Here is a 57671-nt window from a genome sequence, read left to right as displayed (position 1 = left end):
CTGCACCCGCAAAGAAAACCGTTTCCCAGAGCGTATCGCGTTCACGTTTGTCGAACAGCGTAATCGAGCTGTTGTAGCGCAACAAATCTTCGTATTGAGTGGGCAGCGTCAGCTCGCGGTCGTACTGGAGCAAATACGATTGAAGTGGCTTGCGAATGGGGTAAATAAGTTTTTTTCTGGATATGACAGGCATAAGCAGGAAGCCAATGAAGACCGGAACAGGATAGGCCTAATCAGTCGGCTAGGCGGCCGAATATACCACAATCCGTTGGTTCAGCACGCTAGCATTTGTTTGCGATACTGGGCTGGTGACAGGCCCGTTTCCCGGCGAAATAATCGCATAAAATACGTCATGTTGTTGAACCCGCATGCCAGACTAATATCGGCCAGGCAACGATCCGTTGTCCGTAGCAATCGGGAAGCCAAGGCAATACGCTGTTGATTGATATAATCAATCGGTGTCAGGCCGAATGTTTGCTTGAAAGTCCGGTAAAAGTTAGGCTCACTCATGCAGGCTTCATCGGCCAGTTCCTTAATATGAAGATTTCGATGCAGGTTTCTGGCAATATACTGGGCTACATGCGCCAGTCGGTTGGTATTGATTTGCAACGTATCCGGGCTCAACAGCAGCGTACGCGCCTGCGTCTGCATCAGCCGGACCACCAGCTCCTGTAAGACCAGGTTGGCAAATACGTCTTTCGCCTTGTTGTTTTCGGTGAAAATATAAATCAGTCGGGCAATGAGCTGATGAATCGGCTCATCGTTGGTCAGGAAGAAATTCGTATGGCCAAACTGCCAGCCCTGTGGACTATCGATCAGCGGAACGCGCTCGTTGAGCAGATTCGTCACCTGGCGTATTTTGTCGGAGTCGATCGCCAGCGCCAGGCACTGGGTCGGGTTGTCGGTTTCGGCTTCAGGAAAATCAATCCGCATTGTTTCCAGACCCGGCACAATAACCGACTCACCAGGCAGGAAATCAAAGGAAGGTGTACCCGGCAAATGCATCACTTTTTTTCCCCGAATCATGCTGGCCAGAACCGGACTATTAAATGTCAGTTCAACTTTTTCGGCCACATGATGCGTCTCATAAATATTCAGTTCGGCCGTATCGATGGTGTAGGCGGTTCGGTTTTCGACCTCCTGTTCCAGACGACGGGCCTGCAAATGACGGGAAATATCCAGCGATGGAGCCTGTACGTTTTTCATGAAAATGATCGGGAATACCTAACGTATCCAATGCACATATATAACTATTCTATTCGCCGACAACGTGTTAGGCAACACAAAGTATAGCTTTTTTGTTGACAACCCCATTGGTTTTACCCTATTTTTTATAGGCATTAATGCAATTTAGCCATTTACCTGGGTTCTTTTTCCTGTACGTCAATCCAACTCTGGACGTTTCAGCAAAAGAAGTTTGGACGTTTCAGCAAAGCGAGCCGCTTGCACTCTGCGGAACTTTGTGCTGTTAACTAATAGCACTCATGGCAAAAATAGATAAACAGGAAATGGTACTGGTAACGGGTGGTACTGGCTTTGTTGGCATTCATTGTATGCTGCAATTACTCCAGAAAGGATACCGCGTAAAAACGACGGTCCGTTCACTAAAACGAAAAGAAGACGTAATGGGTATGCTCAGAAACGGTGGTATCACTAATTTCAGCCAGCTTACATTTGTCGAAGCCGATCTGACTCAGGATAGGAACTGGGACGAAGCGGTTGCGGGTTGTGACTATGTTCTTCACGTCGCTTCACCAATTAGTTTGAGCATCCCCAAAGACGAAAATGAGATGATTCGTCCGGCAGTAGAAGGTACGCTACGGGTGCTTCGGGCAGCTCGCAATGCAGGTGTGAAGCGGGTCGTGATGACATCCAACTTTGGCGCAATCGGCTACAGCCACACCGACACCTCCAAAGTGATTACCGAAGAAAGCTGGACCGACCCAAATGAACCCGGTCTATCGGCCTATAACAAATCGAAAGTGCTGGCCGAACGTGCTGCCTGGACGTTTATGGAAAACGAAGGCGGTAAATTGGAACTATCGGTTGTTAATCCGGTGGGTATTTTCGGTCCATCACTTGGCCCAGACCTGTCGAGCGGATTTGGATTGCTGAAGCGTGTGCTGGATGGTTCTATGAAACGCGTTCCAAACATGACGCTTAGCCTTGTAGATGTGCGGGATGTAGCCGACCTGCATATACGCGCCATGATCAATCCTGCTGCCAAAGGTCAGCGGTTTCTGGCGATTGCTGGAGAAACCATGACGCTACCCGAAATTGCCCAGTTCATGAACGATCGACTAGGCCACAAACTCAAACATATTTCTACCAAACGCCTTCCCGACTGGATCGTCCGTATAGCTGCCCTATTCAGCCCAACGGCTAAAAATCTAGTGCCGCTAATAAGTCGTTACCGAACCGCCAGCAACGAAAAAGCAAAGACGTGGCTTGGCTGGCAACCCCGAACCAATGAGGAAGCCCTGCTGGCAACAGCCGACAGTTTGATGCAGTTTGGCCATTTGTAATTTTTTCCGTCTAACTTGACTGTATGAACGTATCAGCCATTACGTCCTGCTACCTTGGTCCGCAGATTTCACCGGAGCAGTTTGTTTCGGAGCATTTCTTTCTGTATCTCATCAAAGGCACCATCGACTATTACGACGGAAGTAATCACCATCATCTGCAACCGGGCGAATGTTGCCTCGTTCGCAAAAATCATCTGGTGAAATATACCAAGCGCAAAGCTGATAACCAGTTCGAGAAAGTAGTTGTCGTATTTGATGAAGTGTTTCTGAAGGCATATCAGGCCAAACATCCCCTATCGTTTACGAATTACAATGGCCATGATGCGTATTTTCTTATTCAGCAAAATGAGTTGATACCGAATTTCCTACAATCGCTGAATCCCTATTATACGAACGAAGGAAAAATCAACCCGATGTTTGCCGACCTCAAACGAGAGGAATTACTGCTTATTCTGTTACAGTCCAATCCCGAGCTGGCGACGATTCTGTTTGATTTCAGTAGCCCGCAGAAAATAGATCTGGAGGCCTATATGAATCGCAATTTTCGATTCAATGTCAGCGTGGAGCGGTTTGCTTATTTAACAGGCCGGAGCCTGTCGGCTTTCAAACGGGATTTTGACAAGATTTTCCACGAAACCCCCAGTCGCTGGCTAGTACATAAACGACTTCAGGAAGCGTATTTCCTGATCGAGAAACAGGCGCAGAAACCATCTGATATTTACCTAGACCTGGGCTTCGAAGATCTTTCGCACTTTTCCTTTGCCTTCAAAAAGCGGTTCGGTGTAGCGCCTACCCAACTCGCAGAGCGCAGGCAACTGGCTAGCCCTTAAAGCAACTTGCTGATTAAGTGTGATCTCGTGAGGCTTCTCAAAACTAAATGGTTCGCCTAATTCGGTTTTGAGAAACCTCGCTGGGTTGGTTATTAGTAATGGCCCCACCGTGACCACAACATTACCAATTGCCTCAGAGATGTTTTTCGAAATACACAACATCGGCCTCCGGGTTGTAGTTGTACGGGGCTATTTCCGTGAAACCATACCGTAGGTACAGCTTTAGTGCAGGAGTTAACCGTCGCAGGCTGTCCAGTTTCATCCATTCATAGGCCAGATTTCGGGCAGTTGCCAGCGCTGTTTCCATCAACGCATCGGCCCATCCCTGTCCCCGGTAGCCCGGCTGGATATACATTCGTTTCAGCTCACAGGTTTTCTCGTCCAATTGTCGGAGCGCAGCACAACCCACCCTCCTATTGGCGTCCTCCAGAAGCCATAGCTCTCCTTTGGGTGGGCCATACATAGTTGGAAGAATTTGCAGCTCTTTATCGAAATTCTGAAACTGAAGATCAATGCCAAGTCCCTGGGCGTATTCCTTAAAAAGTGCCATAGCAGCCAAGTACTGCTCGGGTGTTCGGGCAACGGTAATCTGCATACGAATAAATAATAAGTCGTTTCTGACCTTGATAGACCACGGATTTTTATGATGCCGGTCCATTTGCGATAAAAGCAAAAGTAGTGCTATTGGGCTAATTCTTCGGACGATACCTTACCTTATACGACTCCGCGAAAAATTGATAGGATTGTTCAGTTTGACGATACAATTGCTCAACTCCTAATAGAATAATTCTCTCAAACTTTGTAACAAATCCTATTTATAACTTTTCTACGACTTATGGAAGTACAAGAAGCGCCCAGCAAAACCTTACCCCGGCCCGTATTTAAAACACAATACGAAAACTATATTGGCGGCAAATGGGTAGCCCCTGTTGATGGTGAATATTTTAACAACACGTCTCCTGTTGACGACAGCCTGATTGCTCGCGTTCCACGTTCAAAAGCAGCCGATATTGAACTGGCTCTGGATGCAGCTCATAAAGCATTCCCATCCTGGGCACGAACATCGGCCACCGAACGTAGCAATATGTTGTTGAAGATTGCCGATAAGATCGAACAGAATCTGGAATTTCTGGCTCGTGTTGAAACCGTTGAAAATGGCAAAGCGGTTCGCGAAACTCTGGCAGCCGACCTGCCCCTCTGCGTCGATCACTTTCGGTATTTCGCGGGGGTGATCCGGGCCGAGGAAGGCTCTGTAGCCGAACTGGATGCCGACACGGTTTCGATGATTATCAAAGAGCCTATCGGTGTAGTCGGTCAGATTATCCCCTGGAATTTCCCCTTACTGATGGCGACCTGGAAACTAGCTCCGGCGCTGGCGGCTGGCTGTTGCGTGGTGATGAAACCCGCCGAGCAAACCCCAACGTCCATTCTGGTGCTGATGGAGCTGATTGAAGGGCTGATTCCGCCGGGCGTCGTCAATATCGTCAACGGGTTCGGTCCGGAAGCGGGTAAGCCTCTGGCGCAAAGCAAGCGGGTAGCGAAAGTTGCCTTTACAGGTGAAACCACTACCGGCCGACTGATTATGCAGTATGCTTCGGAAAACCTGATTCCGGTCACGATGGAACTGGGTGGTAAATCGCCCAACATTTTCATGGAATCGGTGGCCGACGCTGATGATGAGTTCTTCGATAAATGTATCGAAGGGGCAGTGATGTTTGCCTTGAATCAGGGCGAAGTATGTACCTGCCCTTCACGGATGCTGGTTCACGAAAGAGTATATGACCGATTTATTGAGCGAGTTATCCAGCGGACCGAAGCCATCAAACTCGGCCACCCGCTTGATCCTGAAACCATGATGGGTGCCCAGGCCAGCAACGATCAGTTCGAGAAAATCCTCTCGTACATCGACATCGGCAAGCAGGAAGGTGCCGAAGTACTGACGGGTGGCGGTCCCGCCGGTCTAGTCGGCAATGGACTGGAATCGGGCTACTATATCAAGCCAACCATCTTCAAAGGCAATAACAAGATGCGTATTTTCCAGGAAGAAATTTTTGGCCCTGTGGTATCGGTAACGACCTTCAAAGATGCGAATGAGGCACTCTCGATTGCCAACGATACGCTATACGGACTGGGCGCCGGTTTCTGGTCGCGGGATGCGCATGAGTTGTACCAGATTCCCCGCCAGATTCAGGCAGGACGTGTGTGGGTCAACTGCTACCACCAGTATCCGGCTCACGCACCGTTCGGCGGGTATAAGAAGTCGGGCTTTGGCCGCGAGAATCACCACATGATGCTCAACCACTATCGCCAGACCAAAAACCTGCTGATTTCGTATAGCAAAAATAAATTAGGATTCTTTTAAGTAAAGAGGAAGGGAGTAGCGGGTGAAAGGAGTAGGGGAAACGAGTCTATCTCAATTCTCTTTACTCCTTTCTTTTTTTCTAACTGCTCTATATTATCTGGGGTCACCAATACGGACTGGCCGTTTGTTTTGCGTGAGTACATAGGGCACGCAGATGTCGGCCGGGCAGCCGCAGGTTGTTCTCAACAGAATTACCTGCACATCCGTGTAACAACCCGACGCATTGTAGACGCGGACGGTATAGACCTGATCAGAAGCCGGATTTACCAGCGTAGTTGCAATAACACCATTGGCCGGAATCACCTGGGGTGCGCCTGACAAGGAGGCAGCCGCATTGAACGTTGCGCCCAGCGAGTATTGATACGTTAGTCCAGCCTGGAACCCACTCAGCACAATCTGTCCATTGTTCTGGGCGACATTACCAATACAACTGGCAGGAGTAGCCGTTGCGACAAACGTAGGTAGCGAGTCTTCGACGACAATAAATGGGCAACAGCTGAAATTCGGGCATTGCCCTGAGCCTCCTCCAGCATCCACTGCCAGGCTATAACTACCCGGTCCGGTCACCTCCAGCGTATCGGTTGTCGCATTCGGAATAACCTGACCGTCTTTATACCACTGATACGATGTATGACCTGCGGGTGCCGTCAGAATAAACGCATAATCGTCTCCAGCACACATATGCACCGGAATAGACGTACAAATTCGGGCTGTATCACCGGGAATACTGGCCGTATTGTATAAAATACCCGTACTATCAGCTTTGGCCTGGATTGTCAGACTCAGGCTTTCGCTCGGACTAAGGGCAGCTATTGTCCAGATACTGATTGGCATTCCCTGTGTAAAAGTCGTCCCGGCGGGTGCCGATACCGAATTGGGTACATAGGTAAGTCCAATGGTAGCCGAATCGTGCACAGTTATATTCGTGGTTGGTAAGCTGCCCGTATTGGTCAGTACCAGCGTATACGTGAGGATTTCAGCAGGGTCGGCCTTCGATTTATCCACCCGCTTTTCCAGATCGAGCAAAGCACAGGTCGTTGGGGCTGTGTAGGTACTACTGGCGGGCGAACAATCGGTACTCGAATAGCTGGCCGTAATTGTGTGCGACCCACTACCTGTTGTTAAGCCACTTAGCGAATAGGCCACCGATGTTGTTCCGGCAGGTACGGTAATTGTTGTACTGACCGCGCCATCCGTTACCGTAAGCGTTCCGGTCGAAACGTTTGAAAAGCTAACTGTACCCGACACCATGTACCGATTTGTTGTTCCATCACAGGACGATGGCATTCCGGTTAAAGCCAGGGCGCAGGTCGCATAGGCCGCATCGAACGAAAAGTTATTCTGCCCAGCCTGCCCCAGCACGAACGCTAGGATACCCGCCGAATTAGGGTCTGAATCAATGTTATCTGCATTGGGTCCCGTAGCCATGTTTTGTCGGCTGCTGAGCATAACCGTGCTGAAGCTGGCCGGGAACGCTAACGAATAGGATCCTCCGGCCGTAAGTCCGGTCAAACTGTACACAAATCCAGGAGCGGGCGTTCCGGCAGCACTGGAGAAATAATACTCACCGGCCGAATTGGTCGTAACACTGACCGGCGACGAAAGCCCTGCACCGCGTAAAGTCACTTCGACCCCAGCCAGTGGCGGTTCGCCGGGGTCCTGGATTCCGTTGTCGTTTTTATCGTACCAGACCCGGTTGCCAATTTCGATTGGCGCGGGCTGGCAGGCTAGTTCCAGATCACCCAACCCATTTGCCTTCCCATAGCCAAAGGCATCTTCTTCATACAAAATGACGCCTGCTGCCGGATTTGGGTCGATGCCTGTTGGATTGCCGTCTTTAGCGCCCGTTGCGTTGATCAATCGCTTGATGCCACCTGTATTAAAAATTTCGGTGGGGTCGATGGCAGTCATAGCGACTTTGGCACTTCCCCCCAGTTGCGCCATACTCCCCTGCGAACTCAGGCCGTGGTTAGCGCCATTCTGCACCCGATCACCCCAATAATACTTACCTGTTCCTGGGCCTGCCGTAGTTGTTTGGGTTACCGACGTCGACGTTATGTCACTACACAAACTCCCATCATTTTCCAGGGTCCACAGGATATCCGTCGGACTGCATTTGCGGGCACGCAGGATTTCGCCGGGAGCAATCCCGCTGATCAGATCCGTATTGCTACCGGGCTTGTAATTTTTATAGCCCGTCTGATCGCCAAATCGGTCCCGAAGGCCAATCAACATATCGCCCGTTGTGGGTTCAAATTCAATATCCGTCAACCAGGCTTGTGGAAAGCTTACAACGCCTTCGTTTCGATCAGCCTGATAAATTGAAGTCCAGGGCCGCCAGAATTCACTCCGCGCCTGATTCGTTGGAGAATCAGGAAGCACATCGGCCCCGGAAGCACCTTTCTGGTAGGTTAACGGAAACGACAATACGGTTGTAAATGAAGCCGGAACGGCTGGATCAAGCGCATAAACTGTGGCACTTAAGCCATCGGTAGGCCCATAGGGAACAGTTGTCGTACCCAGATCTTCACGTGTACAAACCACTCCTACATAAACCTTACCTCGGTAAAATTTGACGGCAAATGGTCGATAGCTGCTTTCCGTTGTCGTACTGCTTGTCGTGCAGCCCGGATTCGGAATGGGTACCCCCGTGGCCGTTTTCGTTGCTACGTCAATCGAATACAACGTCCGGTTTTTCAGATTGACCACGTAAAGTGTTTTATCATCATCTGAAAGATCAATACCGCCCAAACTCGTTTTTCCGACCGCATCGAAGCCAATACTGTCATGGCTGGCCAGACTGGCCGTTGTCGTTGGCAAATCGTTGCCATGCGTTTCGGTAGTAGATGACACGGCAGTGCCGCCAATGGTCGTAAAGTTGAAAAACTCCGTTGTATTGCCACTGGTGGCCGATGTGGGAGAGGTTACATAAATCGCATTCGGGCCATTGGCCGAGAAGCCCACATGTCGTTTGGTAAACGAAGATGAATAAATCTGTCCGGTCGATTTATTGTAAGCAACTCCCCAGGTTGACCCCACTTCACCGATTGTTGCCAAATAGGTCATAGCCTTGGTATCGTCCTCAACCGTATAGGGCGTTCCTACCAAAGCTACTCTCTGTGTAACGGATGGGGCTCCTGCGGTAGGATCGGCCGCAATAAAACAGGTTGTTATGAGCAGGGGCGAAACCGATTGACAATACTCGGCCGGATAATTTACGCCCAGATTTACGTTCGTTGCTCCCCCATTCACAAACTGGACCGACGTTGCGCTGTTACCCCCTCGGGATGCTTCGTAATCGCCCGACTGTAGATTCGTGAACTCAACCCGATAAGCTCCTGAATTCCCCACAGCCAGCGTATAGTTACCTACAGTAGTCGTTACCGTACTACTAACTGTCGTTGCGATGGCTGCTCCCGATGGGTCGTAAGCGGTAACCGTTACACCCCCTACGCCCGGCTCTCCATAGGTATACGAAGTCGGATCAGAAATAGCTTCATACAGACCATTGCTATTAAAATCCCGGAAAACTGTCCCCGTAATAGTCTGTCCAACTAATGGCAATGTAATTGTTACCAATACAACACAAAGGGAAACACTAAAATGAATGTGTTTTATCGTAAAGTTGAGCATAGACGAAATACTTTATGAATCAGTACATAATATAGGCTAATAGATAGCTTAATTGAATACTATTTAATAAATATAGACTACAAATAGTAACCATTTGGTCAATCAGGTTCTAGCCAGAATTATGCCAAATGAATAATCGTGCCTATTACTATTTATTTATAGGAGAAGTAAATTAAGACTATTGTGATGCGGGTGTAAACCCGCGACTTTAACTGGCCAGCGCAGTTTACACCCGCATCACAGCATTGAAGGCTAACAGTCTGTGTTAGTTTAGGAAGTCGGCAGGAAGAGCTGCTTTTCGGCAGGGATGTTAAAAACACTTAAATGCCCTTACTCTTTACAACGCCAGCAGACTTAAACGTATCCCTTGTGGCAGATAAACTTCATTGATTATGAAACGGTATTTAGTTCTACTCTGTTTGGCACTGCCTCTACTTGGCCATGCGCAATCTCTCAAGCAACAGGACATACTCGGCAAAGGGCATTTCAATGCCGGAGTCAGTGTCGGGCAGGGCTACCGGGGAACCTATCCAACCACAACCTTTACATCGCCCCATATCCAGTATTTTATTACCAATGGCTGGTCGCTGGCTATTGAAGGCCGTTATGTATCTAGTAACATCTACCCTCAATCCGTCGATAAACCCGATTATAGATTATGGAGCGGGGGGGTATCGACGCGTTACTATTTTCTACGGGGGAAACGGCTCGCTACATTCGTTCATTTGGGCACCTACCACGGCCAGAGTACGCTACGGATGAAGTCCGACGCACCAGCTACCGAGTCTCGTGCCTGGCAAACCGAAGTGGGTCTGGGCGCCCATTACCGGGTAGCGAAGCGGTGGTCTGTTGAAGCGATGGTTGGTCGAAGTGGGTTGAAAAGCACGCCCACTAATTCTTATTTTCTCTTAACTCCCGACGATTTTAACCGGTGGCAGGTGAGTATTGGTATTAATTACCAACTTCGCTGATGTACGCTAAGGTACATCAGCGAAGATTGGGTCGACTGGAATAGAACAGGGGCACCTATCGTCCGAAATAGAGCTGAAAGCCAAAATTCAGTGAAAAGAACTTTGTATCGATGGCTGGAAAACTCTGTTGATTAGCCGGAATATTATCCAGAAAACCTGCTTCAACATGCTGAATCGTGTAGTTCAGTTCGGTATTCAGACCAATATTCCGGCTAATAAAGTAGGCCACCCCAGCATGCGGAGCGATAGCCGTGGAATAGCCCGTTGCTTTCGATTCACCATTCAGAAATGATCGGTAATAATTAACCGTACGATTATAACCATAAGCAGCACCCAGGTAAGGCTTCAAAGGCCCTTTACCAAAATAGTAATTAATAAACGGTGACAGTCCATAACTTAATTGGTAGCTCTTAAAATCGGGCGATTTAAGGTAGCTAGTCGAATAGCTAACGGGTATCCCCGTTCCGATTAGCAGATTGGTAGCCACAAAATGGCCCACCGTTGGCATAATAGTTCCCGAAAAGCTCTTTTGAGCGTACTGGCCCTCATTCTGATATCTGAGATTACCAATCTGGCTACCGATCTGCCAGCGCCCTTTGTCCGTTTGCGCCCATGTAGGCGAACAGCAGGTAAGAAGAAACAGGCTCGTAAATAGGTATGCTTTCATAACGAAACATGTTTTGTTTACAATATGATACTAAATAATACATTTTTGGTTGTAATTTGCTCGAATACAGGATTACAAGTGCCCATAAATCCATTAAACAGCATGCTATCATTTAACAATTTGGCGTATCTTGAATCATTAAACACACTCCATTATGAAAAACGCATCCCTAACTCCGAACCGATTTAACGCACGTTTGCTACAGGCAATTATTATTTTAGGGCTATCGAGCTGTAAAGAGGCCGAGGTATTTCGCCCCTTAGCCTATTATGATCTAATTGGTAGCTGGACTACCAACGGTTTTGTGTTTGAATCAGGCGGTCCTTTACCGAAAGCAGACCAACTAGCCTGGTTTAAGTATATGGAAGCATCCTCATTCACCTTTCAATCGGATAGCACGTATCTTAAACGCTCAAAGGATTCATTCGTGAATTCGACAACAGTTCTGGTGAAATTAGAAAAAGGTACGTTTAGCGTTTCCAATGGTATTCTCAAGCTATCGACTCGCGATACAATTACCGGAACAACCCGAAATACCTATTATCGATGTGATTTCACCCGGAAGCAGATCGGCAATTCCGAAATTCGAACAGTTTCGATGCATTCCACCAGAGATCTGCTGCTAAAATCACTAGCTGAACAAAATCAGACAACTGCCATGATTCAGCAGAACTTCCCTTACTTGCTCGACCGCAACCTGTTTACAATCAGCCAGGAACTTACTCGCTAATTCGCCAGAAAACCTACCTTTTGACTGTAAACTATCGACAGCGTTAGACGTTTTATCAGCTATCCCACTTCAGCCAGTCGCCCCTCACTAACCAAGGGTAAGCTCACGACGAACCAACCGGGTGTTTCTTCAATCAGCAAGCTCCCTTCGTTGAGGAGTTCGTAGCGTGTTGCCAGATTACTCAACCCTGCCCCAGCCGTTTCGACCCGGAGGTTTTTGCGCTGGAGTGTGTTGGCAACGTGCAGGCGCTGGTCGAGGGTCGTGTATATACGTATATGTAGGGGGTTATCAGGTAAGATGACATTATACCGTACGGCATTTTCAATTAGAACCTGCAGGGCTAACGGTGGAATGAGGCCGTGCTTCTCTACCAGATCAGCCGACAAATCCAGTACTAATCCATCCTGATAACGCGTTTGGAGCAGATGAAAATACGAGCGGATAAACGCAATCTCGTCGCTCAACGGAACCAGTTGCTGCTCGCTAGCCTGTAACAGATACCGAAAAACAGCCGTTAGCTCGCCCAGAAACGTATCGGCCTGCACCGGGTCATCGCCAATCAGCGACGAAAGTGAGTTTAAGCTATTGAACAGAAAATGCGGGTTAACCTGATGCTGTAACGACGCCAACTGGCTTTGCAACGACACTTTTTCCAGCGTACTGGTTTGTACCGTTTCGCGCTGCCATTGCTGCAAAATATACCAGCCCTCATAGATGGCGAAATAAATGAAATGGTAAAAAATCTGAATACCGATATTACGGCTCAACTCAATGGCGGTGGTGTAATAATTGAATGTACCTTCGATCAGAAAGCGCAAGAGGTGGCGAAATAGCCAGGCAAAACCAACCAGAACCGGCAATACAGCCAGCAACCACAGCAATCGCTGACGGGTGTTGTCCAGGCCGGGATAACGGTGCTGAATGGTTAAAACTACCCACCGGGCAAGCTGCCAGCAAACAATACCAGCCGTTACAGCAATGGTCACATTGACCAGCAACGCCCGCCATGTACTGGTAGCGTACAGATCGAATCGAAAAAACAGGCTCACGAACGCATAAAGTCCTATCGGACCGAACCACCGAAGCCAACGATCATTTAAGGATTTCATAGCGTTGTTTCCGGTTCCGATTGACCCACTACCAGTGGGAGAGTGATTACAAACAGGCCATTATCTTCCTGTATCGAAATAGCACGCTGCCCCAGCAACCGATATTTGGCCGCTATGTGCGCTAAACCTACTTTATTGGACAATACGGAGGTCGTTTTCCGTTGCAGATTGTTCTGCACAATCAGCGTATTACCCTGCGTCTGAATCGCAATAACCAGCGGTCGGGCTGGCAAAATAACATTATGCTTAACCGCATTTTCTACCAGCAGTTGCAGGGTCAACGGGGGTAACTTATGCTCAAGCACTTCATCATCGACCGATATAGTCAGCTCAACGCCAGCTCCGTAGCGCGTTTTTAGCAACTGAAAATACGACCGGATAAATTGTAGTTCCCGGTTTAATGAGGTAAGTTCCTGATCGTTCGCCCGCAGTAAATACCGATATACGCTACTCAACTCATCCACAAAGGTTTCGGCCTGACGCGGGCTCTCGTAAATCAGCATCGACAGTGAATTAAGACTATTGAACAAAAAATGCGGATTGATCTGACTTTTCAGGGTATCGAGCTGATGCCTTAGTTTCGCTTTCTTCAGTCGTTCGTTGTGTTCGTAGGCTTGCTGCCACTCGCGTAATACATAGCCTCCTTCGTAAATAATAAAGTAAACGAAGTGGTAAAATAACTGAATACCAATCGAATACGTATAGTTTGACAGCGTTTGGGTTAGGTATTGCAGATTATTGAAAGCCATATGGGCAAGCTGACGAATCAACCAGGCAAAATTGACCAGTACAGGTAGCAAAACCGCCATCCAAATCAGCCTGCGCCGGGTATTATCCAGGCCAGGATACCGTTTCTGCAAGCGCATTACGATCCACCTGGCCACATGCCAGCAGATATAACCAGCCGACAAAGCGATCAGGTCCGAACGAACCAGCGTATCCGTCGATCGCTCAAGATACCAATCGAGCCGAAAGAACAGCGTACCCACCAGAAACAGGACGAATGGGCCAATAAGTCGTAATTTTTTGTCAGTAAAGACGTTCACAGACGACGTTGAAGTATAATAGATGTTGTGTTATCAACGGAAAGAGCCCTATAACCAACCAAGCGTTGCAAGCCACTTTCCTAAACGTTGGTTGAATTCAACCGCTCCTGAACTCTAGGCAATACGGCTGTTGAAATTAAACGCCTTTTGGTAGATAGCCAAGAAAAAAGGTAGATTTAGAATTGTTTGACGGATGAACGGCTGCTCATCATCCGTAAGTCCCGCACTCGCCCGAGTCAAAACTCATTACTTGAACTTAAGTAATATGCAATTGCACCCTACAACGTTTATAGGTTATTCAGATACCGTACAAGAGAGGTTTGTTACTCAAATCGACTATCCAATACGTTATTTCTATAAATTCGAGGGTCGTAAGAGCCGGACCTATGAAAATTCTGCTGATTGAGGATGAAGTCAAAACGGTTCAGAGTATTAGACAGGGACTCGAAGAGCACCAGTGGGAAGTCGATGTAGCCTACGACGGTATCCTGGGCTTTCAACTGGCTACCCGGTCGCCTTATGCACTTATCATTTCCGATATTATTCTGCCCGGCATGAATGGTCTGGAGCTTTGCCGAAAGCTACGGGAAGCCAACGTGGCCACCCCGATTCTGATGCTGACCGCGCTGGGAACAACCGACGATAAAATTGTGGGACTTGACGCAGGAGCCGATGATTACCTGGTCAAACCGTTTGTATTTGGAGAACTTATGGCGCGGGTTCGGGCGCTTACCCGTCGAACGCATCATTCCATTCAGCCCAGCAATGTATTGAAAATTGCCGATCTTGAGCTGAATACCGATACCAAAACGGTAACCCGTGCAGGCCGTGAGATCTCGCTGACGGCCAAGGAGTTTCAGTTACTCGAATATTTCCTGCGCCATCAGGGACGGGTGATTTCTAAGGTGGAACTGGCCGAGCGGCTTTGGGATCTGACCTTCGATACGGGTACCAACGTCATTGAAGTATATATAAATTTTCTCCGCAAAAAGATCGATAAAGACTTCAATCCCAAATTGTTGCACACACAGATCGGTATGGGATATGTTGTAAAGCTCGTGTCGTGATGACCAATATTCGCACCCGACTTACGGTTCAATTTGCGCTACTGGTAACGGTCATTCTGCTGTTGTTTTCGCTCGGGGTTTATTTTTTCAGCAAACTCTACCTCGAAAAACGCTTTTTCCGACGACTTCAGGATCGGGCTATCACCACCACTACCCTCCTGTTCGACTTACAGCAAACGGATAGCACGGTACTCCGCGTGATTGATGCGGGGAATAAAGAGCCACTACTCAACGAAAACATTTCGATCTATAACGCTAAAACCAAACAAGTACTTTTTTCCAACAATCCGGCCAACACCCGATTTCACGAGCAGTTTATTCCGCAACTCGACTCGACCGCCCAAACGCTTTACCTGCGCCAGCACGAATATCAGGTAGTAGCCATTCACCTGGCCAAAGCCAACAGCAGTGATTGGGTGATTGTCAGTGGTATTGATCAGACGGGGCACGAAGCGCTGGACGATCTGAAAAAGATTCTGATTGTGATGGTTCTGGCAGCTCTCCTGCTTCTGGGAATTTCGGGCTGGTTTTTTGCCGACCGGGCGCTGGCTCCCATGTCGGGCATTGTGCAGCAGGTGAATACGATTTTTCCGGCCGATGTATCGAAACGGGTGGAACACCCTAACCGCTCCGACGAAATAGGCGTATTGGTAGCGACCTTCAATCAGCTACTCGACCGCATTGAGCAAGCCATCAACAAACAGAAGATGTTCATCGCCAATGTGTCGCACGAGTTAAAAAACCCGCTCACCAAAATCAATTCGCAGATTGACGTTGCCTTAATCCAGAAGCGAAATCCCGATGCCTATGAACGGACACTTCAGTCGCTTCAGGAGGATACCCGCCATCTGGCCCAACTGACCAATACCTTACTGGAACTAGCCAATACCTCCATGCGGGCCGATACCATGGCTGTAGAACCCGTTCGTATGGATGAACTGCTCTGGGAATCAAAAACTCAGTTGCAAAGCTGGCACGAGAACTACCACATCCAGCTTACTTTTTCCGACTTCCCGGATGAGGAAGAAGCGCTGATAACACAGGGAAATCGTGCCGCACTCAAAGTACTGCTGATGAATCTGCTGGATAACGCCTGCAAATTTTCGCCCGACAAAACGGCACAGGTAACCTTCCAGGCGAAGACGACCACAATCATCATCATTGTTTTTAACGAAGGCCCTCAAATACCGGAAACCGATCTCCCCTACATTTTCCAACCCTTCTTTCGCAGTAATGCCACGGCCCCATCGAGCAAAGGGCACGGGGTTGGTCTGGCCGTTGTGGCCCAGGTTGTCGAGATTCATAAGGGCACCATTTCTGTTAAATCGACGCAGGCGGGCACTACTTTTATCCTTACCCTCCCCAGTATCGCTCCATTTTAAGGTAATTTTAAACTCAGATTAAGTCCTGATTAAGTTCGGTATCGTTGCTTTGTAGCTCCCTATCTCTGAGGACGAGGGGGCTACAAAGCAACAAGTACCTATGGAAATCCAAACAGCAAATCATAAACAGGGCGTTCTGAACATGACCATTGGGGCACTGGTGGGCGTAATGGCGCTGCTGGCCTATTTATTTGTGGGCTCTCGCAACGAAACGCTGGAGGTTCAGAAACTGCTGACGGCCAAGGTGGAGCAATTTGCCTCTACCCAACAAAAGCTCGATTCCATTTCGTCGGTACTGGATAATAAGATCATCGAAGTCCGCAAGTTAGGTGGTAGCGTGAGTGAACTGGAGCGAATTAAGCGGCAACTGGAAAGCGATAAGAAAAAACTGAAGTACGACCTTTCGTTCTCCATTCAGCAATACAACCTGAAAATCAACGACTATAAAGCCTTCCTAGCTCAGAATGACGTTAACCTCCGCCAGCTAAAAACCGAAAATGGCACCTTGCTCAATCGGGCGCGAGTACTTGAAGAAGAAAAGCAAACGATCCTTACCGAAAATGAAGGGTTAAAGCACGAAAAAGCTGCCCTGACCCAAACAGTTGACGATTATTCCCTCCAGAATGCCGAATTAAAAAACAAAGTATCGCTGGCATCAGCCATGAAGGCGGTCAACGTAGAAGTGGCCGCTGTGGCAGCCAACGGCAAAGAGCGTCGGGGCGGTATGTACAAAGCGTCGCGTATCGACCGACTGAAGATCACCTTCATTATGCCGTCGAACCCAGTAGCTGTAAAGAACAACAAAGACATATACGCCCGGATTCTGGACGTCAACGGGGCCGTTGTTGGTGACAATGGTGGGGTTATATGGGCAGAGGGCCACGAAATCGGTTACAGCACCCGCCAAACGGTACTGTTTGAAAACAGCGACCAGCAGGTCGACATTCTGTTTCGGAGAGACGCGCCTTATAAACCAGGCCCTTATACGGTGGAGTTATATGCCGAAGGCTTCCGCATTGGCAGTGGCCGTTTCGATGTCAAATAATTGGCCTGTTTAGAGGCTCTTATAGCTAACTCAACGGTTAATCTATGGCAACTTTTCACAACCTGATACGATCTCTTTTGACGAGTATACAACCTTACTTGAAAACGCTGGGCAAGCTGGCAACTTATTTAGTGCATACATACCGCCAGTTTCCGATTGCCTATACAGCACTCGGTTATTTGTTTTTCAGCATGGCCTTCTGCTACTACCCGGTCGTCAATCATTGGCTGGGGGGCTTTGTCATGATGAGCCTGCCGCTCGCTATTCTGGGTGGTTTTATGGCCTGCATCTACCTGTTTCGAAAGCAACAAACCGCCGTAGCAATGGCTGGGATAATCTGGGTATTGTTCTCGTTTGTTGTGGTCAAACGATTGCTGGGCACCGACAGTGGCGATACCGATATGAGCCAGGCCCGTACCTTAAATGTACTGAGTTTCAACAGTGAAACGTTCCAGAATGGCGTCGATCTCTCTTCCCTAAAAGCCGATATTGCGTGTTTTCAGGAATATTCGCCCAATAGTCAGATCGAACGGCAATACACGGCAAAAATGGAAAAGCTTACCTGCTTCGATAAAGATCGTGAAATAGGTTTAGCGTTGTTTTCTCAGTATCCGATCGTTAATCAGTATGGTCATATCTGGGATCGGTCGAACGGTCCCGACATCAATGGGTTTCTGTGTGCCGATATTGCCTACGGTGCCGACACCATCCGGGTTGTCAACGTCCATTTATGGTCGATGGGGGTACGAACCAATCAGGCGGTCGATGCGCTGAAATCGGGGCACCTCATCCAGTTTGCTACATCGTTGATTGATACCTTCCAGAAATTGAAAGAAGGCTTTGAGCACCGGAACGAACAGTTCTTGGAAGTAGAATCGTACGTAGCGGGTAGCCGATACCCCGTTATTATTTGTGGCGACTTCAATGAAACGCCCATCGGGTATTCGTACGGCAAGCTTCGGCAAAACTTCAAAAACGCATTCGAAGAAGCCGGACAGGGGCTTGGCTTTACGCTAAACCGCCATCCGTACTGTGTCCGAATCGACCAGCAGTTCGTCAGCAGCGACTGGGCCATTAAAACCTGTCAAACCTTATCGGGCATTTCGTTTTCCGACCATTTTCCTGTACTGGCGCAGTATGTCTTGAAGAAGTCCCTGCATGCCCCCAACGAGTTACTGGCTCAGCAGAAATAATACACCAATTAGATATATGTCCCGTGGAAACGGGCGGCCGCTACCGTCATATCTTAAAGCCTACACATTACTCTTTCCGCAGCCGCTTGTACACGCGGATACCCATCATCAGAGCGATCATGAGGCCGAAAATCCCTAACAACCCCCACAGCATATTCAGGGCGTCTTTCAGGACCACCAGAAACACGATGGCGAAAAGAAACAGGGTCGATACTTCGTTCCAGACGCGAAGTTGTGTGGATGTATAGCGAAATACGCCACGCTGCTGCTGTCGATACAGAACATGACACAGTATGTGATAGACGTATAGGCCTGCCACCAGCACCAGTTTATAGATCAGCCAATCGGGCGTCGACCCATAGTTGTACCAGGTCGTGAGGCCCATAATCAGCGTGATAATTGCCGATGGCCAGGTAATAATAAACCAGAGCCGATTCTGCATCAGCAGCAATTGTTTTTGTACAGCGCTACGGCCCGGTTCGTCCAGTTGTTCCGATTCGGTGGCATAAATGAACAATCTGGGCATATAAAATAACCCGGCAAACCAGGTTACCACAAAGATGATGTGAAGCGCTTTGCTATAAAAGAACGTCATGGCCAACTATTGTTGCGGCAAATATACATCAATGCGCCTTAGCGAGGTTACTGCCAATTTAGTACCCCGCGACCATACCCTATCAAATTGTACACATTTTGGAACTATTAAACTGGCAGCCAAACAGATAAAGGGTTTACACGTTTTATTGACGGTCATAACCTGTTTACGACTCAGTCACTATGGAACGGAAGCCTATTATCGATCGAATCGAACATGAAGTGCAGGCGCTACAGGGCGATGCAACTAAAGATGTTAGCTATTCCAGTGAGCGCATATTCGCCAGCGAAGCCGAAGCGCAGGAAGCGTTTAAACTGTCAGTCAGTAAATTATTAAACATAAATGGATGGTCGGGTCTGTCCAGCCTCACTGCCGATTTTCAGCTTCACGATACCAACGGCCAGCCTAAGCTAAACGACCAGCCGCAAGTCGGGGACTATATCCGGGTAGCGTTGCCAGGCCCTATGCCCGAGAACTGGGTACATGTCCGTGATTTTATCAGCACTGAAAACCGAGTAGAGTTTACCGTAAACCCCAGCCACGACCCTCATGAATCGACAGAGCAGATCGAACATTTTTTCCATAAGGAAGCGCAGAGTACGTTCCGGGTTGAGCTAACGGGCAAAACGATTAGAGCGTCAGAAATTGGCCGCCAGGAAGGGATCAACAATCGACAACCCGAAGCGGGCAATCGCGCGGCTATCAATACAGTTATTGCTGAAACAGGCTGGTTGTTCTATCAGAAATTTCAGTGGAAACTGTTGACAGACTACCTGGTAGGACTTTGAGCGTATCCGGGTTCAGTTCCCTGAACCGTAGCCTTACTTCCTGACCTGTTTCACCTGAACACATTATCTTTTTTTCGTTCTGCCGAGTTAAGTCCTAAAAAACGAATACGTCATGAAAAACATGCAGGATTTAATGGAGCACACCATTCAGGATTTGTACTCCGCCGAAAACCAGATTCTTGAAGCACTGCCTCAACTGATTAGCAAGGCACAAAGTAGCCAGCTACGTCAGGCGTTCGAACAGCACCAGCGTCAAACCGAAAAACATGTTCAGCGCCTTGAGCAGGTGGCCAAACAGTTGGATATTGATCCCGATGGAGAAACCTGTATGGCTATGCAGGGACTTATTGAAGAAGCGCAGGATTTGCTGGACCAATTGGACGGTGACGAGATCACCGATGCGGCTCTTATCGGGGCTGCTCAGAAAGTGGAGCATTACGAAATCGCTTCTTACGGCACCGCCCGAACGCTGGCACAACAGGCAGGTCAGGACAAGATTGCTGATCTGCTCCAACAAACACTGGAGGAAGAAAAGCAAACCGACGAAAAGCTAACGGAAATAGCGACGACGAAGGCCAATCAAAAAGCGGTGAAGGCGTAGTAACTCGATTGGGTTATAGCTGGACTCGTCATAGAAGCTGTTTGAGGCAGGTTGTAAGAGCCTGTCTCAAACAGCTTCTATGACGTTCAGGATTAGGGAAAGAGTGGCGAGATTTTCAGTAGACTCAACGACTCGCATACTAGCTGGATCTTACGGAATAACGAAGCCAATCACCTTTTTTCTGTAGCCGCTCTGATTGCCTCTTTATGGTTTCGGGCTAGCAGGCATCATAGACTGGTAAGGTAGCGCACTGGTCGATTCAAAGTATAGCGTAACAAAAACAGATCAACTCAGTCGATCCGGCTGATTCCACTTTGTGCTTTTCATAGGATAGTTTTTTAATCTATTGAGTACTAAATTCCAACTACCTTTAGTGCTCTTTACCACAGAAAAGCCATGCAAAACCTGAAGATCGCAACAGCTCAATTCGAGAATGCCAGTGGCGATAAAGCGTATAATTTACAGGTCATCAGTAACCTATCGGCAAAGGCGGCTCAGCAGGGCGCTCAGGTCATTGCCTTCCACGAATGTTCAATTACTGGCTATACCTTTGCCCGACACCTATCGCGCGAGCAGATGCTCGACTTAGCTGAGTACATTCCCGATGGGGAGAGCATTCAGGCACTTACCCAGATTGCGAAGGCAAACGATATTGTTATTCTGGCAGGTCTATTTGAAAAAGATCAGCAGGATCAGCTGTTTAAAGCCTACGTCTGTGTCGATAAGAATGGCCTGGTTGCTAAATACCGAAAGCTGCATCCGTTTATCAACCCTCATGTCCTGCCCGGCGATTCGTACGTTGTCTTTGATTTGCTCGGTTGGAAATGCGGTATTCTGATCTGTTACGATAACAACATTGTCGAAAATGTACGAGCGACGGCTTTGCTCGGAGCCGACATTATTTTCATGCCTCACGTAACGATGTTAACTCCGTCTACCCGACCGGGTGCAGGTTTTGCCGACCCAGCTCTCTGGGCAAACCGGGCCAATGACCCAACCTCGCTCCGACTTGAATTCGACGGCATGAAAGGGCGGGCCTGGCTCATGAAGTGGCTTCCCGCCCGTGCCTACGACAATGGTATTTATGTGGTCTTCTCCAACCCCATCGGTATGGACGACGACCAGCTAAAAAATGGCTGTTCGATGATTATCGACCCTTTTGGCGACGTTATTGCCGAATGCCGTGAGTTAGGCAACGATGTGGTGGTAGCCAATTGTACACCCGAAAAATTACAGCAGGCAGGCGGCTATCGCTACCGCAAAGCCCGTCGCCCTGATTTATATAAAGCTATCCTGGGACAGGAGCACACACCGGAACAAAAAGTAGTCTGGTTAAATCCTGATGCAAACTAACTACAGATCAGACGCTTGAGCTAAAGAAGGGCATACCTCCGGATACCGTATTCCTAATCACAAAAGGTGGCTTAACCCGAATTCGAGCTAAGCCACCTTTTAAAATTGGTAGTAAAATCGGCTGTACACTATCCGGCAAATGACTCAACGCCTGTGTCTTTCCAACTTCTGGAAGAAGCTGATTCCAGCACTGCTTCGCAGACTTTCTGGGTTTCCAGCGCATCCAGGAAGGTAGGATGGCAGGGCTCGCCGGTTTCAAGGCTCTTCAGAAAATCGGCTACCTGATGGATGAAGCTGTGCTCATAACCAATCCCTAAACCGGGTACCCACCACTTGTTCATGTACGGTTGATCGCCATCCGTTACATGAATGGAGCGCCAGCCTCGCACAATTCCTTCATCGCCATGGTCGAAATACTCCAGCCGGTTCAGATCGTGCAAATCCCATCGAATGGAGGCATGTTCGCCATTGATTTCAAAGGTGTATAACGCCTTATGACCACGAGCGTACCGCGTCGATTCGAATAAGCCCAGCGAGCCATTGGCAAAATGGCAATGGAAAATACAGGCATCATCGATCCCCACGGGCTGCACTTTCCCGGTTAGGGCGTGCATCCGCTCCTTAACAAACGTCTCGGTCACGGCCGACACATCGGTGATGGCTCCATTGAGCCACATTGCCGTATCAATGCAGTGCGCCAGTAGATCGCCGGTTACGCCCGAGCCCGCAGCCTCCACGTCCATCCGCCAGGTACCTGCACCTCCCTGAGGCACATCGGCACTGATGGTCCAGTCTTGCAGGAAATTGGCCCGGTAATGGAAAATCTTACCCAGCTTGCCTGAATCCACCAGTTGTTTGGCCAGAGTAACGGCAGGCAATCGACGGTAATTATACCATACCGTGTTGGCAACCCCGGCCTGCTCAATGGCATCAACCATCTGCTGGGCTTCAGCTACCGTACGGGCCAGTGGCTTTTCGCAGAGTACCATCTTTCCAGCCGCTGCCGCTGCCAACGCAATTTCGGCATGGGAATCGTTGGGAGTACAGATATCCACGGCATCGATATCGTCGCGGGCAATGAGCGCTTTCCAGTCGGTTTCAATGGATTCGTAGCCCCATTGATCGGCAAATGCCTGGACTTTTTCGGCGTTACGGGAGCAAACGGCTTTTAAAACAGGCTTGTACGCTAACTCAGGGAAAAAGTGGCTGACCTGGCTATAGCCATTGGAATGGGTACGGCCCATAAAGCCAGTGCCAATCAAGCCAATGCGTAATTCTTTTTTGGTTGACATAAATGTTTAAAGGTTTTTAGGTAGAGACGCCAAGGGGGGCGTCTCCTGACCGGAAGGTTTATGCTTCGTACCAGCCGTGAGCCTGACGTACTTTGATCATCGTCGCCAGCACATCATTCCAGGTTTGTTGTTTGAGCATCACATCGTTAGGAAACATACAGCCGTCCCAGCAAATATGTCGGAAAGCTTTGGTCAACTCGCCATTTTCGTTGCGCAGCCAGTAACCAGCATCATGCACAATATCGAGTTTGCCGTTGGGGTCGAGCGCCTGGCAATGACGACCCGTTTTATCATGCGAACCCGAGCCAAACACCGTTCCATCGTTCTGAGCGACGTGAAAGTCGATTGTCCATGGGCGCAGCGCGGCTGTCACCTTCTTCAAAGCTTCGGACAGCGCTTCCCGGTCGCTCCAGTCAAAATCTGGGGGCAGAATACGGTCTTCAGGACTATTGTATCCCAGGGTATAGAGCAGCGTATGAGCCATGTCGGCCTGGAAACCCATGTTTGGCCGGTTCACCGCTACGAGTGTATCGACCATAGTTTTCCAGCTGTGCATACCGCCCCAGCAGATTTCTCCTTCGGCCGCCAGTTTCTCACCATAATCAGCTGCCACATCACAAGCCTGCTGGAAAGTCGACACAATGAGTTTGCTGTTGCCCACCGGGTCCACTGCCCAGTCGTGGGGCGAACTAGCGGAGTCGATGCGCACGACACCACTGGGTCGAACACCCAGTTCTGTTAAGCGCTGACCGATATGGCAGGACTTGCGCACCATTTCGACAAACTGGGCCCGTTGTTCCGGACTACCCATGGCTGGCCCTCCCCAGATGGGAGCCACCAGCGAGCCAATCTTAAGGTTATAGCCGCCCACTTTATCGGCCAGCCGCTTGATATCATCGTCGGATAGGTTGACATCAATGTGCTCAAATAAGGCCAGGTCGACCCCATCGAATTTAACCCCGTCGACTTCGGCATTGGCCGTCAACTGGAGCATGGTATCGAAGTCGATGACAGGCTCGGAGTCGGGGCCTTTGCCGACTACACCGGGCCACATAGCGTTGTGGAGCTTAGGATAGTTATTCTGGTTCATGGAAAGAGAACTGATTTAAGGTTTTAGGCAAAAAAATAACACAGAGATTCGTCGAAAACCTACAAAGATTCACAGAGAATTCAGAAAACTCCGTGTCTCTCCATCTTCTTTGTGGATCTCTGTGTTATTTTTTTATACTGCGCTTAGATCTAAATCGGGATTGGCCGGGCCAAAGTGTTTAAGCATCACAATGGGATCAGTTGAGGACGGGTTGACAATAGTCACTCCTTCCATAGCCGCCTGTTCACTCACAAAGAATTCGTCGTTTGTCAGTTGGCCATATCGGATCATGGTTGGGGTTTCAATGTCCCATACGCCCAGCTTCCCATGCCCCTGCATCATAATCAGCCCGTAGGCCGCACTGTCCTTGATGGTGACTGTCTGGCCAGGAAATACAGTGAGTTCTTTAGCGCTGAACGCTTCATTTTTATAACAAACCCATACTTCACGGTAGCCTTCAGCAGCCATTTCTTCTTCATCACGGACAGGCTTTGGACGCATGAAGCGGTTCGCCATCATTTGTGGGTCGGTATTCAGTTCCCAGTCGATGGCTTCCATGAGCTGGTCGTAATCACCAATCCGGTCTTTCGGCGTACCATTCCAGAGCAACTCTTCGGGTATGATGGCTTCGTTGACCAGCGACTGATACATAGCGAACACATCGGAGGCTTTCTGAGGCTCATAGGTACACAGGCTACCCGGCGCATGCAACAAGCCAGGTGGCACATCCCATCCCGTACCGGGTTCGAGCCGGTAAGCCGACGAATAATTGGTGATCTTGTTATCGCCCTTAGTGAAGTTCTTCAAACATTCTTTGATCTGCTCTTTGGTGGTACCGGGAGCGATACCAATGAAGGTGTAGGGGAAATCGCCCCCGTGGTTGTTCACTTGGGGAGGGAAATAATACGCTTCGGGTTTGCCCAACTGACCGATTAAGGCAGCCTGCTCATCGTTGTGGTGAAGGTGATGCGGCAGGGGACCCATGTTGTCGAAGAATTTGGAGTACATTGGCCAGCTTTGGTACTGATTCCAGAGCCGATCACCGATCAGTTCTCCTTTTAGTTCATCGACGGCGTCTTTGAGCAAAAACTGAACTTCCGTTCCATCTTCATCAGTGAAAACGATGTGGCTCAACCCTTCATTTTCGCCGGTCAGGGGGCCATTTTTGGCGGGAGTTGTGGAGGAGAACCAGCGTTCATCAATACCTCCCCGCTCACCGCCCAGCACATAGTAATCGTCGGGGTGGAGTTTGATACGTCGACCAGGTACGCAGAAGGATCGGGGTACCCAGGTAGGGGTTAGTCGCAGAACGCCCTTGCCTTGTTCCAATGCTTTTTTTGCTACACTAACTGCTGAGGTTGTTTCCATTAATAAATAAGCAATTGTTTTATTATACATAACCGGGTAGGGATTATCTCTACATGACCTATCCAAAACGGCTAGCCATCCCTACCCATTTCTATACACTTATAACTGTTTGATCATCAGATTCCGGTATTGGACTTTCATAGGCGGCCCTACGTGTACCTGAACCCCCAGCAATCCTTTGGTTTTGCGGTTAACGGTATCATCGTCTATTACTTCACTCATCAGCACATCATTGATATAGTGTTGTAAACGATTGCCTTTGATCACTAAATGGAATGTATTCCAATCTTCGCTTTTGATAAATGTTTTGAGTGAATCGGAGCTTCCCAACGAACCCGTAACCGTCATACCCGTCCAGGCATTACCTTTTACATTGGCCCGAATCGCTTCCGGCGTATTTTCTCCCGTATAGGGAGCAATGGTCGTCTTCTGTCCACGATAAGCCAGAGTGGTCCGTTTCCGCTCCTCATAGTTTTGGCCGGTATACCGTATTTTCCCGTCGATATCGGCCTGATAGCCTTTCAGGGCAAACGGAATATCAGGCAATCGATCACTGCGGTAATTGATACCTGAGTTCCCGGCTTCAGTAATTTTGAATTCCCCTTTCAGTTCAAAATCGGCAGGCTCGCCACCTTGCCAGATGATGAACGAATTTGTTTTCAGCGTTTTATCGGGTGTTATTTCTCCGGTCAGACAACCATCTTCAACCCGCCAGTAGTTTGGGTCGCCATCCCAGCCTTTCAGGCTCTTTCCATCGAAGATGGAGACAAAGCCATCTTTCTTTTTCTGCGCCAGGCAGGATGTATTGGTGCTGGCAATCCCGAAGACTGCTACAAAAAGCAGGATAGCGCTGAGATTTCTTTTTCTTACCATATCAAATTCAAGGTTATAGTCCTGAGATTTCAGACAGGAAGACGAGTCGCCTTCCTGTCTGCCTATTGTTATTTGCCCTTCGAGCCGCCCGCTTTGTATACATCACTGTCCTGCTTCCCGCCCGACTTCAGATAGGCGATCAGATCGGTTAACTCGCCCGGGTTCAGACTGTTGATTAGACCAGGCAACATAATTGAAACGGTCGAATTCTTCTTCGATACGACATCCTTTTTGGGTACTTTCCGAAGGAAATCTGGGGCAAATGGATTCTGCGAAATCGAATAGTTCACCTTATCCTCACTCACAAGCCGACCCAAGACCGACTGCCCGTTTTTCAGCGTGAAAATGGTTGATGCATATTGGTCTGAAATAGCCTTGTCGGGGTTGATGATGGCTTCTAGAATATCCTTGTTCGAGAAGCGGGTCCCTAATTGAGTCAGATCGGGGCCAATATCCCCTCCCTGACCACCCATCGAGTGACAACGGCTACACAAAACAGCGGAGTAGATTTTCCGGCCTCTATCGAAGTCGAGCGAAGCCACAAGGCCTGTATCAACTGCTGCCAGTGCATTATCTAGTTTCCACTGCCTTCCGGGGCCTTTGGGCGAATAGTCGCTGACAATGTCGTTACCCGACGTGGTCAACAAATCGGCACCCGATAGCTTGTTGTATTTGTCAAACTGATCTTTCGGCACATGAGCCAGTGCCAGTTTACGAGCTCTGTCGATAAAGCCGATATAACTCCGGCCACCCTGGAATTTGAACCCATTGGCAAACCAGGTAAAGTACTTATTCCGTAACTCTGGTGTCCAACCGGCATCGGCTCGACTTAGCATAACAGCATAGAAGGTCTGTTGGAGCGGTGGAACTTTCTCCAGCATTTTGGCAATATCCAGGCCATACTGTGGGTTTCGCAGGATCAGATCGGAAGAGGCTGTAGCGGTTTCGAGTCCAAGATCGTGGCTACCAGGTTCGTCCTTAATGTCCATCAAAGCCAGCGTTTTGTTCACTACACCTGGGGCATCGAGAGAAATAAGTACCCGGCTAAGCCCCCGGTTCATCAGGGCCGTTTTGGCAGGATAATGCGGATTCAGGTACGCAATAACACGATCTTTATCGGCCCCTTCGGGCATACCCATGCGCAGGCATATTAATTCAAAGGCACGGCATAAATCAAACTGCTGAGCTTCGGATAGTTGACCATAGTTGATCTTTAGCAACGCGTTAAGGAGCTTACTTTTTTGCGAAGCGTCGCCCTGTCTGGCCAATGCAACCGCTGACTGTATCAGTCGCTGTGGATCGGTTTCCGTAAATACTTTATCCTGCCACTGAGCCACAGGCTGGTGTTCAACCGCAATACGGGCCGCATACCGCACAAATCGGTCGGGGCTGTTCAGATTAGGCCAGGCCGCAGCAATAGCCGCTGGATTGGCACCATGATGGTACTGCTCCAGTTGAGTCCGAAGCTGATGCTCTTTTGTCAGAACGGGGGCCTTCGCCACAGGGGCTACCGATTCCGTTCCGGTATAGGTAATCCGGTAAAGGTCCGACTCTAAACGACGTCCACCCGTCAGGAAATACAACGCCCCATCTGGTCCGAACATACCGTCTGTGAGCGGCAGTGGCGAGCCCGAGATAAACTCTTCCCGTTCGGCTTCGTAAGTTGCCCCTTTCGGCTTCAGGTAAATCGAATAAATAATCCCGAAACTCCAGTCGAAGGCAAACAATGACTGACGATACCGTTGTGGGAACCGAGCATTATCACCATAAACCAGGTTCGTAGGCGACCCCTGTCCAATGTTCAATACAGGCGGCAGGTTGTCAGGGTTGCTGGGCAACCACTTGCCATTTCCCGTACGCCAGCCAAACTCAGCCCCGCTGGTAACGTGGCAAATACGAGTAGGACGATACCAGGGAAGGCCAAAATCCCATTCCATATCTGAATCATAGGCAAACATATCACCTGCTTCGTTGAACGCAATGTCAAAGGCATTTCTGAAGCCAGCCGCCATTAATTCCCACCGCTTTCCTTCCGGATCAACATTAGCAATCCAGCCACCGGGTGCCATCCGGTCGTTGGCATGGCCACGCGGGTCTTTTATCTGCGGAAACAGGTTATCTTCTTTCCAGTTAGAGGGCAAACGATAGGCATCCATTTGAGGAACATCGGTATGGTTCCCCGCAATCACATACAGTGATTTTTTATCAGGCGACAGCTTTATACTGTGCGGGCCGTGTTCGCCTTCGCCTTTCAGTGCTTTCAGCAAGGTTACGGTTTCGAACTGGTCGTCGCCATTGGTATCCTGAAGCCGGTACAAACCACTTCCTTTTCCGAAGTTTTTGTTCTCCCGGTTATTTACCATGACATAAAGGCTGTTGAACGCATAGAGTAAGCCCTGTGCATAACCCATACCGATGGTAGTATCGCCCGGCTGAACATTACCCACTTTAAGTTTCTCGATTTTGGGTTGCGACGAGCCTGAACCAATCGGCGGCAACTCCAATCGATACAAGGAGCCGTATTGATCGGAGGTAATCATCCGACCTTTGTCGTCGAACGTCATGGCGACCCACGATCCCATCTTATTCTCAGAAGGGCTGTATAAATGTTCGGCTTTGAAACCGGGCAATAGTTTCAGCTTATCGATTTTAGGGTTCTGTGGATCGACCGTTGTAGTGGCTGCTTCCTGCATGGTAATCCAGGATGTCCCAAGCAGGACAATCGCAGCAACCACCATGGCTAATTGGACAGGTCTGTACGTCAAAAACATAATTATATTGAGTAATTAAGTGTCAATACGTCAATTGTGTGGCTGTTATTTTGCGGATCACTGATGCGTCCCAGGCTTACAAAAGCACAGGCCGTTGAGGTTTTACCGCCCCTAATGGATGAATAAATACATGAAAAAGAAGCAGAGCCGATACGAATCTGCTTCTATATACTCCATTACCAACCTATATTAATGCTTGAAATCTGCCCAAATGGGCTACTATTCTTAAGGAGAAATTCACCACTCCTCCCACTCCCGACTGGAAGCAGGAGGAGTCGGCTATGTTAGAAATAAGGTGTCAATGCCGATTCAACCGCTGGCAGCGGATAATAATCGTCAAGATTCGTAAAGGCGTTGGGTGGCGGAACGGCTCCGGCTGGGAAGTAATAATCGGCCGGATTGGCTTTCACGCGAGCACCATAGGCCGTAATAATTTCTTTCACGCGGCCTGTCCGTGTCAAATCGAACCAGCGCTTGTTTTCGAAGGCCAGCTCAACGCGTCTTTCTTTGAAAATAGCTTCCCGCATATCGGCCTGCGATGAGGCTTTGGTAGCAGCCAGCCCCGCACGCGCCCGTACCTGGTTCAGATAGATAGCGGCATCGGCCGTCTTACCCTGCTCGTTAAGCGCTTCGGCCAGGAACAGCAACACTTCAGCATAGCGATAAACCGGCCAGTTCTGCCCCGTGTTGTTATGCAATGCATGGGTGCGAGCGTATTTTTTGATGTACGGATACACTTTATTCGCGCGCAGGCTGGTGCTCAACGTGACGGTTCCGATCGAAATATCTTTCCGTTTGTCGCCCGGTTCGTAAGCCGCGATCAGATCAGGCGTAGGAATATTATTGCTTTCCTGCGAGGTTGGCTGTGGGTTCGATGTTCCGGTGATGGGTGCAATTTCAGCAGCCGTTATCGGCGAAGGCAGGAATCGATAGATCTGGTTGCCGTTGTAGCCTGCCGACCCTTCCATATACTGGATTTCAAATACCGACTCAGGGTTATTCTTGTTCGTGTTGGTATAGGAAAACGCATCATTATAATCAGGCATCAGGCTATACCCGTCGTTGGTTACTACGTCTTTCATGAGCGTTTCAACCTGCGACCACTTTTTCTGTGTCAGGTACAAATTAGCCAGCAACGTTTTGGCCGCTCCCGATGTAACCCGGCCAGGTTCCTGGCTTTTTTTGTTTAGCAGGTTTTTACTCGCATCGGTCGCATCTTTTTCAATCTGTGCATAGAGCTGATCGGTTGTAGCCAGTTCGGCTGGTGCATCCTGGCGACCCGTAACGGGAGTTAAGTGCAGAGGGACTTTCCCGAATAAACGCACCAGATCGAAATAGGCAAACGCCCGTAGAAACTGAGCCTGGCCTTTCAGATTGTTTTTGACAGCATCGCTACTAAACGTAATTCCATCGATCAGACTCAGGATTTGGTTTGCCCGGGAAATGACCACGTAATTCAGTCGATACTGTACCAGCACGTTATCATTGGCGGTCACCTTGGCCCCCCCATCGCCCGTTCCGACAGGAATGGCAAAGTCGGCCACGTTTTCGGTTGCGTCTACGGCGCCATACAGCGTGTTACGTGCATAATAGGTATTGTCAGAGTGCATTTCCTCCAGCACCCAGGCCCGTTCGTTGTACATCTGCCGAAAAGGCACGTATGCGCCATTTACAGCCTGTACAAAATCAGCTTCTGTCTTGAAGAATGTAGCAGAGCTTAGGGCTGTTTCGGGTACTGCGGTCAGAAAGTCATCTTTGCAGCCAATCGATGCCAGGGTCAATAGCGCGACGGCGATATATTTTATTTTCATTGGAAACAAGGTTTTTAGGATTAGTCGCGGACTGTTTATTCTCCAGCGATGTAGTGAGTAGTGTTTTTAGAAATTCAGCGTTACCCCGGCTGTGTAGGTACGAGGAACGGGATAGTTCGAAAAATCAACACCCTGACTCAGGTTTCCGCCATCGCCATTTCCGGCACCATTTCCGCTCGTTTCCGGATTCGGTCCGCCCCAGTACTTCGTGAAGATGTACACTTGCTGACAGGATGCATATACCCGGGCCGATTTAAACAGTTTGTTCACAGCACCAATGTTGTAGCCCAGCGTTATGTTTTTGATCGTGAAAAACGACGCATCGGCCAGGAACTGCGTGCTGTTCCAGTCACGCTCGATACCGGTGTAGTTACCACCATTGTTGGTGGCTCCGAACTGGCCCGCGCCCTGTGTGATCACATTAGTAGCCACAGCCGCCCCGTTGACAATAGTATTCTGTACGCGGAAACGGTCTTTTACGCCTTCAACCATGTTGAATACGCCGTCCAGATTGGCCGTGCTATATAGGTGACGAACCCACAACTGATTTCCATAAGAGCCAGAACCCGTGATCGAGAAATCGAAGTTGCCGTATTTCAGATCGTTAGTAATCCCGTAGGTGAACTTGGGGAATGGGCTACCGATGATGGTCCGGTCGTCGGCATCGCCACCATAGGTAATAACGCCATCACCGTTCACATCTTTCATTTTGATCGTTCCGATTGCCGAACGTCCTGGGATAATCGGCGAATTTTTGAGGTCTTCTGCACTCGTATAATATCCCTGTTTAACCAGGCCGTAGAACTGGCCAAATGGCTGACCTACCTGCGTAATGTGGAATGTTCCATACACCCGGTCGATACCTGGCGCCAGCGATACAACCTGATTGCGGTTGAACGAAATGTTGGCGTTGGTGGTCCACTTCAGTTTACCCATCGTGTTTTTGGTCGTCAGCGAGAATTCGTGACCCCAGAATTTAATTTCGCCAATGTTATCGTTGAAGTTAGTGAAACCCGATTCCTGTGGCACCTGCACAGCATACAACAGATTAGTGGTCCGTTTGGTATAGAAATCATAGATAAACTGGATACGGTCGTTGAACAGACCCAGGTCAAGCCCCATGTCAAACTGCTTCGTCGTTTCCCAACCCAGGTTTGGGTTAGCCAGCGACGTAACCACTGCCCCCGTTGCTACGGTGCTACCAAACACGGCATTAGTCGTGTTGTTTACCAATGCATATTGGGTGTAGTTACCAATGTTGTTGTTACCAATCACTCCATAACTAGCCCGCAGCTTGGCAAATGAAACCTGTGGTACGGTTTTTAGGAAATCTTCATCCGACACAACCCAGCCTACCGAAGCCGACGGGAATGTACCCCAGCGGTTGTTCAAACCGAACCGAGACGACCCGTCCGCACGAATAGCCGCCGTAAACAGGTATTTACCTTTATAGTTATAGGTCAGCCGAGACAGGTACGACGTTAATGACCATTGGTTGGCACCGTTTTGCGAATTTGTCCGGTCAATGTTCAATGCGCCCTGAATAGTTGGCAGCCGGTCATCGGCATAGGTATTGGCCTGTACCTGTGTAAACTCCGACCGGAACTTCTGATTCGTGAAACCAGCCAGCAGTTCAAAGTTATGATCGTTAAAGCTCTTTGCGTATGTGGCTAGGTTCTCGTTGAGCCAGGACATGCTTTCCAGCCCCTGACGAATAGACACTGCCGTGGTCGGAATCGGCACGTTGATCGCACTTGTGGCCGTCGATGGGTTAAAGAAGAAGAATTTAGAATTCGTATATTCTATATTCATCGTGGATTTCAACGTCAGCCCCGTAATCGGCCGAAACTGAATATAGGCGTTTCCTAACAGGTTGGTGTTCTTCGTTTCGTTTACCAGTTCGTTAGCGGCCCGTACCCAGTTCGGATAGTTAAAGATGTTACCCGTGCTGCTCGGCAATGTATTGTACTTCGTGAGCTCCCCATTCGCATCATAAATCGGCATGATTGGCCAGGTATGCAGGGCGTTAAACAAAATCCCGGTGCCCCGATCACCGTCGGTACGGGGTGTATTATCAAACACATACGAAGGCGCTACATTGAACCCGATCGCAACCTTATTGGAGAGGTTATAGTTTGAGTTCATCCGCAGGGAGTACCGCTTGTATTTGTTATTGAGTACTACACCATCCTGATTGAAAATACCGGCAACCAGCGATGTATTCGATTTTTCGGTATTGTGCGAAATGCTCAGGTTATAGCTTTGAAGGGGTGCTACACGGAGTAAGGCATCATACCAGTCGTTGTTTTTCCCTTCATACTGCGATGGATTCTGGAAAATGTCGGGTACAGGCAGCAACTGATCTTCGTAGAATTCTTTCTTAAACTGGGCAAACTGTACAGCATTCAGCATTTTTACCCGACCTTTTACAGGAACTTTCTGTAAACCTGTGTAGGCGGTGAAGCTGATATTTGTCTGGCCAGGTTTACCTTTTTTCGTGGTAATAAGCACAACGCCATTGGCCGCCCGTGATCCATACAGGGACGTCGAAGCTGCATCTTTCAAAATCGAAAGGTCTTCGATTTCGTCGGGGTTCAACTGCGCGATATTCCCCGTTATCGGGAATCCGTCAATAACATACAAGGGATCGCTACCTGCCGACACCGAAACCTGCCCCCGAATCCGAATGCTGATTCCCTGTCCGGGCTTACCCGTTGCCTGATTGATCTGAACACCGGCCAGTCGGCCTTGTAACTTCTGCCCGATCTGCGAAACAGGTAAGTCTTTAATTTCCTGAGAGCTGATGGTCTGAACAGCGCCCGTAACTTCCTTCTTCAACTGACTACCATAACCCACCACTACAACTTCATTGAGAGTCTGATCGTCGGGCGTCAGGGCCACAGTCAGAGATGTCTGGCTCCCAACAAGCACTTCCTTTTTGGCATAGCCTACAAAGCTAAACACCAGTGTAGCGCGGGTATCAGGCACGGCAATCCGAAAGCTACCTGTGCCATCAGTTGTTGTTCCCTGGGTGGTCCCTTTTACAATTACACTAACGCCTGCCAACAAATCACCTTTCTCATCGGTCACCTTCCCCGAAATGGTTATATCCGCTGTTGGAGCGATTTCATAGGATAGGTCCGGTCTGGGAACGTGCAGCGCCAGCAACTGTCCTGCCATCAAATCACTTCGTTTCGACTCAGTTTGCTGCACCGTCTGAGCGAAGCCGGGGACCATTCCCGCTATCAAGCCCAGCGTAGCTAGTTGATAAATTTTTTTCATGGAGGTTTAGATCGAATAGGGTTACCAGAAATAGATATAGAAAAAACATAAGCGAATACTCAAATATTGATAAACATGGAGGGGTAACTTTCCTATACCTACCCAGTTTTGTCATTATTTGATTAAGATTTTAAGAATTTTCAATATATCGGGCGGTATTACTGCTTTTTAGTAAACACTTACTTTTACTGTACATCCCTAAAAGTAAGTTTACAAGTGATGCTGTCTGGACATTTGACATCAGAGATGATCGATCACATAAAAATCAATGACTACTCGAATACCCCCAAATACCAGCAGATTTATAACTCAATCGTAGAAGGTATTGAAAATCGGGATATTCTACCGGGCGACAAACTACCGTCGATTCACGAGTTATGTGCTTCTTTCGACGTGTCGAAGGGCACCATTGAGCGAGCGTATGAATTACTGAAAGAGAAAGAGATTATTGGCGGTGTAAAAGGCAAGGGCTTTTACATTAACTATACACCAACGGGAAATAACCTAAAAATATTCCTGTTATTCAATAAGTTAAGCGCCCATAAAAAAATCATCTACGACTCCTTTGTCGAGATGCTGGGCGATACTGTAGCGATTGACTTCTTTATTTATAACAACGATTTTCGCTTATTCCGGGACTTAATTCAGCGTCAGGCTCATAATCATACGCATTATGTAATCATCGGCCACTTTTTCGACGGGGAAGAGAAGGCCGCTGAGCTGATCAATAGCTTACCTAAGCATAAACTGGTGATTCTCGACAAACTGCTCGACGGCATAACCGGCAACTATGCGGCTGTATTTCAGAACTTCGAAAAGGATCTCTATCAGGCGCTGATTGAAGCGTTGCCTCTGCTAAGGAAATACAGGACCATCAGTATTCTTGTGCCTTCCTACACCTATCACCCCAAAGCGATACTGAACGGTTTCTATAAATTCTGTTATGAGTATGGGTTTCAAACCAGGGTTATTCATGACATTCGGCAGGAACCTATCCTATCCCAGCAGGCCTATATCAATTTAATGGAGGAGGATTTGGTCGAACTGATCAAGAAAATAAAGCAGACGGCCTATGGCATCGGGCAGGAAGTAGGAATACTTTCCTATAATGACACACCCCTAAAAGAATTTCTGCTGGAAGGGATTACGGTGATTTCAACCGATTTTGCGCAGATGGGACGAACGGCCGCCCAACTGATTCTGAATGGCAGTCAGGAACATATTGAAAATCCCTTCCGCCTAATCGTACGAAAGTCACTATAGAACATTTACGGATGGAGCCAAAACTGGGTGCCTTTTTTGTCATGCTTCCTTCGTCAGCATGACAAAAAAGGCACCCAGTTTTGACGAAATTTGAAAAGTTCAAACAGATTCAGCACTTAATTAATGCCTATTGCTTATTAACTTATTTACGGCTTATATCCTTCGATTGCTCCCCGGACGTTGCCAAATTGTGCCAAAAGCGCTTCTGCTTTCTGACGATCAACGCCCAACTCGTCCATGACCATACGAGCGGCCCGGTCCTGCAACTTAATATTCGACAATTGCATATCAACCATTTTGTTGCCTTTTACCCGGCCCAGACGAATCATAACCGACGTCGAAAGCATGTTCAGGACCAATTTCTGGGCTGTTCCCGCTTTCATACGTGTGCTGCCCGTCACAAACTCGGGGCCTACCACTACTTCAACCGGATATTCGGCTGCTTTTGCCACTGCTGAGCCTTCATTACAGACTATACAACCAGTTAGCAAACCAGCTTTCCGGGCCTCCTCCAGGCCACCAATTACATAGGGGGTTCTACCTGAAGCCGCAATCCCGATAACAGTATCCAGCGAATCAGGATGATAGGGAGCCATGTCTTTCCAGGCTTGCTCAGGATCATCTTCAGCAAATTCTACGGCTTTCCGAATGGCTCCATCCCCTCCGGCAATTAGGCCAATAACTAAATCGTGTGGAACACCATAGGTTGGTGGACACTCCGACGCATCGACAATACCCAGTCGGCCACTGGTGCCCGCTCCGATATAAAAGAGCCGTCCGCCTTCTTTCATGCGTTTAGCCGTTTCGTCTACTAGTGCTTCAATCTGCGGAATAGCCTTCTCCACGGCCAGCGGAACCGTTTGATCTTCCTTGTTTATTGTAACGAGCAAGTCGTGAACCGACATCTGCTCCAGATGGTCGTAATAGGATGTGCTTTCTGTTGTCATACCTCAAAAGTAATACTCACGTATTTTAACCGACAAATAATCATTTTTTTCTTGCCTTTTCGAAAAACATAATTTTTCTTTACAGCGTTATTACACCAGCAGCGAAATTTCGCTAATTGTAAAATATGCTTACCGAATCAACTCCTACTGAACTGAATCGCTTTAGTCGTACCCTTACACAGGAAATTAGTAACCCAGCCGCCAAAGCCATGCTCTATGGTGTAGGCCTTACGGAAGACGACATGCAGAAGCCTCAGATTGGCATTGCCAGCACGGGCTACGAAGGCAACACCTGCAATATGCACCTAAACGGACTCTCGGTATATGTTAAGCAGGGAATCCAGGCGAATGGACTCGTTGGACTTATTTTCAATACAATCGGTGTATCGGATGGAATGACCAACGGCAACGACGGTATGCGGTACTCGCTACCCAGCCGCGACCTCATTGCCGATTCCATTGAATCGGTAGTAGCGGCTCAGTGGTACGACGGTGTGGTAACGGTAGTAGGTTGCGACAAAAATATGCCGGGTGCCGTCATGGCCATGGCCCGACTTGATCGGCCTGGTATTATGGTTTACGGTGGTACCATTCGCTCGGGCCATTATAAAGGTCAGAAACTGGATATTGTGTCGGCCTTCGAAGCACTAGGTAAAAAATACGCAGGCAACATTTCCGACGAAGATTACGAAGGCGTTATCAAAAACTCGATTCCGGGTGCCGGTGCCTGTGGCGGTATGTACACCGCCAATACCATGGCAAGCAGCATCGAAGCGATGGGCCTAAGTCTGCCATTTAGTAGCACCTATCCAGCTACTCACGAAGGCAAACAGGAAGAGTGTAAGAAAATCGGTGCTGCTATGCGGCTGTTACTCGAACGGAACATCACACCGAAAGAGATCATTACCCGCAAATCGCTCGAAAACGCTCTAACGATTGTAATGGCCCTGGGCGGTTCTACCAATGCCGTTCTGCATTACCTGGCTATTGCGCGGGCAGCCGATATTGAACTTACCCTCGACGAAATTCAGGCGATTAGCGACCGGACCCCTTTAATTGCCGATCTGAAGCCAAGTGGCAAGTATTATATGGAAGACATGCTCGCTATTGGGGGTGTTCCAGCCGTCATGAAATACTTATATCAGAACGGCTATATCCACGGCGATTGCCTGACTGTAACCGGAAAAACGGTAGCAGAAAACCTGGAAGAAGCCGCTGATCTGAATTTCGAAACGCAAAAGATTGTATTCCCGCTAAGTCAGCCCATTAAGCCAACCGGACATATTCAGATTTTACGCGGCAACCTCTCGCCAACGGGCGCAGTCGCGAAGATCACGGGTAAGGAAGGGCTGAAATTTGACGGAATAGCGAAAGTTTGCGAACACGAGGGCGAAGTCATTGAAGCGCTGTCGAAAGGCGAAATTCTACCCGGACAAGTGCTGGTGATTCGGAATGCAGGCCCTAAAGGTGGCCCTGGCATGAGCGAAATGCTGAAACCTACCTCGGCCATTATGGGAGCTGGTCTTGGCGATAAAGTAGCCCTGATTACTGATGGGCGCTTCTCAGGTGGCACACACGGGTTCGTTGTCGGTCACGTAACGCCCGAAGCCTACGAAGGTGGCCCGATTGCCCTTGTTAAAGATGGTGATCGTATTACCATCGATGCTACCACACGCGAAATCATTCTGCAGATCTCGGATGAAGAAATGGCGTATCGGAAGAGTGAATGGCAACAACCCGCTCCACGATTCACCAAAGGCGTCCTGGGCAAATACATTCGAAACGTAAAATCAGCCAGTGAGGGTTGCGTAACCGATGAAGCGTAGCTAACATCGTTCCCTCAGTAAATGGTAAAACGAATCAACACAACAAACTGAATACGACCTTAAAAACCGCTACAAGCATCATGGAAGCTATCGCCAACGTTATGCCGGAAGCCATTGAAACCGCCCCGGCTCCTACCTACATCAACGGTTCGCATGCCCTCATGCAGGCACTTGTGGCAGAGGGTGTCGACACCATTTTCGGTTATCCTGGCGGAGCCATCATGCCCGTTTATGATGCCTTATACGATTTTCAGGAGCGTATCAATCATATTCTGGTTCGTCATGAGCAGGGGGCTGGTCATGCTGCCGAAGGTTATGCCCGCGTAACGGGTCGGGCGGGGGTCTGTCTGGTAACTTCTGGCCCCGGAGCTACCAACCTGGTTACGGCCATTGCCGACGCCCTGATCGACTCAACCCCGATGGTTTGCATTGTTGGTCAGGTAGCCAAAAAGCTGCTGGGCACCGATGCCTTTCAGGAGGCCGACGTAATGGGGGTAACGATGCCCATAACCAAATGGAACTATCAGATTACCAATGCAGATGAAGTTCCCGAAGTTATGTCAAAGGCATTCTATATCGCCCAATCTGGTCGCCCCGGTCCTGTCCTGATCGACATTACCAAAAGTGCACAACTGGAGTTGATGACGAAGCCCTTTGCGTATGAGCGTTGCCAGAGTATCATTAGTTATAAGCCTCGTCGTGTGCCCAAGCACGAACAACTCGAAGCGGCTGCCAAACTAATCAACAGTGCAAAGAAGCCTTATATTCTGGTCGGCCACGGTGTTCAGATTGCCAAAGCCGAAGATGAGCTTCGGGAATTTGTTGAAAAAACAGGCATTCCAGTAGCGACTACGCTGCTTGGTCAGTCAACCATTTCCACCGATCACCCACTGTATGTAGGCTGGCTGGGTATGCATGGCAACTACGGCCCCAATGTGATGACCGATCAGGCCGATGTGATTATTGCTATCGGCATGCGTTTCGACGACCGCGTAACGGGCGATGCCAGCAAGTACATCAAGCAGGCGAAGGTTGTTCATATCGAAATCGATCCGGCCGAAATCGACAAAATTATTCGAGCCGATGCCCCGGTTGTTGGTGATGCTAAAGAGGCCCTGAAAGCGCTGATTCCGCTGGTCAATCCAAATGACCATACCGTCTGGCGAAACGAGTTCAGGAAGTATGATGCTATTGAGAATGAAACCATAACCGTACCTGAACTGACGAGCCAGACGGGTAAAATCAAAATGGCGGAAGTGATTGACCTGCTCTCCAAAAAAACGAAGGGTGAGTCAATTCTGGTCACCGATGTAGGGCAACATCAGATGATGGCTTCCCGCTATTATCAATTCCGTCGACCCAACAGCCTAGTCACATCGGGTGGTATGGGGACCATGGGTTTTGCCCTACCGGCCGCCTTCGGAGCGCAAGTCGGTGCTCCTGATCGCCAGGTGGTAGCGATCATCGGTGATGGCTGTTTCCAAATGACGCTGCAGGAACTAGGCACCATCGTCCAGAACAAGCAGCCCGTAAAAGCCATCATCCTGAACAACAACTTCCTGGGTATGGTCCGTCAGTGGCAGCAGTTGTTTCACGAGCGCCGGTATTCGTTTGTCGAGTTACAAAATCCTGATTTTGTAACCATTGCCAAAGGGTTCGGAATGGCTGGCCACACCTGTAACGAACGGGAAAGTTTATCCGACTCGCTCGATACCTTATTGAATTCCGATGGCCCTTATCTGCTGGAAGTTATCGTCGAAAAAGAAGAGAACGTATTCCCAATGGTGCCCGCAGGTGCCAGTGTCGCGCAAATCAGATTGAAATAACGTGGTGTCGGGTTCTCAAACCCGACACACTTAAAACCGTGTCGGGTTTGAGAACCCGACACCACAAACGATGACAACATACACCATCTGCATATTTACGGAAAACACCATCGGGCTGCTAAATCGCATCACGATCATTTTTACCCGTCGACGCATCAACATTGAAAGCCTGACCGTGTCGGAAACGGAGCGGAAAGGCGTATCGCGTTTTACAATAGTTATTAAGCATGAATCTCGCGAAGAGGTTGAAAAACTCGTCCGGCAGATTCGTAAAATCGTTGAAGTACTGGCCGTTTTCGGTTATCTCAACGATGAGATCGTGTACAATGAAATTGCGCTGTTTAAAGTGTCAACAGGTTTGGGCAGCAAACCCCTTGACGTTGAAACCATCAACCAGCAGTATAAAGCCTGGGTCGTTTACTGGGGCCTGGATTATGTAGTGATTGAAAAAACAGGAAACGATACCGAGATTTTCGACTTTTTCAATTACATCAAACGACACGAGATTCTGGAGTTTGTTCGCTCAGGTCGCGTAGCCGTCGGCAAAACCGAGAAAGGGCTCGTTGAGTACCTTCCCGAAGCCGACTGGGCGTATTATATGTAAACACAGTCATTCCGGCTCAGGCATGACACTAACCAAGTAGTAACCCCCAAATCAGAGTACAAAACCAATTAAACAATGGCAACGATTAATTTCGGAGGAGTTGAGGAGCAAGTAGTGACTCGCGAAGAGTTCCCGCTGGAAAAAGCCCGCGAGGTGCTGGCAAATGAAGTGATCGCCGTGATTGGCTATGGCGTACAAGGCCCAGGTCAGTCGCTCAACATGCGCGACAATGGTTTCAATGTAATTGTTGGTCAGCGGAAAGGCAAAACCTACGACAAAGCCGTAGCGGATGGCTGGGTTCCGGGCGAAACACTGTTTGAAATCGAAGAAGCCCTCGAAAAAGGCACCATCATCTGCTTCCTGCTTTCCGATGCTGCTCAGATCGAACTCTGGCCAACCGTAAAAAAATACCTGGTTCCTGGCAAATCACTGTATTTCTCGCACGGCTTCGGCGTAACTTATAAAGAGAAAACCGGCATCATTCCACCTGCCGACGTTGATGTATTCCTGGTTGCTCCGAAAGGATCGGGCACCTCGCTACGTCGTCTGTTTGTCGAAGGGAAAGGACTGAACTCGTCGTTTGCTGTCTATCAGGATGCATCGGGAAATGCTCGTACCAAAGCCATCGCTATGGGTATCGGCGTTGGATCAGGCTATCTGTTCGAAACCGATTTCTACAAAGAAGTAACCTCCGACCTAACCGGCGAACGTGGTACACTGATGGGCGCTATCCAGGGTATTTTTGCCGCTCAGTATGAAGTATTACGGGCCAACGGACACAGCCCTTCCGAAGCCTTCAACGAAACCGTAGAAGAACTGACCCAATCACTGATGCCGCTGGTAGCCGAAAACGGTATGGACTGGATGTACGCCAACTGCTCGACCACAGCCCAGCGCGGTGCCCTCGACTGGTGGAAACCTTTCCGCGACGCGACCAAACCCGTTTTCGAACAACTATACAACTCGGTAAAATCGCAGGAGCAGGCCGAAATCAGCATCACCCGCAATTCGCAGCCCGACTACCGCGAAAAACTCGAAGTAGAACTGGCCGAACTGCGTGAATCGGAAATGTGGCAGGCTGGTGCCGCCGTGCGTTCACTACGGCCAGAACGGAGCTAGAAGCTGGTCACTACCAGTGATTAAGTAGTCATGGATGGTCATTAATTGTCATTTGAGGTTGTTTTCGTTTCTTTACGAAGAATGCTTACTAATGACGACTAATGACCATTTAATGACTATTTTTTTATGGGAATAAATGATTTACACATCTATCAACTAGCTATGCAATGGGGAGAAGATCTGGCAGGCTGTTATTAGCTGGGATTTTTTCGCAAAAGATACGGTAGGTAAGCAGTTAGTACGCTCAGTCGATTCAGTAGCCGCGAACATTAGTGAGGGTTTTGGACGTTATCGATATAAAGGAAATATACATTTCTGCTATATAGCTCGTGGCTCTCCACTTGAAACCAGAACATGGATCGACAAAGCTAAACGAGTGGTCTAATCCCAGCAGAGGTCTATCTCTATATCGAGAAAGACATAAATACGCTAGGCATAAAGCTCAATACTTATATTCGGACACTTGGCCAAAACACATTTCCGTTGACAACAAGGCAGGCGAACCTGAACTAGCTTACCAGGTGAATTTGCCAGAAATCGACTGGGAAACAATCTTTTCATCAACGAATGACCACGAATGACCATTTAATGACCATCAATGACGGGTTAACTCCCGATCTTGACAATATTTACCTGGCAGCCAAACGGCTACAGGGCGTAGCTGTTCATACGCCTTTACAGGAAAATATTAACCTCTCCGACCGGTACGGTGCCAGCATCTACCTCAAACGCGAAGATTTGCAGGTCGTTCGCTCCTATAAAATTCGGGGTGCGTACAACAAGATGGCGAGTTTGCCAGCCGAAGCACTTGATAAAGGTGTTGTATGCGCCAGTGCGGGTAATCATGCGCAGGGCCTTGCCTATGCCTGCCGTAAAATGGCGGTTCGTGGCACCATCTTCATGCCAACCACAACGCCTAACCAGAAAATCAAGCAGGTGAAACTGTTTGGCAAGGAGTTCGTGGAAGTGGTTTTAGTAGGCGATACCTACGATGACGCGTTCTATGCCGCTATGGAATTTGTCAAAACCCACGACAGTACCTTTGTGCACCCGTTCGACGATGTGCTGGTGATGGAAGGGCAGGGAACCGTTGGGCTCGAAATCTTCAAAGACTCTAATGTTAAGATCGATTACCTGCTGATGGCTATCGGCGGGGGCGGTTTGGCAGCCGGAGTATCGACCGTATTCAAGCAATTAAGCCCGAAAACAAAGCTGATCGGTGTGGAACCGCTTGGATCGCCCTCGATGAAAGTGTCGATTGAAGAAGGGCATGTGATCGCCCTCGACAAGATCGACAAATTTGTGGACGGGGCCGCCGTTAAACGTCCTGGCGACATAACGTTCGAAGTCTGTCGCAAAAATTTGGACCGCGTTCTGCTGATTCCAGAAGGGAAAGTGTGTACGACCATCATGAAACTGTATGATGAAGACGCCATTGTTGCCGAACCTGCTGGTGCGCTGACGATTGCTGCCCTAGACATGATCAAAGACGAGATTCGGGGCAAAAACGTAGTTTGTCTGGTTAGTGGTGGAAACAATGATATTACCCGTACTGAAGAGATCAAAGAACGGTCGTTACTATACGAAGGGCTAAAACATTACTTTATCATTCGGTTTCCCCAACGTTCGGGTGCCTTCCGCGACTTCCTCAACGTACTTGGCCCTGAGGATGATATTACCCGGTTTGAGTACACCAAGAAAACCAACCGGGAAACCGGCCCAGCCGTGGTAGGTATCGAATTGAAACATCGCGAGGATTTTGAGCCACTTATTCAGCGGATGGAGGCCCAAAATATTGTGTACGAATACCTCAACGACCAGCCCGATTTGTTTCAGTTTTTAGTGTAGTTCCTTGCCTATGCTTCGCGTTCCTTCATCCATACTGCCCAATCAATTTCAGTCCCTGAACATCCAGCGCCCCGATGGGTCGGAAATGACCTTTGTGGCGTATCGGAGCGATGTCTATCCAGAACGGAACGAAGTATTTTTTGAAGAGCCTACTGTAATTGTCGTGCTGGAAGGCGAAAAGAAATTCAGCTCACCTACGCAGGAGTTGCACGTACGCAAAGGCGACATCTTGTTCTTCCAGCGGGGGTGCTACTCCATGAACGAATCCATCGACAACAGCTACCGGAGTCTGGTTTTTTTTGTCAACGAACGGCTTCTGAAAGAATTCGTCGGTCAGCATCTGACATTATTCCCAGCCGCTTCGGTTAATGTACCTGCCGACTTGATTCTGGCCTACTCCTCCTCCCCTGCCTTTACCACATTCATCGACTCACTTTTACCATATTTCGGGTCAAAAACACCTTTTTTGAATGAATTTCTGCGGCTCAAGTCGCAGGAGTTACTGCTGCATCTGCTGGAACTGGATACGAAAAGCTTGTTACGATCCATTCTGTGGCACATCTATCAGGGCCAAAAAACTGACCTGGACTACCTGATGGGAACCTATCTGCTCAAACCCCTGTCGATGAATGAACTGGCCCGGCTTTCGGGTCGAAGTCTCTCGGCGTTCAAGCGCGACTTTGAAGCTCATTTTGGCACTTCGCCAGGGCTATGGATTCGCAGGAAACGCCTTGAACATGCGCACTTCCTCCTCCGAAATACCACCCAGAATGTATCAGAAGTAAGCCTGGAAATTGGCTATGAGAGTGTGTCGCATTTTATTAAAGCCTACAAAAATCAATACGGTTTTACCCCAAAGCAAGCGCATCAAAACCCCGCTACGTTACCCCCACTCACTTTCTCGTCAAAAGCGGTACAAGCTATGTAGCCACTTATTCTAAAACGGCTCATACCGGGCATTCATGCTGCCACCCTACCTGGTCAACGAATTAAACAAAGCGAACGTATCCCTCCAGTCGCTGGAGGCTATCTTTCAGCATGTTTCTTTTTTGGATGTAAAAAATCAGACTCAGCTCATCTGCCCCGGCCAGATATGCGACCAAATCTATTTCGTTATGTCGGGGAGTTTTGTATGCCGTTACATTGATGAAGATCTTGAGATCGAAAAAACGATCAATTTCTTTATGGACGATTTTCACCCGTTTATGAGCTGCGTCGACAGCTTCTTTTCGGGCGAGAAAACCCGATGTGAGCTACGGGCCATCGCTCATTCGACTGTACTAACCCTGAACAAACATAAGCTGGAATCGCTGATTGATACTGATAGTAACCTGTTTAGGTTCTATCATTCGGTAGTCACAACCGCCTTGCAGGAGGAAAATGACTTCAAACTCAAAATCATTTCCTACACGTCGGAACAGCTTTACCAATACCTGATCAGCACCTTCCCCATAATTATCCAGCGTGTGCCCTCTCGTTTTATAGCCGAGTTTATGGGCATTTCGCCCGAATGGCTGAGCAAGTTAAAACACAAGTATAGAGATTAGTCAGAATAGTCTGTTTCTTTACGGCCAATGCATTTCTTGAATTAATTCAAGTGCTGCTCCTGATGCATTCCGGTAGGTTTGAGCCATCATTTTAACGTCTCGAACCAATGGCAAACGAATACCTTGGCTACCAGTCGTCCGACTATGCCACTACATTCGCTAAATTTTACGAGGAAACTTTCGTGCCCCTAGCCTCCTCGGCTCAGGAAGCCTTAACCCGTTCACCTTTAGCTCCTGAACAATTACCAGCCTTTTCAGCCGCTCGCTATCTGGAAACTGAAGGGTACATCGATTGTGAAAATGGGTATACCCAATACGACGATGGCAGTATTCACGTAGCCGTCTGCACCTATATGCCAAACGTAACTCCGCCAATGTGGGATTGGTGGTTTGGCTGGCATGGTTGTCAGGACAGCCGCTATAAGCTCTGGCACCCGAAAGCCCATGTGAGTGCTCGCTGGGACGATGGGAAAAATGACGTGGCCTACATTGGCCGCAATTCGATTATCAAGGAGTACATTGGCAATGAGTTGCAGGATGCGCTCATCCAGTTTAAATCGCCCACAGAATTCGGCTTTTCATTCGACAGCATCAATCATCCTGACCAAGCCGTTTACATCTGTGCTCGTCTGGGTCACCCTAGCCTTCCGGTCGATTACGGCTATCTGGTCCATCAGATTCGGGCAGTAGAGGGCGGTTCAGAAATGCGTTCCCGGTTCTGGGTAGGCGGTCACTATGTGAGCGTTCGGAAAACGGGAATACTGGCCGACCTGGCTTCGGATTTTATCCGCAAGGTCAGGTCATTACCCAAAAACTTTGCTCCCGACTTACTCCGGCATTGCTCCGAAGAGATGACGCACCTGGCGACTTTTCTTCCGGCACTCTACGCCGAACTCAATCAGGAACCCAATGAGTTGCAGGTAGCTGGTACGCTTACCCGACGCTCCGAACCGGGCTTCGACCAACTGGTTATGGGAACGTTATTCAACAAAATCGATCCGGGCAAGCGTCCTGATCTGGTTGTCGAGCCTAAAAGCGTACAGGATATCGTAGCCACATTAAAATACGCCCGGTCGGTGGGCAGAAAAGTTACGGTTTGTTCGGGCGGTCATAGTTTTAGTGCCAACCACCTGCGCGACAACAGTATACTGATCCTGATGAAGGCCTTCAACCAATATGCGATCGACGCCAATACGATGACCGCTAAAGCCGGACCGGGTGTGGGCGGTAGCGTACTGATGCAGGAACTGTACAAACACAACCTGTTTTTTCCGGCGGGCCACTGTAAAGGAGTTTGTATTGGCGGCTACTTGTTACAGGGCGGCTACGGCTGGAACGGCCGCAAACTGGGTATTGCCTGCCAAAGCGTAATTGGACTCGACATTATTACGGCCGATGGCGAACTGATTCATGCTAATGCCGAACAAAACGCTGACCTGTTCTGGGCAGCACGCGGATCGGGGCCCGGCTTTTTCGGCATCGTCATCTGCTTTCACCTGAAACTGTATCCGTTGCCCAAATACCGGGCCATAATTGCCCACGATTTTTCAGCGAAGCATCTGGAAGACGTATACAGTTGGGCGTATGAAGTGGGGCCGGGCATTCCGAAAGCGGTAGAGTTTCAGATGATTATGAGTAACAATATGCTCAGTCTACTGGGACCAGGCATCGAAGCCATTGCCCCCATCTTTGCCGATACCGAGGACGAATACGAAGAAGCGATGGCCTTTATGAAAAACAGCCCGATAAAAAGCAAAGCGATTATTGCTACCCCAGCCTTCAATCCGGGGATCGATATGCTGTATAAAACGACCATGACGCATTATCCCGAAAATTGCTACTGGGGTGTGGATAACATGTGGACACATGCCCCGCTCGATGACTTGATGCCGTTTATCAAAGAGATTGCGAGAACATTGCCGCCAGCGCCATCGCATTTTCTGTGGCTCAACTGGCATCCAGGTAGCCTCTCGACCGATATGGCGTACTCCAACGAAGACAATACGTATCTGGCTTTGTACGGCAACTGGAAGAATGCCGATGAGACCGCGAAATACGGCGATTGGGCAGCAACTATGATGCGGCAAATGGCTCACCTATCGACCGGCATCCAACTGGCCGACGAAGGATTACACAAACGGACAGCCCCGTTTTTATCGGATAGTCACCTCAAAAAATTACAGGAAATCAGGGCTCAACGCGATCCAAACAGCCTTTTCTATGAATGGCACAGCCGCCCGGCTATACAATAACCGATCAGTTCCAACCTCCCTAACGTATCATTTAACTCTTAAAAAGTAATTCAATGAAACAAGCTATTTTTATTTTCAGTCTGCTGCTTGGCATGACCGGCAGTTTATTCGCCCAAAAAGCAACCGATAACTTTGCCGGGACTTACAAAACCGACGATGATGGCGCTCTTATTGCCGTCAGCAAAACCAGCAATGGATTTGTGGGTATTGATCCGGCTAAACGAGTCGTTCTAAAAGATATAAAATTTATCGATGGGCTGTGGAAAGGAACCGTTTACAACCCCAAAAAAGATATAACTGCCGACTGCGAACTGTATCTGGTTGGGAATAAGCTGAAAATAGTAGCACACAAGAGTATTCTTAGTAAAACCGTTTATTGGGAAAGGCAATGACGTAGCCGTAGAATTTATACGTGTTTGTTTCGACAAGGAGCCGGATCGATATAGCTTTTTCAGCCATCAACCCATCATGAACTAAAAACGCTACTTATTGAGCGGATAACGAGATAGACCATTCATTGGTATTTATCAATTTTGTAGCAGAGAAGTACACGAATTTATTTACTGACCGCTTTGCTATGAGCACCCCAAAAACGCTGTTCGATAAAGTCTGGGACGCACACGTTGTCCGGCATGTCGAAGATGGCCCCGATGTATTGTTTATCGACCGCCACTTTATTCACGAAGTTACCAGCCCCGTAGCGTTTCTAGGTCTCGAAGGCCGGGGCGCTTCGGTGCTGTTTTCCGGACGCACCTTCGCTACCGCCGACCACAATACACCAACCCTAAACCAGCACCTGCCCGTTGCCGACCCACTTTCGGCCAATCAGCTTGCGGCACTGGAGCGTAACGCAACCAAATACGGCATTTCGCACTGGGGATTAGGCCACGAGAAAAATGGTATAGTACACGTGGTTGGTCCTGAAAATGGCATCACGCTTCCCGGCATGACCATCGTTTGTGGCGACTCGCATACATCTACGCACGGCGCGTTCGGAGCCATCGCATTCGGTATCGGCACATCGGAAGTTGAAATGGTACTGGCCTCGCAGTGTATCATGCAGCCCAAACCAAAGAAAATGCGGATCAGCGTGAACGGTACGCTCAGCAAAGGGGTATTACCGAAAGACGTTATCCTGTACATCATCTCGCAAATTTCGGCTAGTGGCGCTACGGGCTATTTTGTCGAATACGCCGGTGATGTATTTGAGAATATGAGCATGGAAGGCCGCATGACGGTCTGCAACATGAGTATTGAAATGGGGGCTCGTGGGGGTATGATTGCACCCGACCAGAAAACCCTCGATTACCTGAATGGCCGCGAATTGGCCCCTAAAGGCGAAGCCTGGGATAAGCTTGTTCCGTACTGGGAATCGCTCAAAACCGATGAAGGTGCCAACTTCGATATCGACCTCACCTTCGATGCCGCTACTATTGAACCTCAGATTACATACGGTACCAATCCAGGCTTAGGTACGGGCGTTACGCATCAGATTCCAGTAGCCGAAGCCGTTAAAGACGGCGCTGCCAGCTACAAAAAGTCGTTACAGTACATGGGCTTCTCCGAAAATGAATCCATGATTGGCAAACCCATCGATTTCGTATTCCTCGGAAGCTGTACCAACGGCCGAATCGAAGATTTTCGGGCATTTGCTTCTATCGTAAAAGGTCGGAAGAAAGCCGATAACGTAACGGCCTGGTTAGTGCCTGGTTCGCACATCGTTGAAAAGCAGATTAAAGACGAAGGTATCCTGGATATCCTGACCAACGCTGGTTTCCAGCTCCGTCAACCGGGTTGTTCGGCCTGCTTAGCCATGAATGAAGATAAGATTCCAGCAGGCAAATACGCCGTTTCGACCTCCAACCGCAACTTCGAAGGTCGGCAGGGGCCTGGTGCCAGAACACTCCTCGCTAGCCCGCTCGTAGCTGCCGCTGCAGCCGTAACCGGCAAAGTGACCGATCCAAGAGAGTTTCTAAATTGATTTTTTGAACCGCTAAGACGCGAAGACGCAAAGAAACTTATTGTTAGCATCTCCGACAAATCTTCGCGCCCTCGCGTCTTAGCGGTTCAAAAACAATGGATAAAAACCAGTATGAAGCAATCGCCCGGCAAATATTTTTTGCTTCCCTTGAAGTTCACAAGATTATGGGTCCTGGGTTGCTTGAATCGGTTTACGAACTATGTCTGTTAAAAGAATTGTCTTTACGAGGTCTTTTAGCTGAGTGTCAAATACCTATTCCGTTAGTATTCAAAGGGTATGAATTATCGAAAGAATACCGAATAGATATTCTGGTTGAAGACCAAATAATTCTTGAGTTAAAAGCAGTTGAATCGATTTTACCTATCCATGAAGCGCAGATGATTTCCTATTTGAAACTAGCCAATAAAAAGCTGGGATTCCTTATCAATTTCAATGTGCCAATGCTAAAAGATGGCTTCCGTCGATTTGTGAATAACTACTAAAAATTTTAAATGAACCGCGAAGGTGCAAAGACACAAAAAAAAATCCTCGCGTCTTTGCGGTTTAAAATAAAACAAATGGCTTACGACAAATTCACTATACTCCGCAGTACGGCCGTTCCAATGCCGATTGAGAACGTTGATACGGATCAGATCATCCCGGCTCGCTTCCTGAAAGCTACCGAGCGTAAAGGGTTCGGCGATAACCTCTTCCGCGACTGGCGGTACAATAACGACGATACGCCTAAACCCGATTTTGTACTGAATAACCCTACCTATTCCGGTAAAATCCTGGTAGGTGGCAAAAACTTCGGTAGTGGTTCGAGCCGCGAACACGCTGCCTGGGCCATTTACGACTACGGTTTCCGTTGTGTGGTATCGAGCTTCTTTGCCGACATTTTCAAAAACAACTGCCTGAACATCGGTATATTACCCGTTACGGTCAGCCCCGAATTTGCCGACAAAATCTTTGCCGCTATCGAAGCCGATCCGAAAACCGAGCTGGAAGTTAATCTGCCCGAACAAACCATCACGCTGCTATCGACTGGCGAAAACGAAAGCTTTGCGATCAACGGCTACAAAAAGCACAATCTCACCAACGGCTACGACGACATCGACTACCTGCTTTCGATGAAGTCCGAAATCGAAACCTTCGCCGAAACGAGACCTTTTTAGTTTTGAATGACTGAATGATTGAATGATTGACTAGAAAAGCTTGCGCCAGCCTATTCAATCATTCAGTCATTCAGTCATTCAATCATTAACTATGAAACGTCGTTATATTGAAATCATGGACACGACACTGCGCGATGGTGAACAAACCAGCGGGGTGTCGTTTTCTGCGTCCGAAAAATTAGCTTTAGCTCAGTCGCTGTTGACAGAGGTTAAAGTTGACCGCGTTGAAGTAGCCTCAGCACGGGTATCAGCCGGAGAACTGGAAGCCGTTCAGCAGATTACCCGATGGGCGGCTGGAGCTGGCTTGCTTGATAAGATTGAAGTGCTAACGTTTGTTGATGGGCTAGCCTCGCTCGACTGGATGCGCGCTTCGGGCGCCAGGGTGATGAACCTGCTGACTAAAGGGTCGATGAATCACCTTACCCACCAGCTTAAGAAAACGCCTATTGAACACTTCAACGATATTCAGCAAGTTATCGAGCAGGCTCGGCAGTCGGGTCTGGAAGTCAATGTGTACCTGGAAGACTGGAGTAATGGTATGCGAAACTCGCCCGACTATGTACTTCAGTACCTGGATTTCCTGCAAACACAGCCCATTCGGCGTATTTTGCTTCCCGACACCTTAGGCGTGTTGACACCCGGCGAGACATTTGCTTTTGTCAGCCAACTCGTCAATCGGTATCCAGCACTTCATTTCGATTTTCACGCCCATAACGACTACGACCTTAGCATTGCCAATGTGATGGAAGCGATTCGGGCGGGAGCGCATGGCTTGCACCTGACCGTAAATGGCCTGGGTGAACGAGCCGGAAACGCTCCCATGGCAAGCGCCATTGCCGTTCTGCGCGATTTCATGCCCGATGTTCGAACGGGTGTGGTCGAAAAATCGCTGTATCAGGTTAGCAAGATCGTTGAAACCTTTTCGGGGCTTCGAATTCCCGACAATAAGCCTGTAGTTGGCGATAACGTATTTACCCAGACCGCCGGTATCCATGCCGACGGCGACAAGAAAAACAACCTGTATTTCAACACCTTACTCCCCGAACGTTTCGGCCGCAAACGAAGCTATGCCCTCGGTAAAACATCGGGGAAAGCAAACATTGAGAACAACCTCCGCGAGTTAGGTATCCAATTGTCGGAGAGCGATTTGAAGAAAGTAACCCAGCGGGTTATCGAACTGGGCGATTTGAAAGAGGTCGTTACACGTGAAGATTTGCCGTATGTTATTTCTGACGTACTGAACACCAACGCCATTGCCTCACGGGTCGAAATCCTCAACTATGTACTGACGCACTCAAAAGACCTCAAGCCATCGGCAACGTTGCGCGTGCGGATCGAGGACGAACAATTCGAGGAAAACGCCCAGGGCGATGGTCAGTACGATGCGTTTATGAACGCCCTGAAGAAGATTTACAGCAAAAAGAAGCTAACGCTCCCTTCCCTTACCGACTATGCCGTTCGGATTCCAATGGGTGGGCGTACTGATGCCCTCTGCGAAACCATTATAACCTGGAAATTTAAAAACCGTGAATTTAAGACACGTGGCCTCGATTCCGACCAAACGGTATCGGCCATTAAAGCCACGCAAAAAATGCTGAATACGCTGGACTAATGCTGACCGTCAGATAAGGGCTACGTCCAAAATGACATTATTGCCAAATTCGTTTAATAAATTCGTGTTTTGGCTACTGAACACAAACTGTTATCACCTTTTATGAGTCAGGCAAAACAGACAGCAGAAAAAGTAGAATACAATGGGTCAGATAATCTGGCCATTATGAGTCATGCTGTCAATTACAACAGTGGGCTGTATAAATGGGTTGCCCGCGACATTCGTCCCGGCGAAGCTGTCCTGGATTTCGGCGCTGGCAATGGCGAATATGCCAACCGTTTTCCGATTGGTAGTGTTGATGCGGCCGAAATAGACCCCGACCTGTTGCCGCTGATCAAACAACCCGTTTACACCGATATTCGCCAACTTCCTAAAAAATACGACCTGATTTATACCATCAATGTACTCGAACACATTGAGCATCATGGCGAAATGGTAAAGGAGTTGTATGCGATACTTAAACCGGGCGGCCGAATTAAAGTCTTCGTACCGGCTCGTCAGGAAATTTTCAGCAATATGGACGAGCACGTTGGCCATTACCGCCGTTACGATAAAAAGCTGGTTCGCCAGATTCTCGAAGAGGCCGGTTTCCGAGTCACCGATTGCCGCTACTACGACTTTGCCGGTTATTTCATCTCGTTGATCTACAAATGGCTGGGCAAAGATGGCCGCATCACGAAGGAGTCGGTTGTCCTTTATGACCGTGTTATTTTTCCCGTAAGTCGCCTATTTGACAAACTAACCGTTGGCCAGATCATTGGTAAAAACGTCATTGCCGAGGCTGTACGGCCTTAATATTCCATTTCGAAAGTCAGTTAACCCCCAAACCAGTACGTTCACAGTTAATTTATACCCGTTAAAAGAGTATTGTGAAAAGCACCGATATACCGCTAGCGCTTTCACGCCTTCGCTCTTTCACTCTTTAATCAATGAAAAAACACATCCTTGTAGTCCCCGGTGATGGCATTGGGGCCGAAGTAACCACCGTTGGTAAGCAGGTTCTGGAAACAATCGCTCAGAAATTCGGGCATGAATTCACCTACGACGAAGCGTTGATCGGCCACGTTGCTATTGAAGCCACCGGCTCTCCGCTACCCGACGAAACCTTAACCAAAATGAAGGCCGCTGATGCCGTTCTGTTTGGTGCCGTAGGCCATCCTAAATACGATAACGATCCATCCGCCAAAGTTCGGCCCGAACAGGGATTGCTCAACATGCGTAAAGAGTTAGGGCTCTATGCCAATCTGCGCCCTATCAAGCTGTTTGATGAACTGCTGGATGCATCAAGCATTAAGCCCGAAATCCTGCGGGGGGCCGATATTCTGTTCTTTCGGGAATTAACAGGGGACGTTTATTTCGGAAAGCGCGAACGACTTGATGATGGAAACACAGCCTACGACACGATGATCTACAGTAAGTACGAAGTAGAGCGCATTGTTCGGAAAGCTTTTGAAGCTGCTCGCACCCGCAGCAAAAAGTTGTGCTCAGTCGATAAAGCCAATGTGCTCGAAAGCAGTCGTCTATGGCGAGAAGTTGTACAAGCCCTTGCTCCTGAATACCCAGACGTGACGGTTGAACACCAGTTTATCGACGCGGCTGCCATGCTACTTATCAAAGATCCCAAGCGGTTCGATGTGGTCGTAACAGGCAATTTATTTGGCGACATATTGACCGATGAAGCTAGCCAGATAGCTGGTTCGATGGGTATGCTGGCTTCGGCTTCAGTTGGCGATCTGACGGGTGTTTATGAGCCTATTCACGGATCAGCTCACGATATTACAGGTAAAGGTATAGCTAACCCGCTGGCGTCGATTCTTTCGGCAGCATTATTATTGGATATATCGTTTGGCCTGAAAGATGAAGCCCAGGCCATTATTAATGCCGTAGACGCCGTGCTGAAAGCAGGTTATCGCACACGGGATATTGCCAATAGCGACACGCCAGCGGATAAAATTCTGGGAACTGATGCTATGGGTGAGCAAATTCTGCAACAGTTAACGGCCTAAAAACGAGCCTTAACCGATTCATTAAAATTTTTGCTTAGAGCCTTGCAAAAATTTTAAAAAGGGCTATTTTTGTAGCGTATTTACGCAATCAGCGAAATTTCGCAAACTACAGATGGCTATGTTCTCTACCAACCGACTGCAAAACCTAATCGTTTTCTAAGAGCGGAGAGAAGGATATATTTTGCAAAAAAAGCCCTTCCTCCGCAGGAACGGGCTTTTTTTATCGTTAACGAGTCAATACTAATTCAATCAATATCGGACTATGAGCCAACGAGTTTATATTTTCGACACCACCTTGCGCGACGGCGAACAAGTGCCAGGTTGCCAGTTGACCACTGAAGAAAAAATCGTAGTTGCTAAGGAACTAGAACGGCTCGGTGTCGATATTATCGAAGCCGGCTTCCCGATTTCCAGTCCTGGCGACTTTCGGTCAGTTGTCGAGATTTCAAAAGCCGTAACAGAACCTACCATCTGTGCATTAAGCCGGGCCGTTAAAGGTGATATCGACGCGGCTGGAGAGGCACTTAAGTGGGCGAAACGAGGCCGAATTCATACAGGTATTGGCTCATCAGACATTCATATCCGAAATAAATTCAATAGCACCCGGGAGAAAATTCTGGAGCAAGCTGTAGCCGCTGTCAAGCACGCCAAAAGCTATGTGGAAGATGTTGAATTTTACGCCGAAGATGCAGGCCGGGCTGACCTAGCTTTCCTTGCCCAACTGACCGAGGCTGTTATTGGCGCAGGAGCAACAGTCGTTAATATACCCGATACAACAGGGTATTGCCTGCCTGACGAGTACGGAAAGAAGATTGCGTATATCTATGAGCACGTTTCTAACGTACATAAGGCTACCATTTCCATTCACTGTCATAACGATTTAGGATTGGCAACGGCTAATACGCTGGCTGGCGTTATGAATGGTGCTCGTCAGGTAGAAGTCACCATCAATGGAATTGGTGAGCGGGCTGGTAATACCTCGCTCGAAGAAGTCGTTATGGCCATAAAGGTCAAGAAAGAGCTTGGCTTATACACCAATATTGATTCAACTCGGCTATATCCGGTAAGTAACCTTGTATCACAAATGATGCGGATGCCCGTTCAGGCTAATAAAGCCATTGTTGGCCGGAATGCGTTTGCCCATTCATCAGGCATCCACCAGGATGGCTTCCTGAAACATTCTGAGAATTACGAAATCATGAACCCGCAGGATGTGGGGGTACCTAAGTCATCGATTGTACTGACCGCTCGTTCTGGTCGCCACGCCCTCAAGCATCGGCTTGAATTGCTTGGCTTCCGATATGATAAACCTACACTCGATGGTATTTACACCCGCTTCCTGGATATGGCTGATATTCGCAAAGAAGTAAATGATAAAGACCTTATGGAATTAGTTCGCTAATCAGGAAGCCCGTTTCGCAACGGGCTTCCTTTTTGCAAGAACAAAATGAGAAAAATAGCTGTTTCGCCAACAAAGAACATTAGTCCATTAACTTACTAATCAGTCTTATTATGGCTCGTCCAACGCCTGAACTTATTGATGCACTTCGCAAAACAGCGAACAATCTTAAAAATGGAGCGCCTTACCAATGGGGCCATATGGGCGGTTGCAACTGCGGAAACCTCGCTCAGGAACTGACCAAACTAACCAAAGATCAAATCCACAGATACGCCATGCAACGGTATGGTGACTGGAATGAGCAGGTCGAAGATTATTGTTCAACCAGTCAAATGCCTATTGATCTTCTAATTAGTGAAATGCTGGGCGCAGGCCTCACTCTTGAAGATTTAAAGCATTTGGAGCGCCTGGATGACCGACAGATCCTAGCTCAGCTTCCACCAGAAAAACGTTATTTAAAACACAACGTTCGGGATGACGTCGTTTCGTATATGAACGCCTGGGCAAACCTACTTGAAGAACAATTACTGGCAAAAATAACTTTGCCTACAATGCATCAAATCGAGTTTGCGTAACAGCACCAACTTTAGTGAAATACGTTGGCGAATTGTTTAAAAACAGCGAAGGCCTGTCCAGATGGACAGGCCTTGCAATTTCAAAGGTGGCACCTACCTACTCTCCCACTTGTGACAGCAGTACCATCGGCAGTACGGGGCTTAACGGCTCTGTTCGGGATGGAAAGAGGTGTTCACCCGCCTTAACAGCACCAACCTATTGACTCTTTATCAGCTTTTACACTGACCTATATATTCTAGATTGCCTTGTTTCAAAGACCCCACAGAAAGAGATATCAATCATCAACCTACCCACACAGCCTCACGCATTAAACACCACTCAGAACTTCACAAAGTAACATGCACACGCTGTTGGGGCCATTAGTACGGCTCAGCTTAACGCATCTCTACGCCTACACCTGCCGCCTATCAACGTCGTCGTCTACAACACCCCTACTAAGGAACACTCATCTTCAGGCCAGTTTCGCACTTAGATGCTTTCAGCGCTTATCTGATCCGTACGTAGCTACTCGGCCGTGCCTGCGGCCAAACAACCGACTCGCCAGCGGTACGTCCATCCCGGTCCTCTCGTACTAAGGACAGATCCCGGCAGTATTCCAACGCCCACCACAGATAGGGACCGAACTGTCTCACGACGTTCTGAACCCAGCTCGCGTGCCACTTTAATCGGCGAACAGCCGAACCCTTGGAACCTTCTCCAGCCCCAGGATGTGACGAGCCGACATCGAGGTGCCAAACCTCCCCGTCGATGTGAGCTCTTGGGGGAGATCAGCCTGTTATCCCCGGCGTACCTTTTATCCTTTGAGCGATGGCCCTTCCATGCGGAACCACCGGATCACTATACCCGACTTTCGTCCCAGATCGGCTTGTTGGCCTCACTGTCAAGCTGGCTTCTGCTATTGCACTCCCCTGCCGATTACCGTCCGGCATGAGCCAACCTTGGGAAACCTCCGTTACCCTTTCGGAGGTGACCACCCCAGTCAAACTACCCACCAAACAGGGTCCTCCTTCCCGGAGTTAGAACGCCAGTCAGCCAAGGGCGGTATTTCAAGGTTGGATCCACGACGCCTGGCGACGCCCCTTCAACTCCTCCCGCCTATCCTACACATGCCTGACCGGCATTCACTGTTAAGCTGTAGTAAAGGTGCACGGGGTCTTTCCGTCCCGTGGCGGGTAAGCGGCATCTTCACCGCTACTACAATTTCACCGAACTCATGGTTGAGACAGTGCCCAGATCGTTACACCATTCGTGCAGGTCGGAACTTACCCGACAAGGAATTTCGCTACCTTAGGACCGTTATAGTTACGGCCGCCGTTTACTGGGGCTT

Annotated in this window: 47 protein-coding genes and 2 rRNA genes (2 of these 49 cut by a window edge); 31 read left to right on the top strand and 18 right to left on the bottom strand. The window is 48.7% G+C overall.

Annotated elements, in window-relative coordinates; translation table 11 throughout:
• Positions 1 to 193 carry the 5' end (the start) of a hypothetical protein gene (locus B5M13_RS03460; protein ID WP_080054314.1) on the bottom strand. 830 nt of this gene lie to the left of the window's left edge, so the window shows 193 of its 1023 coding nt (coding positions 1–193); its start codon is at positions 191 to 193; its stop codon lies beyond the left edge, outside the window.
• A gap of 80 nt (positions 194 to 273) precedes the next feature.
• A complete protein-coding gene (locus B5M13_RS03455; protein ID WP_080054313.1) occupies positions 274 to 1206 on the bottom strand; it encodes an AraC family transcriptional regulator in 933 nt (310 codons plus the stop codon).
• A gap of 278 nt (positions 1207 to 1484) precedes the next feature.
• On the opposite strand from B5M13_RS03455, the gene B5M13_RS03450 reads away from it, so the two are divergent.
• Both B5M13_RS03450 and B5M13_RS03445 read left to right on the top strand, forming a co-directional pair.
• Positions 1485 to 2525 (top strand): SDR family oxidoreductase, encoded by a 1041-nt coding sequence (locus tag B5M13_RS03450; protein ID WP_245859745.1) that lies wholly within the window; start codon positions 1485 to 1487, stop codon positions 2523 to 2525.
• Between the two features lie 23 nt (positions 2526 to 2548).
• A complete protein-coding gene (locus B5M13_RS03445; protein ID WP_080054311.1) occupies positions 2549 to 3355 on the top strand; it encodes an AraC family transcriptional regulator in 807 nt (268 codons plus the stop codon).
• 133 nt (positions 3356 to 3488) lie between these two features.
• Here B5M13_RS03445 and B5M13_RS03440 read toward each other — a convergent pair whose 3' ends face one another.
• Positions 3489 to 3950 carry a GNAT family N-acetyltransferase gene (locus B5M13_RS03440; protein WP_080054310.1) on the bottom strand — a complete coding sequence of 154 codons (462 nt, stop codon included), beginning with the start codon at positions 3948 to 3950 and terminating at the stop codon, positions 3489 to 3491.
• Positions 3951 to 4190: 240 nt separating this feature from the next.
• Here B5M13_RS03440 and B5M13_RS03435 point away from each other — a divergent pair, with 240 nt between their 5' ends.
• The gene (locus B5M13_RS03435; RefSeq protein ID WP_080054309.1) at positions 4191 to 5717 is read left to right on the top strand and encodes an aldehyde dehydrogenase family protein; all 1527 of its coding nucleotides are present in this window, start codon (positions 4191 to 4193) and stop codon (positions 5715 to 5717) included.
• 93 nt (positions 5718 to 5810) lie between these two features.
• Here the strand turns inward: B5M13_RS03435 and B5M13_RS03430 are convergent, their stop codons facing one another.
• Positions 5811 to 9350: an SdrD B-like domain-containing protein gene (locus B5M13_RS03430; protein ID WP_080054308.1), complete on the bottom strand. Its 3540-nt coding sequence runs from the start codon at positions 9348 to 9350 to the stop codon at positions 5811 to 5813.
• A 392-nt stretch (positions 9351 to 9742) separates the two neighbouring features.
• On the opposite strand from B5M13_RS03430, the gene B5M13_RS03425 reads away from it, so the two are divergent.
• Entirely contained in the window at positions 9743 to 10321 is a 579-nt protein-coding gene (locus B5M13_RS03425) for an outer membrane beta-barrel protein (protein ID WP_080054307.1), read from the top strand.
• A gap of 55 nt (positions 10322 to 10376) precedes the next feature.
• On the opposite strand, the gene B5M13_RS03420 is transcribed toward B5M13_RS03425, so the two are convergent.
• Positions 10377 to 10988 carry an outer membrane beta-barrel protein gene (locus B5M13_RS03420; RefSeq protein ID WP_080054306.1) on the bottom strand — a complete coding sequence of 204 codons (612 nt, stop codon included), beginning with the start codon at positions 10986 to 10988 and terminating at the stop codon, positions 10377 to 10379.
• A 154-nt stretch (positions 10989 to 11142) separates the two neighbouring features.
• On the opposite strand from B5M13_RS03420, the gene B5M13_RS03415 reads away from it, so the two are divergent.
• Positions 11143 to 11718, top strand: a complete 576-nt coding sequence (locus tag B5M13_RS03415) for a hypothetical protein (RefSeq protein WP_080054305.1) — start codon at positions 11143 to 11145, stop codon at positions 11716 to 11718.
• 59 nt (positions 11719 to 11777) lie between these two features.
• Here B5M13_RS03415 and B5M13_RS03410 read toward each other — a convergent pair whose 3' ends face one another.
• Together B5M13_RS03410 and B5M13_RS03405 are read right to left on the bottom strand one after the other, a co-directional pair.
• Positions 11778 to 12827 carry a sensor histidine kinase gene (locus B5M13_RS03410; protein WP_080054304.1) on the bottom strand — a complete coding sequence of 350 codons (1050 nt, stop codon included), beginning with the start codon at positions 12825 to 12827 and terminating at the stop codon, positions 11778 to 11780.
• Positions 12824 to 13873 carry a sensor histidine kinase gene (locus B5M13_RS03405; protein ID WP_080054303.1) on the bottom strand — a complete coding sequence of 350 codons (1050 nt, stop codon included), beginning with the start codon at positions 13871 to 13873 and terminating at the stop codon, positions 12824 to 12826. Before B5M13_RS03405 ends, B5M13_RS03410 begins: the two co-directional genes overlap by 4 nt.
• A 386-nt stretch (positions 13874 to 14259) precedes the next feature.
• Between B5M13_RS03405 and B5M13_RS03400 the strand changes: the two genes are divergently transcribed.
• The 4 genes from B5M13_RS03400 to B5M13_RS03385 all read left to right on the top strand — a co-directional run bounded on the left by B5M13_RS03400 (position 14260) and on the right by B5M13_RS03385 (position 18560).
• Entirely contained in the window at positions 14260 to 14940 is a 681-nt protein-coding gene (locus B5M13_RS03400) for a response regulator transcription factor (RefSeq protein ID WP_080054302.1), read from the top strand.
• A complete protein-coding gene (locus B5M13_RS03395; RefSeq protein WP_080054301.1) occupies positions 14940 to 16322 on the top strand; it encodes a sensor histidine kinase in 1383 nt (460 codons plus the stop codon). Before B5M13_RS03400 ends, B5M13_RS03395 begins: the two co-directional genes overlap by 1 nt.
• A 100-nt stretch (positions 16323 to 16422) precedes the next feature.
• The gene (locus B5M13_RS03390) at positions 16423 to 17367 is read left to right on the top strand and encodes a hypothetical protein (RefSeq protein ID WP_080054300.1); all 945 of its coding nucleotides are present in this window, start codon (positions 16423 to 16425) and stop codon (positions 17365 to 17367) included.
• A 44-nt stretch (positions 17368 to 17411) separates the two neighbouring features.
• On the top strand, positions 17412 to 18560 hold the full coding sequence (locus B5M13_RS03385; RefSeq protein WP_080054299.1) for an endonuclease/exonuclease/phosphatase family protein: 1149 nt from the start codon (positions 17412 to 17414) through the stop codon (positions 18558 to 18560).
• A 67-nt stretch (positions 18561 to 18627) separates the two neighbouring features.
• Here the strand turns inward: B5M13_RS03385 and B5M13_RS03380 are convergent, their stop codons facing one another.
• Positions 18628 to 19155 (bottom strand): CopD family protein, encoded by a 528-nt coding sequence (locus B5M13_RS03380; protein ID WP_080054298.1) that lies wholly within the window; start codon positions 19153 to 19155, stop codon positions 18628 to 18630.
• 182 nt (positions 19156 to 19337) lie between these two features.
• On the opposite strand from B5M13_RS03380, the gene B5M13_RS03375 reads away from it, so the two are divergent.
• The 3 genes from B5M13_RS03375 (at position 19338) to B5M13_RS03365 (ending at position 21897) form a co-directional block, all read left to right on the top strand.
• Positions 19338 to 19943: a hypothetical protein gene (locus B5M13_RS03375; protein WP_080054297.1), complete on the top strand. Its 606-nt coding sequence runs from the start codon at positions 19338 to 19340 to the stop codon at positions 19941 to 19943.
• A 112-nt stretch (positions 19944 to 20055) separates the two neighbouring features.
• Entirely contained in the window at positions 20056 to 20544 is a 489-nt protein-coding gene (locus B5M13_RS03370; protein ID WP_080054296.1) for a YciE/YciF ferroxidase family protein, read from the top strand.
• A 396-nt stretch (positions 20545 to 20940) separates the two neighbouring features.
• Positions 20941 to 21897, top strand: a complete 957-nt coding sequence (locus B5M13_RS03365) for a nitrilase family protein (protein ID WP_080054295.1) — start codon at positions 20941 to 20943, stop codon at positions 21895 to 21897.
• 128 nt (positions 21898 to 22025) lie between these two features.
• On the opposite strand, the gene B5M13_RS03360 is transcribed toward B5M13_RS03365, so the two are convergent.
• From B5M13_RS03360 to B5M13_RS03330, 7 genes are all read right to left on the bottom strand, one after another.
• Positions 22026 to 23189: a Gfo/Idh/MocA family protein gene (locus B5M13_RS03360; RefSeq protein WP_080054294.1), complete on the bottom strand. Its 1164-nt coding sequence runs from the start codon at positions 23187 to 23189 to the stop codon at positions 22026 to 22028.
• A gap of 58 nt (positions 23190 to 23247) precedes the next feature.
• On the bottom strand, positions 23248 to 24279 hold the full coding sequence (locus B5M13_RS03355) for a sugar phosphate isomerase/epimerase family protein (RefSeq protein ID WP_080054293.1): 1032 nt from the start codon (positions 24277 to 24279) through the stop codon (positions 23248 to 23250).
• A gap of 132 nt (positions 24280 to 24411) precedes the next feature.
• Complete coding sequence (locus tag B5M13_RS03350) at positions 24412 to 25647, bottom strand: class I mannose-6-phosphate isomerase (RefSeq protein ID WP_080054292.1); 1236 nt, start codon at positions 25645 to 25647, stop codon at positions 24412 to 24414.
• A gap of 99 nt (positions 25648 to 25746) precedes the next feature.
• Positions 25747 to 26520 carry a 3-keto-disaccharide hydrolase gene (locus tag B5M13_RS03345; RefSeq protein ID WP_080054291.1) on the bottom strand — a complete coding sequence of 258 codons (774 nt, stop codon included), beginning with the start codon at positions 26518 to 26520 and terminating at the stop codon, positions 25747 to 25749.
• Positions 26521 to 26588: 68 nt separating this feature from the next.
• Positions 26589 to 29258 (bottom strand): c-type cytochrome, encoded by a 2670-nt coding sequence (locus B5M13_RS03340; RefSeq protein ID WP_155297384.1) that lies wholly within the window; start codon positions 29256 to 29258, stop codon positions 26589 to 26591.
• 317 nt (positions 29259 to 29575) lie between these two features.
• Entirely contained in the window at positions 29576 to 31102 is a 1527-nt protein-coding gene (locus tag B5M13_RS03335; RefSeq protein WP_080054289.1) for a RagB/SusD family nutrient uptake outer membrane protein, read from the bottom strand.
• A 66-nt stretch (positions 31103 to 31168) separates the two neighbouring features.
• Complete coding sequence (locus B5M13_RS03330) at positions 31169 to 34384, bottom strand: SusC/RagA family TonB-linked outer membrane protein (RefSeq protein ID WP_080054288.1); 3216 nt, start codon at positions 34382 to 34384, stop codon at positions 31169 to 31171.
• 246 nt (positions 34385 to 34630) lie between these two features.
• Between B5M13_RS03330 and B5M13_RS03325 the strand changes: the two genes are divergently transcribed.
• Positions 34631 to 35647 carry a GntR family transcriptional regulator gene (locus B5M13_RS03325; protein ID WP_026261996.1) on the top strand — a complete coding sequence of 339 codons (1017 nt, stop codon included), beginning with the start codon at positions 34631 to 34633 and terminating at the stop codon, positions 35645 to 35647.
• Positions 35648 to 35793: 146 nt separating this feature from the next.
• Here B5M13_RS03325 and murQ read toward each other — a convergent pair whose 3' ends face one another.
• The gene (gene murQ / locus B5M13_RS03320) at positions 35794 to 36594 is read right to left on the bottom strand and encodes an N-acetylmuramic acid 6-phosphate etherase (RefSeq protein ID WP_080054287.1); all 801 of its coding nucleotides are present in this window, start codon (positions 36592 to 36594) and stop codon (positions 35794 to 35796) included.
• Between the two features lie 125 nt (positions 36595 to 36719).
• On the opposite strand from murQ, the gene ilvD reads away from it, so the two are divergent.
• The 18 genes from ilvD (at position 36720) to B5M13_RS03230 (ending at position 56343) form a co-directional block, all read left to right on the top strand.
• Positions 36720 to 38420, top strand: coding sequence for a dihydroxy-acid dehydratase (gene ilvD / locus B5M13_RS03315; RefSeq protein ID WP_080054286.1), 1701 nt, complete (start codon positions 36720 to 36722; stop codon positions 38418 to 38420).
• Positions 38421 to 38500: 80 nt separating this feature from the next.
• Positions 38501 to 40246, top strand: a complete 1746-nt coding sequence (gene ilvB, locus B5M13_RS03310; protein ID WP_080054285.1) for a biosynthetic-type acetolactate synthase large subunit — start codon at positions 38501 to 38503, stop codon at positions 40244 to 40246.
• Between the two features lie 70 nt (positions 40247 to 40316).
• Entirely contained in the window at positions 40317 to 40850 is a 534-nt protein-coding gene (gene ilvN / locus B5M13_RS03305) for an acetolactate synthase small subunit (protein ID WP_080054284.1), read from the top strand.
• A 75-nt stretch (positions 40851 to 40925) separates the two neighbouring features.
• Positions 40926 to 41969: a ketol-acid reductoisomerase gene (gene ilvC, locus B5M13_RS03300; protein WP_080054283.1), complete on the top strand. Its 1044-nt coding sequence runs from the start codon at positions 40926 to 40928 to the stop codon at positions 41967 to 41969.
• A gap of 178 nt (positions 41970 to 42147) precedes the next feature.
• On the top strand, positions 42148 to 42354 hold the full coding sequence (locus B5M13_RS34585) for a four helix bundle protein (RefSeq protein WP_218919496.1): 207 nt from the start codon (positions 42148 to 42150) through the stop codon (positions 42352 to 42354).
• Positions 42355 to 42536: 182 nt separating this feature from the next.
• Positions 42537 to 43817, top strand: a complete 1281-nt coding sequence (gene ilvA, locus B5M13_RS03290; protein ID WP_080054282.1) for a threonine ammonia-lyase — start codon at positions 42537 to 42539, stop codon at positions 43815 to 43817.
• Positions 43818 to 43827: 10 nt separating this feature from the next.
• A complete protein-coding gene (locus B5M13_RS03285; RefSeq protein ID WP_080054281.1) occupies positions 43828 to 44745 on the top strand; it encodes a helix-turn-helix transcriptional regulator in 918 nt (305 codons plus the stop codon).
• A gap of 34 nt (positions 44746 to 44779) precedes the next feature.
• Positions 44780 to 45364 (top strand): Crp/Fnr family transcriptional regulator, encoded by a 585-nt coding sequence (locus B5M13_RS03280; RefSeq protein ID WP_080054280.1) that lies wholly within the window; start codon positions 44780 to 44782, stop codon positions 45362 to 45364.
• 107 nt (positions 45365 to 45471) lie between these two features.
• A complete protein-coding gene (locus B5M13_RS03275) occupies positions 45472 to 47616 on the top strand; it encodes a DAPG hydrolase family protein (protein ID WP_080054279.1) in 2145 nt (714 codons plus the stop codon).
• Between the two features lie 53 nt (positions 47617 to 47669).
• Positions 47670 to 48008 (top strand): DUF2147 domain-containing protein, encoded by a 339-nt coding sequence (locus B5M13_RS03270; protein WP_080054278.1) that lies wholly within the window; start codon positions 47670 to 47672, stop codon positions 48006 to 48008.
• Positions 48009 to 48193: 185 nt separating this feature from the next.
• On the top strand, positions 48194 to 49597 hold the full coding sequence (gene leuC, locus B5M13_RS03265; protein ID WP_080059777.1) for a 3-isopropylmalate dehydratase large subunit: 1404 nt from the start codon (positions 48194 to 48196) through the stop codon (positions 49595 to 49597).
• Between the two features lie 95 nt (positions 49598 to 49692).
• On the top strand, positions 49693 to 50079 hold the full coding sequence (locus tag B5M13_RS03260) for a GxxExxY protein (RefSeq protein WP_080054277.1): 387 nt from the start codon (positions 49693 to 49695) through the stop codon (positions 50077 to 50079).
• Between the two features lie 75 nt (positions 50080 to 50154).
• Positions 50155 to 50751: a 3-isopropylmalate dehydratase small subunit gene (gene leuD / locus B5M13_RS03255; RefSeq protein WP_080059776.1), complete on the top strand. Its 597-nt coding sequence runs from the start codon at positions 50155 to 50157 to the stop codon at positions 50749 to 50751.
• Positions 50752 to 50842: 91 nt separating this feature from the next.
• Entirely contained in the window at positions 50843 to 52363 is a 1521-nt protein-coding gene (locus B5M13_RS03250) for an alpha-isopropylmalate synthase regulatory domain-containing protein (RefSeq protein WP_080054276.1), read from the top strand.
• 102 nt (positions 52364 to 52465) lie between these two features.
• Positions 52466 to 53158: a class I SAM-dependent methyltransferase gene (locus B5M13_RS03245; RefSeq protein ID WP_080054275.1), complete on the top strand. Its 693-nt coding sequence runs from the start codon at positions 52466 to 52468 to the stop codon at positions 53156 to 53158.
• Positions 53159 to 53292: 134 nt separating this feature from the next.
• Positions 53293 to 54369: a 3-isopropylmalate dehydrogenase gene (gene leuB / locus B5M13_RS03240; protein WP_080054274.1), complete on the top strand. Its 1077-nt coding sequence runs from the start codon at positions 53293 to 53295 to the stop codon at positions 54367 to 54369.
• Positions 54370 to 54631: 262 nt separating this feature from the next.
• Positions 54632 to 55771, top strand: coding sequence for a 2-isopropylmalate synthase (locus B5M13_RS03235; RefSeq protein ID WP_080054273.1), 1140 nt, complete (start codon positions 54632 to 54634; stop codon positions 55769 to 55771).
• 110 nt (positions 55772 to 55881) lie between these two features.
• Positions 55882 to 56343: a hypothetical protein gene (locus B5M13_RS03230; protein ID WP_080054272.1), complete on the top strand. Its 462-nt coding sequence runs from the start codon at positions 55882 to 55884 to the stop codon at positions 56341 to 56343.
• Between the two features lie 84 nt (positions 56344 to 56427).
• On the opposite strand, the gene rrf is transcribed toward B5M13_RS03230, so the two are convergent.
• Together rrf and B5M13_RS03220 are read right to left on the bottom strand one after the other, a co-directional pair.
• Positions 56428 to 56539, bottom strand: a 5S ribosomal RNA gene (rrf, locus tag B5M13_RS03225).
• 143 nt (positions 56540 to 56682) lie between these two features.
• Positions 56683 to 57671 (bottom strand): 23S ribosomal RNA (locus B5M13_RS03220); it runs 1839 nt beyond the window's last position.

Origin of the sequence: Spirosoma aerolatum (genome assembly GCF_002056795.1) — a bacterium.
Taxonomy (GTDB): Bacteria; Bacteroidota; Bacteroidia; order Cytophagales; family Spirosomataceae; genus Spirosoma; species Spirosoma aerolatum.
The sequence above is the reverse complement of the archived record's forward strand: the minus strand, read 5'-3'. Positions and strand labels throughout refer to the sequence as shown.

Coding starts and splice junctions, on each gene's coding strand:
- leuC (WP_080059777.1), top strand. CDS start 48,194: ATGAGCACCCCAAAAACGCTGTTCGATAAAGTCTGGGACGCACACGTT.
- B5M13_RS03445 (WP_080054311.1), top strand. CDS start 2,549: ATGAACGTATCAGCCATTACGTCCTGCTACCTTGGTCCGCAGATTTCA.
- B5M13_RS03275 (WP_080054279.1), top strand. CDS start 45,472: ATGGCAAACGAATACCTTGGCTACCAGTCGTCCGACTATGCCACTACA.
- ilvC (WP_080054283.1), top strand. CDS start 40,926: ATGGCAACGATTAATTTCGGAGGAGTTGAGGAGCAAGTAGTGACTCGC.
- B5M13_RS03250 (WP_080054276.1), top strand. CDS start 50,843: ATGAAACGTCGTTATATTGAAATCATGGACACGACACTGCGCGATGGT.
- B5M13_RS03335 (WP_080054289.1), bottom strand. CDS start 31,102: ATGAAAATAAAATATATCGCCGTCGCGCTATTGACCCTGGCATCGATT.
- B5M13_RS03360 (WP_080054294.1), bottom strand. CDS start 23,189: ATGTCAACCAAAAAAGAATTACGCATTGGCTTGATTGGCACTGGCTTT.
- B5M13_RS03450 (WP_245859745.1), top strand. CDS start 1,485: ATGGCAAAAATAGATAAACAGGAAATGGTACTGGTAACGGGTGGTACT.
- B5M13_RS03440 (WP_080054310.1), bottom strand. CDS start 3,950: ATGCAGATTACCGTTGCCCGAACACCCGAGCAGTACTTGGCTGCTATG.
- murQ (WP_080054287.1), bottom strand. CDS start 36,594: ATGACAACAGAAAGCACATCCTATTACGACCATCTGGAGCAGATGTCG.
- B5M13_RS03400 (WP_080054302.1), top strand. CDS start 14,260: ATGAAAATTCTGCTGATTGAGGATGAAGTCAAAACGGTTCAGAGTATT.
- B5M13_RS03330 (WP_080054288.1), bottom strand. CDS start 34,384: ATGAAAAAAATTTATCAACTAGCTACGCTGGGCTTGATAGCGGGAATG.
- B5M13_RS03435 (WP_080054309.1), top strand. CDS start 4,191: ATGGAAGTACAAGAAGCGCCCAGCAAAACCTTACCCCGGCCCGTATTT.
- B5M13_RS03280 (WP_080054280.1), top strand. CDS start 44,780: ATGCTGCCACCCTACCTGGTCAACGAATTAAACAAAGCGAACGTATCC.
- B5M13_RS03245 (WP_080054275.1), top strand. CDS start 52,466: ATGAGTCAGGCAAAACAGACAGCAGAAAAAGTAGAATACAATGGGTCA.
- B5M13_RS03340 (WP_155297384.1), bottom strand. CDS start 29,258: ATGGTGGTTGCTGCGATTGTCCTGCTTGGGACATCCTGGATTACCATG.
- B5M13_RS03410 (WP_080054304.1), bottom strand. CDS start 12,827: ATGAAATCCTTAAATGATCGTTGGCTTCGGTGGTTCGGTCCGATAGGA.
- B5M13_RS03235 (WP_080054273.1), top strand. CDS start 54,632: ATGAGCCAACGAGTTTATATTTTCGACACCACCTTGCGCGACGGCGAA.
- B5M13_RS03455 (WP_080054313.1), bottom strand. CDS start 1,206: ATGAAAAACGTACAGGCTCCATCGCTGGATATTTCCCGTCATTTGCAG.
- ilvD (WP_080054286.1), top strand. CDS start 36,720: ATGCTTACCGAATCAACTCCTACTGAACTGAATCGCTTTAGTCGTACC.
- B5M13_RS03430 (WP_080054308.1), bottom strand. CDS start 9,350: ATGCTCAACTTTACGATAAAACACATTCATTTTAGTGTTTCCCTTTGT.
- B5M13_RS03230 (WP_080054272.1), top strand. CDS start 55,882: ATGGCTCGTCCAACGCCTGAACTTATTGATGCACTTCGCAAAACAGCG.
- B5M13_RS03425 (WP_080054307.1), top strand. CDS start 9,743: ATGAAACGGTATTTAGTTCTACTCTGTTTGGCACTGCCTCTACTTGGC.
- ilvA (WP_080054282.1), top strand. CDS start 42,537: ATGACCACGAATGACCATTTAATGACCATCAATGACGGGTTAACTCCC.
- B5M13_RS03380 (WP_080054298.1), bottom strand. CDS start 19,155: ATGACGTTCTTTTATAGCAAAGCGCTTCACATCATCTTTGTGGTAACC.
- B5M13_RS03370 (WP_080054296.1), top strand. CDS start 20,056: ATGAAAAACATGCAGGATTTAATGGAGCACACCATTCAGGATTTGTAC.
- B5M13_RS03270 (WP_080054278.1), top strand. CDS start 47,670: ATGAAACAAGCTATTTTTATTTTCAGTCTGCTGCTTGGCATGACCGGC.
- B5M13_RS03365 (WP_080054295.1), top strand. CDS start 20,941: ATGCAAAACCTGAAGATCGCAACAGCTCAATTCGAGAATGCCAGTGGC.
- B5M13_RS03285 (WP_080054281.1), top strand. CDS start 43,828: ATGCTTCGCGTTCCTTCATCCATACTGCCCAATCAATTTCAGTCCCTG.
- B5M13_RS03350 (WP_080054292.1), bottom strand. CDS start 25,647: ATGGAAACAACCTCAGCAGTTAGTGTAGCAAAAAAAGCATTGGAACAA.
- B5M13_RS03420 (WP_080054306.1), bottom strand. CDS start 10,988: ATGAAAGCATACCTATTTACGAGCCTGTTTCTTCTTACCTGCTGTTCG.
- B5M13_RS03355 (WP_080054293.1), bottom strand. CDS start 24,279: ATGAACCAGAATAACTATCCTAAGCTCCACAACGCTATGTGGCCCGGT.
- ilvB (WP_080054285.1), top strand. CDS start 38,501: ATGGAAGCTATCGCCAACGTTATGCCGGAAGCCATTGAAACCGCCCCG.
- leuD (WP_080059776.1), top strand. CDS start 50,155: ATGGCTTACGACAAATTCACTATACTCCGCAGTACGGCCGTTCCAATG.
- B5M13_RS03385 (WP_080054299.1), top strand. CDS start 17,412: ATGGCAACTTTTCACAACCTGATACGATCTCTTTTGACGAGTATACAA.
- ilvN (WP_080054284.1), top strand. CDS start 40,317: ATGACAACATACACCATCTGCATATTTACGGAAAACACCATCGGGCTG.
- B5M13_RS03325 (WP_026261996.1), top strand. CDS start 34,631: ATGATCGATCACATAAAAATCAATGACTACTCGAATACCCCCAAATAC.
- B5M13_RS03395 (WP_080054301.1), top strand. CDS start 14,940: ATGACCAATATTCGCACCCGACTTACGGTTCAATTTGCGCTACTGGTA.
- B5M13_RS03260 (WP_080054277.1), top strand. CDS start 49,693: ATGGATAAAAACCAGTATGAAGCAATCGCCCGGCAAATATTTTTTGCT.
- B5M13_RS03345 (WP_080054291.1), bottom strand. CDS start 26,520: ATGGTAAGAAAAAGAAATCTCAGCGCTATCCTGCTTTTTGTAGCAGTC.
- B5M13_RS03415 (WP_080054305.1), top strand. CDS start 11,143: ATGAAAAACGCATCCCTAACTCCGAACCGATTTAACGCACGTTTGCTA.
- B5M13_RS03390 (WP_080054300.1), top strand. CDS start 16,423: ATGGAAATCCAAACAGCAAATCATAAACAGGGCGTTCTGAACATGACC.
- leuB (WP_080054274.1), top strand. CDS start 53,293: ATGAAAAAACACATCCTTGTAGTCCCCGGTGATGGCATTGGGGCCGAA.
- B5M13_RS03375 (WP_080054297.1), top strand. CDS start 19,338: ATGGAACGGAAGCCTATTATCGATCGAATCGAACATGAAGTGCAGGCG.